This is a genomic window from Hyalangium versicolor, assembly GCF_020103695.1.
GTDB classification, from domain to species: Bacteria; Myxococcota; Myxococcia; order Myxococcales; family Myxococcaceae; genus Hyalangium; species Hyalangium versicolor.
The window spans coordinates 1-54,266 of the sequence record NZ_JAHXBF010000050.1 but is presented as its reverse complement, the minus strand read 5'-3'; the positions used below and the strand labels follow the sequence as shown (position 1 = coordinate 54,266).

60 protein-coding genes and 1 pseudogene (1 of these 61 running past the window's edge) are annotated in these 54,266 nt (G+C 67.4%); 36 read left to right on the top strand and 25 right to left on the bottom strand.

The genetic code is table 11. The features are described from left to right. The 4 genes in view from KY501_RS50925 to KY501_RS50910 are tightly spaced (at most 42 nt apart) and all read right to left on the bottom strand, a layout consistent with a single transcriptional unit that may run on beyond the window. Positions 1-1,273: the 5' portion of an ABC transporter permease gene (locus KY501_RS50925; protein WP_224372842.1), read on the bottom strand. It extends 29 nt beyond the left edge of the window; only the first 1,273 of its 1,302 coding nucleotides appear in the window; its start codon is at positions 1,271-1,273; the stop codon falls past the left edge of the window. Between the two features lie 4 nt (positions 1,274-1,277). After that, on the bottom strand, positions 1,278-3,386 hold the full coding sequence (locus KY501_RS50920) for an ABC transporter permease (protein WP_224372841.1): 2,109 nt from the start codon (positions 3,384-3,386) through the stop codon (positions 1,278-1,280). Further along, entirely contained in the window at positions 3,386-4,129 is a 744-nt protein-coding gene (locus KY501_RS50915; protein ID WP_224372840.1) for an ABC transporter ATP-binding protein, read from the bottom strand. Before KY501_RS50915 ends, KY501_RS50920 begins: the two co-directional genes overlap by 1 nt. Positions 4,130-4,171: 42 nt before the next feature. After that, the gene (locus KY501_RS50910) at positions 4,172-4,879 is read right to left on the bottom strand and encodes a toast rack family protein (RefSeq protein WP_224372839.1); all 708 of its coding nucleotides are present in this window, start codon (positions 4,877-4,879) and stop codon (positions 4,172-4,174) included. A 127-nt stretch (positions 4,880-5,006) separates the two neighbouring features. Between KY501_RS50910 and KY501_RS50905 the strand changes: the two genes are divergently transcribed. Then, positions 5,007-6,104 carry a MarR family winged helix-turn-helix transcriptional regulator gene (locus KY501_RS50905; protein ID WP_224372838.1) on the top strand — a complete coding sequence of 366 codons (1,098 nt, stop codon included), beginning with the start codon at positions 5,007-5,009 and terminating at the stop codon, positions 6,102-6,104. Here KY501_RS50905 and KY501_RS50900 read toward each other — a convergent pair. Together KY501_RS50900 and KY501_RS50895 are read right to left on the bottom strand one after the other, a co-directional pair. After that, a complete protein-coding gene (locus KY501_RS50900) occupies positions 6,091-6,903 on the bottom strand; it encodes an alpha/beta hydrolase family protein (RefSeq protein WP_224372837.1) in 813 nt (270 codons plus the stop codon). The two genes, KY501_RS50905 and KY501_RS50900, sit on opposite strands and share 14 nt — an antisense overlap. 9 nt (positions 6,904-6,912) lie before the next feature. Then, a complete protein-coding gene (locus tag KY501_RS50895; protein ID WP_224372836.1) occupies positions 6,913-7,833 on the bottom strand; it encodes a hypothetical protein in 921 nt (306 codons plus the stop codon). Positions 7,834-7,891: 58 nt separating this feature from the next. Between KY501_RS50895 and KY501_RS54510 the strand changes: the two are divergent. The 3 genes and pseudogenes from KY501_RS54510 to KY501_RS50880 all read left to right on the top strand — a co-directional run. Then, positions 7,892-8,098 (top strand): annotated as a pseudogene (locus tag KY501_RS54510) (AAA family ATPase); the annotation flags it as partial. Between the two features lie 135 nt (positions 8,099-8,233). Next, positions 8,234-9,001, top strand: a complete 768-nt coding sequence (locus KY501_RS53810) for an AAA family ATPase (RefSeq protein WP_224372844.1) — start codon at positions 8,234-8,236, stop codon at positions 8,999-9,001. Positions 9,002-9,222: 221 nt separating this feature from the next. Next, positions 9,223-9,792, top strand: coding sequence for a hypothetical protein (locus KY501_RS50880; protein WP_224372835.1), 570 nt, complete (start codon positions 9,223-9,225; stop codon positions 9,790-9,792). Between the two features lie 49 nt (positions 9,793-9,841). Here KY501_RS50880 and KY501_RS50875 read toward each other — a convergent pair whose 3' ends face one another. After that, the gene (locus KY501_RS50875; protein ID WP_224372834.1) at positions 9,842-10,300 is read right to left on the bottom strand and encodes a cyclic nucleotide-binding domain-containing protein; all 459 of its coding nucleotides are present in this window, start codon (positions 10,298-10,300) and stop codon (positions 9,842-9,844) included. Positions 10,301-10,374: 74 nt separating this feature from the next. Here KY501_RS50875 and trxB point away from each other — a divergent pair, with 74 nt between their 5' ends. The 3 genes from trxB to moaC are packed head-to-tail and all read left to right on the top strand — an operon-like array spanning position 10,375 to position 13,010. Further along, the gene (gene trxB, locus KY501_RS50870) at positions 10,375-11,337 is read left to right on the top strand and encodes a thioredoxin-disulfide reductase (RefSeq protein WP_224372833.1); all 963 of its coding nucleotides are present in this window, start codon (positions 10,375-10,377) and stop codon (positions 11,335-11,337) included. Positions 11,338-11,367: 30 nt separating this feature from the next. Further along, the gene (locus KY501_RS50865; RefSeq protein ID WP_224372832.1) at positions 11,368-12,564 is read left to right on the top strand and encodes a trans-sulfuration enzyme family protein; all 1,197 of its coding nucleotides are present in this window, start codon (positions 11,368-11,370) and stop codon (positions 12,562-12,564) included. Beyond that, complete coding sequence (moaC, locus tag KY501_RS50860; RefSeq protein ID WP_309243064.1) at positions 12,561-13,010, top strand: cyclic pyranopterin monophosphate synthase MoaC; 450 nt, start codon at positions 12,561-12,563, stop codon at positions 13,008-13,010. Before KY501_RS50865 ends, moaC begins: the two co-directional genes overlap by 4 nt. 24 nt (positions 13,011-13,034) lie before the next feature. On the opposite strand, the gene KY501_RS50855 is transcribed toward moaC, so the two are convergent. Beyond that, positions 13,035-14,081 (bottom strand): RNA polymerase factor sigma-32, encoded by a 1,047-nt coding sequence (locus tag KY501_RS50855; protein WP_224372831.1) that lies wholly within the window; start codon positions 14,079-14,081, stop codon positions 13,035-13,037. A gap of 319 nt (positions 14,082-14,400) precedes the next feature. Here KY501_RS50855 and KY501_RS50850 point away from each other — a divergent pair, with 319 nt between their 5' ends. From KY501_RS50850 to KY501_RS50830, 5 genes are all read left to right on the top strand, one after another. Then, positions 14,401-14,958, top strand: coding sequence for a hypothetical protein (locus tag KY501_RS50850; RefSeq protein ID WP_224372830.1), 558 nt, complete (start codon positions 14,401-14,403; stop codon positions 14,956-14,958). Between the two features lie 142 nt (positions 14,959-15,100). Further along, positions 15,101-15,937 carry a 5-deoxy-glucuronate isomerase gene (locus KY501_RS50845; RefSeq protein ID WP_224372829.1) on the top strand — a complete coding sequence of 279 codons (837 nt, stop codon included), beginning with the start codon at positions 15,101-15,103 and terminating at the stop codon, positions 15,935-15,937. A 1-nt stretch (position 15,938) separates the two neighbouring features. Then, complete coding sequence (gene iolD / locus KY501_RS50840; protein WP_224372828.1) at positions 15,939-17,792, top strand: 3D-(3,5/4)-trihydroxycyclohexane-1,2-dione acylhydrolase (decyclizing); 1,854 nt, start codon at positions 15,939-15,941, stop codon at positions 17,790-17,792. A 24-nt stretch (positions 17,793-17,816) separates the two neighbouring features. Beyond that, positions 17,817-18,713 (top strand): myo-inosose-2 dehydratase, encoded by an 897-nt coding sequence (gene iolE / locus KY501_RS50835; RefSeq protein ID WP_224372827.1) that lies wholly within the window; start codon positions 17,817-17,819, stop codon positions 18,711-18,713. A gap of 149 nt (positions 18,714-18,862) precedes the next feature. Continuing rightward, complete coding sequence (locus KY501_RS50830) at positions 18,863-19,921, top strand: transaldolase family protein (protein ID WP_224372826.1); 1,059 nt, start codon at positions 18,863-18,865, stop codon at positions 19,919-19,921. 40 nt (positions 19,922-19,961) lie between these two features. On the opposite strand, the gene iolG is transcribed toward KY501_RS50830, so the two are convergent. From iolG to KY501_RS50795, 7 genes are read right to left on the bottom strand one after another with little or no spacing between them, the layout of a single operon-like run. Beyond that, positions 19,962-20,954: an inositol 2-dehydrogenase gene (gene iolG, locus KY501_RS50825; RefSeq protein WP_224372825.1), complete on the bottom strand. Its 993-nt coding sequence runs from the start codon at positions 20,952-20,954 to the stop codon at positions 19,962-19,964. A 35-nt stretch (positions 20,955-20,989) separates the two neighbouring features. After that, positions 20,990-21,958, bottom strand: a complete 969-nt coding sequence (locus KY501_RS50820; RefSeq protein WP_224372824.1) for a hypothetical protein — start codon at positions 21,956-21,958, stop codon at positions 20,990-20,992. Between the two features lie 20 nt (positions 21,959-21,978). Continuing rightward, positions 21,979-23,361: a hypothetical protein gene (locus tag KY501_RS50815; RefSeq protein ID WP_224372823.1), complete on the bottom strand. Its 1,383-nt coding sequence runs from the start codon at positions 23,359-23,361 to the stop codon at positions 21,979-21,981. A 24-nt stretch (positions 23,362-23,385) separates the two neighbouring features. Further along, positions 23,386-23,943 (bottom strand): NUDIX hydrolase, encoded by a 558-nt coding sequence (locus KY501_RS50810; RefSeq protein ID WP_224372822.1) that lies wholly within the window; start codon positions 23,941-23,943, stop codon positions 23,386-23,388. A 13-nt stretch (positions 23,944-23,956) separates the two neighbouring features. After that, complete coding sequence (locus KY501_RS50805) at positions 23,957-24,811, bottom strand: SirB1 family protein (protein ID WP_224372821.1); 855 nt, start codon at positions 24,809-24,811, stop codon at positions 23,957-23,959. 52 nt (positions 24,812-24,863) lie between these two features. Beyond that, positions 24,864-25,142, bottom strand: coding sequence for a hypothetical protein (locus KY501_RS50800; protein ID WP_224372820.1), 279 nt, complete (start codon positions 25,140-25,142; stop codon positions 24,864-24,866). 23 nt (positions 25,143-25,165) lie between these two features. Then, complete coding sequence (locus KY501_RS50795; RefSeq protein WP_224372819.1) at positions 25,166-26,803, bottom strand: YiiX/YebB-like N1pC/P60 family cysteine hydrolase; 1,638 nt, start codon at positions 26,801-26,803, stop codon at positions 25,166-25,168. Between the two features lie 180 nt (positions 26,804-26,983). On the opposite strand from KY501_RS50795, the gene KY501_RS50790 reads away from it, so the two are divergent. The 6 genes from KY501_RS50790 (at position 26,984) to KY501_RS50765 (ending at position 30,553) form a co-directional block, all read left to right on the top strand. Continuing rightward, positions 26,984-27,301, top strand: coding sequence for a DUF2795 domain-containing protein (locus tag KY501_RS50790; protein ID WP_224372818.1), 318 nt, complete (start codon positions 26,984-26,986; stop codon positions 27,299-27,301). Between the two features lie 59 nt (positions 27,302-27,360). Next, positions 27,361-28,260 (top strand): hypothetical protein, encoded by a 900-nt coding sequence (locus KY501_RS53805; protein WP_304608732.1) that lies wholly within the window; start codon positions 27,361-27,363, stop codon positions 28,258-28,260. Further along, entirely contained in the window at positions 28,257-28,703 is a 447-nt protein-coding gene (locus tag KY501_RS50780) for a CoA-binding protein (protein ID WP_224372817.1), read from the top strand. The genes KY501_RS53805 and KY501_RS50780 overlap by 4 nt, the downstream gene beginning before the upstream one ends. Positions 28,704-28,748: 45 nt before the next feature. Next, positions 28,749-28,979, top strand: coding sequence for an addiction module protein (locus KY501_RS50775; protein ID WP_224372816.1), 231 nt, complete (start codon positions 28,749-28,751; stop codon positions 28,977-28,979). Then, on the top strand, positions 28,931-29,299 hold the full coding sequence (locus tag KY501_RS54505; RefSeq protein ID WP_224372815.1) for a type II toxin-antitoxin system RelE/ParE family toxin: 369 nt from the start codon (positions 28,931-28,933) through the stop codon (positions 29,297-29,299). The genes KY501_RS50775 and KY501_RS54505 overlap by 49 nt, the downstream gene beginning before the upstream one ends. Positions 29,300-29,671: 372 nt before the next feature. Next, the gene (locus KY501_RS50765) at positions 29,672-30,553 is read left to right on the top strand and encodes an RNA polymerase factor sigma-32 (protein WP_224372814.1); all 882 of its coding nucleotides are present in this window, start codon (positions 29,672-29,674) and stop codon (positions 30,551-30,553) included. A gap of 50 nt (positions 30,554-30,603) precedes the next feature. Here the strand turns inward: KY501_RS50765 and KY501_RS50760 are convergent, their stop codons facing one another. Together KY501_RS50760 and KY501_RS50755 are read right to left on the bottom strand one after the other, a co-directional pair. Continuing rightward, entirely contained in the window at positions 30,604-31,029 is a 426-nt protein-coding gene (locus KY501_RS50760; RefSeq protein WP_224372813.1) for a hypothetical protein, read from the bottom strand. Between the two features lie 154 nt (positions 31,030-31,183). Continuing rightward, a complete protein-coding gene (locus KY501_RS50755) occupies positions 31,184-32,053 on the bottom strand; it encodes a patatin-like phospholipase family protein (protein WP_224372812.1) in 870 nt (289 codons plus the stop codon). 98 nt (positions 32,054-32,151) lie between these two features. On the opposite strand from KY501_RS50755, the gene KY501_RS50750 reads away from it, so the two are divergent. From KY501_RS50750 to KY501_RS50740, 3 genes are read left to right on the top strand one after another with little or no spacing between them, the layout of a single operon-like run. Then, on the top strand, positions 32,152-33,048 hold the full coding sequence (locus KY501_RS50750; RefSeq protein WP_224372811.1) for an ArsR/SmtB family transcription factor: 897 nt from the start codon (positions 32,152-32,154) through the stop codon (positions 33,046-33,048). Beyond that, positions 33,045-36,557, top strand: a complete 3,513-nt coding sequence (metH, locus tag KY501_RS50745) for a methionine synthase (protein ID WP_224372810.1) — start codon at positions 33,045-33,047, stop codon at positions 36,555-36,557. The genes KY501_RS50750 and metH overlap by 4 nt, the downstream gene beginning before the upstream one ends. A 12-nt stretch (positions 36,558-36,569) precedes the next feature. Then, the gene (locus KY501_RS50740) at positions 36,570-37,655 is read left to right on the top strand and encodes a uroporphyrinogen decarboxylase/cobalamine-independent methonine synthase family protein (protein ID WP_224372809.1); all 1,086 of its coding nucleotides are present in this window, start codon (positions 36,570-36,572) and stop codon (positions 37,653-37,655) included. A gap of 6 nt (positions 37,656-37,661) precedes the next feature. On the opposite strand, the gene KY501_RS50735 is transcribed toward KY501_RS50740, so the two are convergent. The 6 genes from KY501_RS50735 to KY501_RS50710 form a co-directional block, all read right to left on the bottom strand. Continuing rightward, positions 37,662-37,889, bottom strand: coding sequence for a DUF2934 domain-containing protein (locus KY501_RS50735; RefSeq protein WP_224372808.1), 228 nt, complete (start codon positions 37,887-37,889; stop codon positions 37,662-37,664). Positions 37,890-38,004: 115 nt separating this feature from the next. Further along, entirely contained in the window at positions 38,005-38,187 is a 183-nt protein-coding gene (locus KY501_RS50730) for a hypothetical protein (RefSeq protein ID WP_224372807.1), read from the bottom strand. A gap of 92 nt (positions 38,188-38,279) precedes the next feature. Next, complete coding sequence (gene mutY / locus KY501_RS50725; RefSeq protein WP_224372806.1) at positions 38,280-39,407, bottom strand: A/G-specific adenine glycosylase; 1,128 nt, start codon at positions 39,405-39,407, stop codon at positions 38,280-38,282. Beyond that, entirely contained in the window at positions 39,404-40,219 is an 816-nt protein-coding gene (locus KY501_RS50720) for an SDR family oxidoreductase (protein ID WP_224372805.1), read from the bottom strand. Before KY501_RS50720 ends, mutY begins: the two co-directional genes overlap by 4 nt. A gap of 84 nt (positions 40,220-40,303) precedes the next feature. After that, complete coding sequence (locus tag KY501_RS50715) at positions 40,304-42,991, bottom strand: carboxypeptidase-like regulatory domain-containing protein (protein ID WP_224372804.1); 2,688 nt, start codon at positions 42,989-42,991, stop codon at positions 40,304-40,306. A 69-nt stretch (positions 42,992-43,060) separates the two neighbouring features. Continuing rightward, entirely contained in the window at positions 43,061-43,297 is a 237-nt protein-coding gene (locus tag KY501_RS50710; RefSeq protein WP_224372803.1) for a DUF7218 family protein, read from the bottom strand. Between the two features lie 159 nt (positions 43,298-43,456). Here KY501_RS50710 and KY501_RS50705 point away from each other — a divergent pair, with 159 nt between their 5' ends. Beyond that, positions 43,457-44,311 (top strand): DUF4097 family beta strand repeat-containing protein, encoded by an 855-nt coding sequence (locus KY501_RS50705; RefSeq protein ID WP_224372802.1) that lies wholly within the window; start codon positions 43,457-43,459, stop codon positions 44,309-44,311. Positions 44,312-44,313: 2 nt separating this feature from the next. Here KY501_RS50705 and KY501_RS50700 read toward each other — a convergent pair whose 3' ends face one another. After that, a complete protein-coding gene (locus tag KY501_RS50700) occupies positions 44,314-47,244 on the bottom strand; it encodes a serine/threonine-protein kinase (RefSeq protein ID WP_224372801.1) in 2,931 nt (976 codons plus the stop codon). A gap of 260 nt (positions 47,245-47,504) precedes the next feature. On the opposite strand from KY501_RS50700, the gene KY501_RS50695 reads away from it, so the two are divergent. The 14 genes from KY501_RS50695 (at position 47,505) to KY501_RS50630 (ending at position 53,350) form a co-directional block, all read left to right on the top strand. Then, complete coding sequence (locus KY501_RS50695) at positions 47,505-47,804, top strand: hypothetical protein (RefSeq protein ID WP_224372800.1); 300 nt, start codon at positions 47,505-47,507, stop codon at positions 47,802-47,804. Continuing rightward, a complete protein-coding gene (locus KY501_RS50690; RefSeq protein ID WP_224372799.1) occupies positions 47,797-48,078 on the top strand; it encodes a hypothetical protein in 282 nt (93 codons plus the stop codon). Before KY501_RS50695 ends, KY501_RS50690 begins: the two co-directional genes overlap by 8 nt. Next, positions 48,071-48,448 carry a hypothetical protein gene (locus KY501_RS50685; protein ID WP_224372798.1) on the top strand — a complete coding sequence of 126 codons (378 nt, stop codon included), beginning with the start codon at positions 48,071-48,073 and terminating at the stop codon, positions 48,446-48,448. Before KY501_RS50690 ends, KY501_RS50685 begins: the two co-directional genes overlap by 8 nt. Then, entirely contained in the window at positions 48,441-48,851 is a 411-nt protein-coding gene (locus KY501_RS50680; RefSeq protein WP_224372797.1) for a hypothetical protein, read from the top strand. Before KY501_RS50685 ends, KY501_RS50680 begins: the two co-directional genes overlap by 8 nt. Next, positions 48,844-49,116, top strand: a complete 273-nt coding sequence (locus KY501_RS50675; protein WP_224372796.1) for a hypothetical protein — start codon at positions 48,844-48,846, stop codon at positions 49,114-49,116. The genes KY501_RS50680 and KY501_RS50675 overlap by 8 nt, the downstream gene beginning before the upstream one ends. Continuing rightward, positions 49,113-49,412 (top strand): hypothetical protein, encoded by a 300-nt coding sequence (locus KY501_RS50670; RefSeq protein ID WP_224365386.1) that lies wholly within the window; start codon positions 49,113-49,115, stop codon positions 49,410-49,412. Before KY501_RS50675 ends, KY501_RS50670 begins: the two co-directional genes overlap by 4 nt. Continuing rightward, complete coding sequence (locus KY501_RS50665; RefSeq protein WP_224372795.1) at positions 49,405-49,650, top strand: hypothetical protein; 246 nt, start codon at positions 49,405-49,407, stop codon at positions 49,648-49,650. Before KY501_RS50670 ends, KY501_RS50665 begins: the two co-directional genes overlap by 8 nt. After that, a complete protein-coding gene (locus KY501_RS50660; RefSeq protein ID WP_224372794.1) occupies positions 49,640-49,927 on the top strand; it encodes a hypothetical protein in 288 nt (95 codons plus the stop codon). The genes KY501_RS50665 and KY501_RS50660 overlap by 11 nt, the downstream gene beginning before the upstream one ends. Continuing rightward, positions 49,920-50,276: a hypothetical protein gene (locus KY501_RS50655; protein WP_224372793.1), complete on the top strand. Its 357-nt coding sequence runs from the start codon at positions 49,920-49,922 to the stop codon at positions 50,274-50,276. Before KY501_RS50660 ends, KY501_RS50655 begins: the two co-directional genes overlap by 8 nt. Then, positions 50,269-50,718 (top strand): hypothetical protein, encoded by a 450-nt coding sequence (locus KY501_RS50650; protein WP_224372792.1) that lies wholly within the window; start codon positions 50,269-50,271, stop codon positions 50,716-50,718. The genes KY501_RS50655 and KY501_RS50650 overlap by 8 nt, the downstream gene beginning before the upstream one ends. Further along, positions 50,711-51,142, top strand: coding sequence for a hypothetical protein (locus KY501_RS50645; protein ID WP_224372791.1), 432 nt, complete (start codon positions 50,711-50,713; stop codon positions 51,140-51,142). Before KY501_RS50650 ends, KY501_RS50645 begins: the two co-directional genes overlap by 8 nt. Continuing rightward, positions 51,135-51,365, top strand: coding sequence for a hypothetical protein (locus KY501_RS50640; protein ID WP_224372790.1), 231 nt, complete (start codon positions 51,135-51,137; stop codon positions 51,363-51,365). Before KY501_RS50645 ends, KY501_RS50640 begins: the two co-directional genes overlap by 8 nt. Continuing rightward, on the top strand, positions 51,358-51,822 hold the full coding sequence (locus KY501_RS50635) for a hypothetical protein (RefSeq protein WP_224372789.1): 465 nt from the start codon (positions 51,358-51,360) through the stop codon (positions 51,820-51,822). The genes KY501_RS50640 and KY501_RS50635 overlap by 8 nt, the downstream gene beginning before the upstream one ends. A gap of 634 nt (positions 51,823-52,456) precedes the next feature. Continuing rightward, complete coding sequence (locus KY501_RS50630) at positions 52,457-53,350, top strand: hypothetical protein (protein ID WP_224372788.1); 894 nt, start codon at positions 52,457-52,459, stop codon at positions 53,348-53,350. A gap of 281 nt (positions 53,351-53,631) precedes the next feature. Here KY501_RS50630 and KY501_RS50625 read toward each other — a convergent pair. Next, on the bottom strand, positions 53,632-54,266 hold a 635-nt coding region (locus KY501_RS50625), incomplete at its 5' end, for a DnaJ-like cysteine-rich domain-containing protein (RefSeq protein ID WP_224372787.1).

The following is a 54,266-nucleotide window of genomic DNA, read 5'->3' as shown; positions in this document are numbered from 1 at the left end:
GCTTCATCCGCGCGGCGAGGAAGGAGGGAATGAGGCTGACCAGCATGGAGGCCAGGGTGATGAGCGTGACGGCGAACACGACGGAGCCGGGCTCCACCTTGAGGAACCAGTGCTCCGTCAGGAGCATGGCCTGGACCACCTGCGGGGCCACCATCTGCCGGGAGTTGATGAACAGGCACACCGCCGAGGCCACTGCCGCTCCGGCCACCGTGGCCCCCAGGCTGAGCATGAAGGCCTCGGTGAGGAACATCACCAGCACACGGCCCTTCTGCATGCCGATGGCTCGCAGCGTGCCAATCTCGCGGGTGCGCTCGCGGATGGCGATCCACAGCGTGTTCATGATGCCCACGGCGATCACCACCAGGAGCAGGAACGTCAGCCCGCTGGTGATCGCCCCCAAGGCGCCTACCACCCACTTCACGAAGGAGATCTCGTCCTCCCAGTTGGTGATGTCGAGCTTCTGGCCCGTCCACCCCTCGCGGTTCACGCTGTCGAACTTGAACCAGAAGGCACGCGGATCGTTGTCCATGACGGTGTAGCCCGCCGCCGTCAGCTTCTCGCGCAACCGTTGCTGCACGGCGGGGATGTCCTTCATGTCCTTGAGGTACAGGAAGATGGCGCCCGTGGCGTCATCCTTGAGCTGATAGAGATCCCTCAAGCTCTTGCTGGGCACGAAGCTCTGCCACGAGCTCATCATCCCGATGTTCGCGGCGATGGCCACCACGCGCACGTCCAGGGTGTTGTTGGTGCCGCGCATGGTGGGGGCCGCGATCGTCAGAGTGTCGCCCACCTTCACCTCGAGCTTCTTGGCCTGCTCCTCGAAGATGAGGATGGTGCCGGGCTGGGCGAGATCGTCCAGCTTGCCCTCGCGGACCTGCACCACCTTGCGGAAGCCGGGCTCGGACTCGATGTCCATTCCGGCCACACCCACCTGAATCGAGCCCGTCTCCGAGATGATCTTGGCCCAGCCGCGTCCTCGCTGGGTCACGTACTCCAATTCCGGCACTTCCTTGCGGAGTTCTGCAACGAGCTTCGGGTAGTCCGTGACAACCGCCGCGGCCTGGCCGGCGGTCACCTTGAAGAAGCCACCCACGTTGACGTGCCCGCTCATGAGCGTGGTGGCGGACTCCAGCATGGTGGCCTGCATCCCGTTGGTGACGCCCATCAGGATGACCAGCACCGCCGTCACTCCGGCGATGGCGGCGCCCAGCAGCGCCGAGCGCCGGCGGTGCGCCATCAGGTTTCGGTATGCGATGAGAAGGATCTGGGACATGGATTCACTCGTCGGTCTGCATCGCGGTGACAGGTGACACGCGCGTGGCCAGGAAGGCCGGGTAGAAGGTCGAGAACACGGACACGCCCACCACCAGCACGAAGGCGGAGATGATGTTCGAGGCTTCCAGGTTCGGAAGCAGCCGAGGCCCGCTGAAGAAGAAGTACAGCTCCTCGGAGCCTGCGGGGATGCCCACGGTGTGCAGCCAGCCGATGAACGCGCTGCCGAGCCCCGCGCCCAGACCGCCGAACACCAGGCCCAGGACCACCGTCTCCAGCAGCACCATGGACAGGATGAAGGAGCGCTGCGCACCGATGGCCCGCATCGTGCCCACCTCCCTCACGCGCTGGATGGTCGCCATCATCACGGCGTTATTGATGATGGCCAGCACCACCACGAACAGGATGGCGATGATCCCCCACAGCACCATGCGCATCATCATCACGAACTGGCCGATGAGGCCCGCGGCCTGCTGCCAGCTCACCACGCGCAGCTTCAGGTGCTTGAGCTCCTGCGACTGCTGCAGTTCCGCCAGCGTGGCGTCCAGCTTCGACGGGTCCTTCAGGATGATGGCGGCGCTGAGCACCATGCCGCCCTCGATCTCCTTCTGCGAGTAGACGCGCCGGAGGAGATCCTCGTTGCGCAGGGCGGCGCCCGTGGTGGTGATCTGCTCGTTCTCGTTGATGAGGCCGGGAGTGGCCTCGGCTACCAGCGTGGTAGGGGAGGACTCGCCGAACAGGGCCGCCTCGGCGTCCTCGCGCTTCACTTCGGCAGCGCCGCTCTTGCTCTTGAGCTGGGCGATCTCCTCCTTCTTCTCCTCGGTGAGGTAGCCGTACAACTCGCGGAAGGACACCAGATCCATCAGGTTCGCCGAGCTCGCCACCGGCGACTTCTCCAGCCCGTTGAACTGGTAGATGCCGTAGATGGGCACGTTCACGCTCTGCACGTAGCCCGAGCGGCTGAACGCCGTGATGGTCATCGAGTCGCCGATCCGGATGCGGTACAGGTCCAGCAGCGGCACCAACTGCTCGTAGAACTGCTGGTAGCGGGTGTCGAAGTTCTCATCGGTCACCGCCAGGAAGCTGCCCAGCAGCTTCGAGAGGTCCTTCTCCTGGCTGTTGAGGACCTTCTGGAGCTTCGCCACGGCCTGCTGGGTCTTGAGCGGATCGAGCTGGTAGACGATCTCGCGCGTCTGCGTGGAGTTCTCCTTCACGTAGCGCTGGAGCAGCGGGTCGGCCGCGATGGTCTTCTTGTTGAGGTCTCGCGCCTCCTTGATGAGGTCCATCCGGCGCGCCGTCTTCAGCTTGAGGTACTCCTCATAGACGTACTTGGACAGCAGCATGCCGCGCTTGCCCTGTGGCACCGGGTGCCCCTCTACGATCTGCATGCGGTCGAAGCTCTTCTGGAACGCGTCCAGGTCCGTGCCCACGTAGCGGATGTAGAGCAGGTCCCCATCCGCCGCCTGCGGCGCGATCTGGTTCTCCAGGAACTCCAGCGAGCCGAGCGGGTCCTTGTCGAAGTCCGCCCAGAACGCATCCGAGCGTGCCTTCTCCAACGCCGCCATCTCCGCGGGATCCTGCGCGTCGTCTCGTACCAACACCTTGCGCGTCTCCTGCTCCGACTGGAGCAGGTTCGCCAACTGCCGCACGTGCGCCTTGAGACTGTCGATCTGCGCCCGGAGTTCGGGCGTCCCACCCTCCGTCCGTGCCTTCCGGTACAGGTCTCGAAGCCGCGCCAGCGTCAGGTCCACCGTGTTCCCAGAGGGGATGAGCGCCCCGTTGGTCCCCATTGGCACCACCGTCTGCACGTTGGGGTGCTTCTCCAGCGCCGTCTTGATGGGCGTGAAGCTGTCGAGGGCCGCGACGTCCGCCTCGCCCTGCATCCCACCGAACAGCGCCAGCTCCTCCTTCGACTTGTCCGAGTACACCTGGATGTGCCCGGCCAGCGATCCGATGATCGAGCGCTTCATGGACACGTCGATGCTGTCCAGCAGGGCCCCTCCCGTCACCACCAGGCAGGACGGGAAGAAGATGATGCACCCGATGATGATGTTCACCTTGCTCTTGAACAGGTTCCGGAAGGCCACCTGCACGAGCAGTTTGAGCGAGCCCATCAGTGCGCCTCCGCCCCAGACGCCATCGCCATGCCCACCTCGGCGGGCGTGACGCGGTCGAGGATCTTCCCGTCCTTCAGCCGCACCACCGCGCTGGCATGCGTCATCACCTTCGCGTCATGCGTGGAGAAGATGAAGGTGGTGCCGCGCTCGCGGTTCATCTCCTTCATCAGGTCGATGATCTGCTGGCCCGTCACCGAGTCCAGGTTCGCCGTCGGCTCATCCGCCAGGACGATCTGAGGCTGTGTCACCAGCGCCCGAGCCACCGCCACACGCTGGCGCTGGCCTCCGGACAGTTCGTTGGGCCGGTGCTTCGCATGGCCCGCCAGCCCCACCTGCTCCAGCAGCGCCATCACCCGCCCGCGCCGCTCGCTCGCGTTGAGCTTCTTCTGCAACAGCAGCGGGAACTCCACGTTCTGGAAGACGCTGAGCACCGACACCAGGTTGAAGCTCTGGAAGATGAACCCGATGGTGTGCAGCCTCAGGTTCGTCAGCTGGCTCTCCTGCAACAGCTTGGTGTCCTTGCCGGCCACCTTCACCACGCCGGAGGTCGCCGTGTCCACGCAGCCAATCAGGTTCAACAGCGTCGTCTTGCCGCTGCCGGACGGCCCAGCGATAGAGATGAACTCTCCCGGGTACACCTGCAGGGAGACTCCGCGCAGCGCGGGAACCTCCACCTTGCCCAAGCGGTAGTCCTTGGTCACTTCATTGATGGAGACGATGGGATCAGAAGAGGGAGACATATGAGAGGGTCTCGAAGGGAGGCGGGTGGAAGGAGAGGGCGCTCAGCGCGTGTCCATGGTGATGTGGCTGGCTCCGCCGCTGACCTTGAGCTCGTAGCGCGAGAGCCGATCCTCGATGGCGTGGCTCTCCAGCCGCGTGTACTCACCCACCGAGCCCAGCTGGTTGCCGTCGAACGACAGCCAGGCTGCGCCCCCGTTGATCTCCAGGCGCGCCGCAGTGCCCACGGGCCGGTGGAACGTCGCGTGGCTCACCCCGCCGTGGATCTGGATGGGCACGATGCCCGACGGCTTCGGCAGCCGAAGCGACAGCTGGCTGGCTCCCCCCGACACGTCCAGCGCCCCGAGCCGCAGCTGGCTCAGGTCCCCCATGATGTTCGACACGCCTCCGCCGAACTCGAGCTGCCAGGGGATCGAACCGTTGAGCGTGAGCTCCAGCCCGTGGCTTCCCCACGTCATCACGTGCCTGAAGAAGTCCGCCCACGAGAACGGGTACTGGAAGGTGACCGCGCCCCCGTTCACCCGGACCTGGGGCGAGGGGCCCGCGCACCGGGCTCGGAACAGTTCCGGCATCTCCGGCTCCACGTGCAGGCTGACCTGCGAAGCCCCGCTCGTGAACCTCAGCAGCCCCTGGCTCACCGAGCCCAGCGGCGCAGAGATGATGTGCGACTCGTCGGAGAAGTCTCCCCTATGTGCTCCAGGGTAGGACTGAGACTCACCCGACACCGGACCTTCATGATGGGACGCGTTCATACGGTTTCCTCTGGGTTTCCTCGGAGAGAGCTTCTGGTAACCTGTCTCCAGGTTGCTGCCCCTGAATGCTCAGTGGCAAGATGTCTTAGTGACTAAGATGTTCTGACGGTAAGAGGGTCAGTGGGCCATGTCAAGTGGTGAGGGAAAGCGCTCGGAGTTGTTCGAGGCGGTTCGGCGGGAGCTGAGGGACTTCAGCGACCAGGACGTCTTCTTCAGTCAGGCGCTGGCGGACCGGCTGGGGATGACCCTCACGGACCTGAAGTGCCTGAGCATCCTGGAGCGCACGGGCCCGGTGACCGCCGGCCGCCTGGCCGAGCTGACCGGGCTGACGTCCGGGGCCATCACCGGGCTCATCGATCGGCTGGAGAAGGGCGGGTGGGCCCGGCGCGTGCGCGATCCCAAGGATCGGCGGCACGTCTTCATCGAGGTGACGCCTCGCAACGACAGCGCGTTCGATGAGGTGGCGGGCAGCTCACGGGACGCGCTGGAGGCGTTGATCTCCAGCTACACGGGCGACCAGTTGGACGCGATCCTGGACTTCCTGCACCGGAGCGCGGAGCTGTTCCGCGAGGAGACGGTGAAGCTGCGGGCCCAGACGGGGGCTCGGGGAACGAGCGCGCCCGGCGAGGTCTCGCTCCCGCTCCGAGGGCTGACGGGGGCGCGCCTGAAGTTCACCTCGGGGGCCTCGCACGTCACGCTGCGGGCCGAGCCGGCCATGGCGGATCTGTTCGCCGCGCGCTTCGAGGGCAAGCCGCCCACCGTGAAGGAGGAGGATGGCACCGTCTCCATCCAGTACCAGCGCTTCTCACTGCTCGACTGGCGCAAGCTGAGCGCGGACATCGTCCTCAATGCCTCCATCCCCTGGAGGCTCGAGCTGAAGGGCGGCGTATCGAAGCTGGACGCCAACCTGGCGGATGCGCGGCTGGAGTCGCTCGAGGTGTCGTCCGGTGCCAGTCAGACGGCGGTGGCGCTGCCTCCGCCCTCGGGCACCGTCCCGGTCCGCATCGTGGGGGGCGCCAGTGACATCTCCTTTACGCTCCCCGCGACGGCGGCCGCGCGGCTGCAGTTGAAGGGAGGCGCCAGCGCCTTGCTCTTCAAGGAGCAGTATCTGGGCGCTGTGGGCGGGCAGATGAGCCTGGAGACCCCGGACTTCAAGAGCGCGGTGGACCGGTACGACTTCGAGCTGACGGGCGGCGCCAGCAACCTGAGCATCAAGAGCCGGTGAGCGAGGCGAGCGCTTCGACGAGCTGAGGCCACTCGCGCGCGAGCGGGTTGATGACCTCGAAGTGGCCAGCTCCCGGGAGCAGGATGAGCCGGACGTCGTCTCCGAGCGCTGTGGCGCGGGCGTGGTAGTCCGCGCTGAGGGAGTCCGGCACCGTGTCATCCTTGGTTCCGTGGATGAGCACCTGCTTGATGCCCAGTGGCACGAGCGCGGAGGGAGAGCCGAGCCGATAGCGCTCGGGGACCTGGGCGGGTGGGCCTCCGAGGAACTCGGTCACGATGTCATTGCCAAGCCGCAATTCCTGGGCGCGCACCAGGTCCACCACGCCGGCGAGTGATACGGCTCCGCGAGGGATGAAGGGATCCGGGCGGGAGAGCGGACTGTCAGGAGGCAGGCGGCGGCGCCCGGAGAGCCAGAGGGCCAGGTGGCCGCCCGCGGAGTGTCCCATGACCACCGTGCGTGAGAGGTCCAACGGGTGGGACTTCGCCAGGGTGGGCAGGAAGTCCATTCCGCGCGCGACATCCTCGAAGGTGCCGGGCCAGCCTCCGTCCTCGTGGCCGACGCGGCGGTATTCGAGGCTCCAGGTGGCGTAGCCGCGCCGCGTGAGGTCCGCGCACAGGTGGCCCACGTGTTCGAGATCGTACCGGGCGCGCCAGAAGCCTCCGTGCACCATGACGACGATGGGGTGAGGCCCGGGGCCCGGAGGCAGGCGGAGATCTCCGAACTGGTAGGCATGCTCCCCGTACGGGATGCGGGCATCCGCGGGCGGGGAGGGCGCTTCGAGCATCCAGAGTGGATCCATGGATGGGGGTCAGCTGGTGGCGCCTTCGAGCCCGGAGAGCGTGCGGTTCTTGACCTTGAGCCAGGCCTGTTGCCGGAAGAGGTACGTGGACTGGACGCGGCGCCAGGTCCACACGTCCTCGAGCTTCCACCACTGAGCGGGTGGACGCAGGCCCTTGTCTCGCAGCATGCCGATGCCTCGGTAGCCCACGCCGTCCAGCCCGTAGGCGGAGTTGGACTCCAGGATGAGGACCTTGTCGGTGTCTGAGTGGTGGTCGACGATCAGGAACGTGTGGCCCGAGCGCCACTGGTTGCGCCAGCCCTGGATCAACGTCCACGGATGTGGAGGCACATCCGCCGAGGGGGCATGGAGGCCCATTCCGCTCTCGATGGCCGCCGTGACGGGAGAGAAGAAGTCCTCGGTGGAGACGATCATCATCTGCCGGTGGCGGGTGGGGTTCCACTCGAGGGTCTGGCCGTGCTCGTCGGCGAAGGCCTTGACCACGAGCGCCTCGACGAAGGTGCAGCAGTTGTTGGTCTGGGGCGGGGCCAAGGGGAGCTGGATGCCCGGGAGCGGCCATGGGTAGCGCGCCTGGTCGAGATCGTAGCGGTAGCTCTTGAAGTTCTCGAGGAGGGTGACGAGCCGGTCCTCGGGGATGGCGAGGGGGTCATCCTTGAAGGAGATGCGCGGGGCGGGAGGGGGCTTCTCCTCGTCGCGGAGCTCCGCGTACTTTTGCGTGCGCCAGCGCGAGCAGATCCACGAGTCGAGCGCGGTCAGCGTGGGGACTTCGAGCCGCACGTAGTCGGTGTCCGGGTTGGGGAAGTTCCGCTTCTCCTCGAGCACGTAGTAGCGGCCAGGCTCGACATAGCCCTCGAACTGCGAGCGGGTATCCGGCGCGATGTAGCCTCGCAGGCGGATGGGGAGCCGTGCGATTCGGTACGTTTCAGTCATGGAGCCCTCTGGAGAGTAGGTTAACCTGCCTCGATTTCGAGAGGGAAAGCCTGCGGGCATGATCAAGTCGATTCGGCTTCAGAACTTCAAAGGGCATGGGGACACCACGGTGCCACTCGGCCGCTTCACGGTACTCGTGGGGCCGAACGGCTCGGGGAAGAGCAGTGTGCTCCAGGCCCTTGAGTTGTTGTCGCGACTGGTGAACGAGTCACCTGCGGGGGTGCTTCGTGACGACTTCAACCCTCAAGATTTCCAGCGTCGCGCCAGCCCTACACCTCCCATCCTGTCCGTGGACGGGTTGCTTCACCTGGAGGGCGCCGGTGATGCCATGGCTCACGTCTCTGTGAGCATACTTCCTCAAGGCTTGGGGCAAGAGGCGTTCGTGCTCGGAACATGGGCTGTGGAGGACAGCGATGTTCAAGTCCAGCAGGCCCGCATCCAGGCGCCCCTGCGGGAGGTCTGGGGACGAAACTCCCAGTTCAACCAGTTGATTGGCTCGGCCGTGCTCTACCGGTTCGATGCCCGCAGGATCGCCGATGTCTCGTTCAGTTCCGAGGAGACTCCCAGCGTCGAGCACGACGGTTTCAACACAGCGGTCGTGCTCGCGGCGATGAAGCTTGAACGCGAGGAGGCTTTCGCTCAGGTTGAAACGGAGCTGCGCAGAATTGTCCCGTCGGTTCTGCGAGTGCGGGTCCGGCGTGTTCGGATACCGCAGGGCGCTTCCGAGGCAACCGCGATTGTTGGAAACAAGGTGTTTTTGGACTTCAAAGATGCTGCCGACGTGCCGGCTCATGCCGCCAGCGAAGGCACTCTGGTGACCCTGGCGCTCCTGACGGCCCTCTGCAGCCCGACTCGCCCCCGCGTCCTGTTGTTGGATGACATCGATCAGTCTCTTCACCCACAGGCTCAAGCCCAGCTCATGCGAGAGCTCAAGAATCTGCTCGTGGGTTTCCCTGAGGTTCAGATCGTCGCGACCACTCACTCACCCTACATCCTGGATGAGATGGAGCCCTCGGATGTTCTGGTCTTTGCTCCTCGGGAGGAGGGAGGGGTGGCGTACCGCCGACTCTCAGAGCACCCCCAGGCGGCGCAGTTGAAAGGCATGCTCACCGCTGGGCAGCTCTGGACTCTCGATCCGGAGTCTCGCTGGGTGCTGGGCGAGGGCTGAGAATGGTCAGGACGCTTGTCTTTTGTGAGGCCCGACCGGACTTCGAGACAGTCTCAGCACTCGTTGAGCGAGTGCTACGAGAGGAAGGGCCTGATTGGCTCGGCGATCTTCTTGGGGGGACTGCCGAAGTTGCCGGCCAGCTTCATGAGTGGGTACGCGATGAAGAGGGAAGAGCGTTCTTCGATCTGCACAGGCTGAACCGGCTCGCAAGAAGCCTCGGCGTGCGCGTACCCCAGGGCCATTTTGATGGCCAGCCGGGGGCCGCTGGGGCCCTGATGGCGCGCACGGCCTTCTTGGTGGTGCGTGAGCTGGTGCGGCAAGGAACGGTTGTGGATGTGGTCCTCCTGGCCTGGGATATGGACGATCAGGGAGAGGCGAGGCGTGTGGGCCTGGAACAGGCACGCAAGGAGGCGCTGCGCATGGAGCAGCGGGCCATCCTCTTGGGGTGCCCTGATCCCATGCGTGAGGCATGGGTTCTCGCTGGTTTCATCCCCGAGACGGAGGATGAGAAAGCCCGGTTGGCCGAGGTTCGCCAGGAACTGGGATTCTCCCCGTGCGAGGAGGCTCACAGGCTGGGGGCCAAGAAGGAGCACGCTCGACGCAGCCCCAAGAGGGTGCTCGACGTTCTGACCCAGGGTGAGCGTGAGCGGCAGGCGCGGTGCTGGACGCTGACCTCCCTGGCGATCCTGCGCGCTCGTGGGGAGGGAAGTGGACTCCAGGCGTTTCTGGATGAGGTCGCTTCGAAACTGCTACCTCTTTTCAGTGGCGCTCCCGTCGACGCTTCCTCCTGACAGCGCACAGAGAGGAGGAGAGCAGGTCGATCTCGGCCGGCGCAGCCCCTTAGAAGCGCGAGATGGCGAAGAAGGCCTTGATCTTGTCCCCCGTCTCCCGGAGCCGCTCGGACAGGGTGCGGACGAACGTCCACAGCAGCACGTAGGCCAAGTCCTTGTCGGTGAACATCAGCTGGTCCAGCTTCGCCCGCTCGATGGCCCACAACGTACACGGCGTGTGGGCAATGGCATCCGCCGAGCGCGGGTGGTCGTCGATGACGGCCATCTCCCCGAAATACTGGCCCTTTTCCAGGATCGCCAGCGCCTCCTCCCCAATCCCCGGCACGTTCTTCGAGATGCGCACCCGCCCCTCGGCGATGACATACATCTCCTGACCTCCATCCCCCTCCCGGAAGATGAAGGCACCCCCCTCGTACTGCTTGGGTTGGGCGATGGAGGCCACCTTGGCAAGCTGCCCCTGAGTCAAGCCCTCGAAGAGCGCAACCTTTTTGAGGAAGGAAGCATCCATGCAGTCACCTTCGTACCACGCGCTCAAGGCGCTCTGGTACTTTCCGGCCCCCCCTTCCGGCAGGAGCTACAGTCGTGGCGGACGAGAAGATCAACAAGGTGACCATTATCGGCTCAGGGCCTGCGGGTTACACCGCGGCCATCTATGCCGCACGCGCCAACCTGGAGCCCGTCATGTTCGCGGGCGGACCCACGCTCGAGGACCCTCAGCGCGTGCCCGGTGGCCAGCTCATGATCACCACCGATGTAGAGAATTATCCCGGCTTCCCCGAGGGCATCACCGGCCCCGAGCTCATGGAGCGCTTCCAGAAGCAGGCCGAGCGCTTCGGTACTCGCATCCACATGGAGAACGTCGTCAAGGTGGACCTGTCCTCCCGCCCCTTCCTCATCCAGGGCGAGAGCCTCAGCTATCGCTCCGAGACGGTCATCATCGCCACGGGCGCCAGCGCCCGGTGGCTTGGCGTCAAGGGTGAGGACACCTACAAGAACCGCGGTGTGTCCGCTTGCGCCACCTGTGACGGCGCTTTCTTCAAGAAGCAGGACGTGCTCGTCGTGGGCGGCGGCGACACAGCCATGGAGGAGGCCACCTACCTGGCCAAGATCGTCGGCCACGTCACCCTGCTGCACCGCCGGGACACGTTCCGCGCCTCGAAGATCATGCAGGAGCGCGTGCTCAAGAACCCGAAGATCACCGTCATGTGGAACTCCGTGGTCGACGAAGTGATGGGCAACGAGAAGGGCATGACGGGCGCCGTGGTGCGCAACGTGAAGACGAACGACACCCAGCTTCTCAACGCCACGGGCCTGTTCGTCGCCATAGGTCACTCGCCCACCACCCACCTCTTCCAGGTGGTGCTCGAGACGCACCAGAACGGCTACCTCAAGACGAAGCTGGGCAGCACGCACACCAACATCGAGGGTGTCTTCGCCTGCGGAGATGTGCAGGACAGCGTGTTCCGTCAGGCCATCACCGCCGCTGGCACCGGCTGCATGGCCGCCATCGAGGCCGAGCGCTGGCTCATCGAGCAGGGCGAGTAACTCCACAGCCTCCACTCCCAGACGAGAGATATGAGCGAGAAGCGGCTGAGTCCCAGGACCGTGGCGGTGCACGCGGGGAGCCGGGTGGTGGGCAGCACGTCCCAACCCCTGGTGCCCCCCATCCACATGTCGACCGTGGGCTGGTTCGACAGCAGCGAGGAGCTGGACGGAGCGCTGGACGGTAAGGACTACGTCTACTCGCGCATCAGCGCCCAGAACACCTCGCTGCTGGAGGAGTCCGTCGCCGCGCTCGAGGGCGCGGAGGCGTGTCTCTCCTATGCCAGCGGCATGGCGGCCCTCCGCGCCGTCTTCGAGGCACAGAACCTCAAGCCCGGGGACCGGGTCGTCATGCCCGCCGATGGCTATGGCGTGTCCCGTCTGCTCTACAAGACGCTCTGCGCCCGCTCGGGCGTCGAGCTGCATGCGCTCATCCTCAGCGACCCGAAGGCTCCCGAGCGCATCCTCGAGCTGAAGCCGAAGTTCGTGCTCGCCGAGAGCATCACCAACCCGCTGCTCTCCGTGCCGGACCTCCGCGCCATCGCGAAGGCCTGCAAGCAGGTGGGCGCCACGCTCGCGGTGGATGCCACCTTCCCGTCTCCGTATGGGCAGCGCGCCCTCTCACTGGGCGCGGACTATGCCGTCCAGTCCGCCACCAAGTGGATCAACGGCCACAGCGATGCCCTGGCTGGCACCGTGAGCGGCTCTCGGGAGCGGTTGGCTCCTTTGCGCTCCCTGCGGCTCATCGGCGGGGATGTGCTCGGCCCCTTCGAGGCCTGGCTCACCCAGCGCGGACTGCGCACCCTGCACGTGCGCATGAAGGCCCATTTCGAGAACGCCGCCCAGGTGGCCCGCAGGCTCGCGGAGTCTCCGCTGCTGGAGCGCGTCTACTACCCGGGCCTGCCCTCGCACCCGGACCATGCCGTGGCTCGCGAGGTGCTCGAGGGCGGCTTCGGTCCCATGGTCGCCTTCGAGATCAAGGGCGCCGGCCGCCCCGAGGGCTTCCGCTTCCTCGAGGCGCTCAAGGTGGCCCGGCCCGGGCCTTCGCTCGGGGATGTCTGCACGCTGGTGATGCATGCCGCGAGCGCCAGCGCCCGCCGACTGACTCCCGAGGAGCGCGCCGCCGCCGGTATCCGCGAGAGCCTCATCCGCGTCTCCGTAGGGCTGGAGGATCCCGACGACATCGTCGAGGACCTGCTCTCCGCCGTCGCCCAAGGGGTGAAGCGGTGAAGATGGTCGATGTCGGGGCCAAGAAGAAGACCGAGCGCGTGGCCGTGGCCACTTCGCGCCTGCGGATGCTCCCCGCGACGCTGACGCGCATTCAGCAGGGCAAGGTGGAGAAGGGCGATGTGCTCGCCGCGGCCCGGCTCGCCGGGATCATGGCCGCCAAGCGCACTCCGGATGTGGTGCCGCTCTGCCATCCCATCGCCCTGTCCGGCGTGGAGGTGACGCTTGCGCCCTTCGATGCGGGTCTGGAAGTCCGCGTCGAGGTGCGCACCGTGGACCGCACCGGCGTGGAGATGGAGGCCCTCACCGCAGCCTGCGCGGCGGCCCTCACCGTCTACGATATGTGCAAGAGCGTGGACCGCGGCATGGTCATCGAGCAGGTGCAGCTCGAGCACAAGTCCGGTGGCCGCTCCGGCACCTGGAACCGTAAGGCACCGAAGAAGCGCTGAGCGGGGCTCCCCAGGCATCGAGGCTCAGGCCGGTGCGGACGCTGAGGCACTTCGCAGCCAGTCGAAGTCCGGCAGGCGGTGGCGGAGGAACTCGCGGAGTTCGGAGATCAGGTCGCTCTCCACCTGGCGGGCCCGCTCCCGGCTGACGCCGAAGTGCTGGCCAATGGCCTCCAATGAGAGCGGTGTGTCGGTCAGCAGCCGGTGCTCGAGGATGAAGCGCCAGCGCGGGTCCTCCCACTGCTGCATGAACCGAGCGAGTTCGGTCCGTAGCATCCGTGTCAGCTCTCTCTGGGCCAGCTGCTCATCCACCGCCGGGGTTCCCGAAGGGAGCGCATGGACCCTGGCAGGTGAATCGTCCCCGGACGGAAGGGCAGGTGCGTCCAGCCGGAGATCATCCTGCTTCAGCCGCTGATCCATCTCGGTGACGTCCTGCTCGGCGACGTGGAAGCGCTCGGCCAGCAGTCGCGGGGAGGGCTCGAAGCCCGCGGCGAGCAGGCGCTGCTGCTCCGAGCGCAGGCGGAAGAACAGCTTGCGCTGTGCATCCGTCGTCCCAATCTTCACCAACTTCCAGTTCTCCATGATGAAGCGCAGCAGGTACGCGCGGATCCACCAGGCTGCGTAGGCGCTCAGCGTCACGCCGCGCTCGGGATCGAAGCGCTCCACCGCCTGCACGAGGCCGAGGTTGCCCTCCTGGATGAGGTCCATCAGCGCCAGCGGTGAGCGTTGGTGCTCACGGGCCAGCGTCACCACGAGACGGAGGTGGGAATTCACCAGTTGGAACCGGGCGACGGAATCCCCCTCCCGCCGAGCGCGCCGGGCCAGCGACAGCTCCTCGTCCCGTGTGAGGAAGGGATAGCGCCGGACCTCTGTGAGATAGGTGGCGAGCAGATCGGCATGCCGCTCGTCCCTCCGGCTCGGAGAAGAGCGGCGCGAACTCCGCAGGGCGATGGACCTGGAGGGGAAGCGCCGCCGAACTGTCGTAGGAGCGCGCCCCGGGGACACCAGGGCTCTGCCTGCGGAGGCCGGGATCCGGGGCGTGAGCGCGGTCGAGGTCTGCTCGGGCGAGGGCATGGAGCGGTCCAGGGTGGAGAGGCCAGCAGGCAGGCAGGCCCTCGATGGGAGCGTCGGACCTGGAGCGGTGGAGAGGCGCGTGCCGTTCACTGGAAAAATCTGCGCGCCCCTCCCGTGAGGTGAAAGCTGTGGGCGGTGAGGAGGTGGTCCGGCGCTCAGTGGGCCGGACGCGGGTGGAGCCAGCGGTACGGCAGCCTGTTCAGCTCTGGGCTCACTGAGCCGAGCGGACCAGGATCTTCCGCAGGGTGGGCTGCCTGCCCGCCTGCCCCCTTCCCGATGGAGCCTCGGGAGCCAATCTCCTCGGCTGAAAGGGGGAGTCATGTCCATCCGATTACTGATGCTGGGACTGCTGTGCCTGGGTGCTGTCGGGCAGGTGGCATGCTCGGATGCGGAGGCCGCCCAGGAGAGCGCGGTCTCGGGGGATGACCTGGCCGGGAAGCCGAAGCCGCCCACGGGTGGCCAGTTCTGCGGGGGCTTCGCCGCGATCTCGTGTCCCGAGGGGCTCCTCTGCGAGGACGATCCCAGCGACGACTGCGATCCCAACGCGGGTGGACGTGACTGTGGCGGTGTCTGCGTGGCCCCCGAGGACAAGCCCAAGTGCGACTACGCCGATCCCCAGATGAGCTACGTCTCGAGGGATCCCAACGAGTGCGCGGCGATCCTCTTCAAGTGCCCCGAGGGCTCCACGGCCTTCTTCAACGACTGTGGCTGTGGGTGCCAGAACAGGGAGAGCACGTGCAACTACCAGGATCCGAACCGGCGCTATGTGTCGCAGGATCCGGACCGGTGCGCGGCGCTCCGCTTCGTGTGCAACACGGGGGAGGAGGCCTTCTTCGACGCGTGCGGTTGCGGGTGCCAGCTCACTCCTACGCCGTAGGCCTGGCCCCGTGGAGGTGCGGGTCTTCTGTCGGCCAGGCCACGATCGCCACCCTAGAAGCCCCTGGCCCGCCTCGGAAGGAGAGCGGGGGGGCTGGTAGTTTCTGGGGTGTTCGGAGCGCTCGACCCGCGGAGGAGGAGCCATGGCCGTCAGCACCCACCCGAGTGCGGCCCTCATCACCCGGCACCGAGGGGGATTCCCTCGGGGGCTGACCTGGGTGACGCGAGAGGGGGAGGTCGAGCTGGATACGGGGCTCGATCTGGGCATCCACCGGATGGTGCGCGGCGAGCACATCCAGGAGAGCACCACCAAGGAGACGGCCTGGGTCCTGTTCTCGGGGCAGGCGGAGGTGGAGCTGGAAGGGGCTCGGGCTTCCGTGGCGCGGGCTTCGCTTTTTGAGGAGGCACCCACGGTGGTCCACGTGCCGGCCGGTGCTCGGGTCCGTATCGAGGCCACGAGCCAGGAGCTGGAGTGGGTCGTGGTGTCCGCGACGAATCCCCGGGCGTTCGCTCCACGCATCTTCTTTCCTGCCGATATCCAGGATGAGCTGCGGGGCAAGGGGCTCGTGCAGGGGGCCGCGGTGCGCACGGTGCGCCTGGCCTTCGATGCGAACAACCGTCCCGAGGGGGCGTTCGTCGTCGGCGAGGTGATCAACTATCCCGGCCGTTGGTCGAGCTATCCGCCGCACCACCACGCGCAGACGGAGCTGTACCACTACCGCTTCACGCTGCCGCAGGGCTACGGCCACGCGGAACTCGGCGACGACGTGTACAAGGTGAAGCAGTACGACACGGTGAAGATTCTTGGGGGAGTGGATCACCCGCAGGTCTCCGCGCCGGGGTACGGCATGTATTACCTGTGGGTGGTGCGGCACCAGCCGAACAACCTCTATCGCGGGTTCGAGTTCACCGAGGAGCACCGATGGGTGCTCGACGCCCAGCAGCAAGGGTGGAAGCCGGGCACCGTGGGGGAGCGCTGACATGGCCCAGACCGTTCGCATGACGCTGGCGCAGGCGGTGGTCCGGTTCCTGGAGGCGCAGCGCGTCTCGAGGGATGGCGAGGTGCACCGCTTCTTCCGAGGTGTCTTCGGCATCTTCGGGCACGGCAACGTGACGGGGATCGGTCAGGCGCTCGAGGAGTACGAGGGGCTGCCGTACTTCCAGCCGAAGAACGAGCAGGCCATGGTCCACTCGGCCATCGCCTATGCGAAGTCCCGGCGGCGGCTGTCGACGTTTGCGTGCACGAGCTCCATCGGGCCGGGGGCCACCAACATGGTCACCGGAGCGGCCACGGCCACCATCAACCGGCTGCCCGTGCTGCTGTTGCCCGGAGACATCTTCGCCAACCGGGTGCCTCAGCCGGTGTTGCAGCAGCTCGAGTTTCCGCAGTCCATGGATGTGAGCGTCAATGACTGCTTCCGGCCGGTGTCCCGGTACTGGGATCGCATTCAGCGCCCCGAGCAGATCTTCCATGCGCTGCCCGAGGCCATGCGGGTACTCGCGGATCCTGCGGAGACTGGCGCGGTGACGCTGTGTCTGCCTCAGGATGTGCAATCGGAGGCCTTCGATTGCCCGGTGTCGTTCCTTCAGGAGCGGGTCCACCTCGTCGAGCGCCGACCGTGTGCCCGGGAGCGCATCGAGGAGGCGGCGGCGCTGCTGCGGCGGGCTCGGCGTCCGTTCATCGTCGCGGGCGGTGGGGTTCACTACGCCGCGGCGGAGGAGGCCCTGCGCCGCTTCTGCGATGCGACTGGCATTCCGGTGGGTGTTTCCCAGGCGGGCATGGGGGCTCTGCCGGATGCCCATGGGGCGTGTCTCGGGGCCGTGGGGGTCACGGGGACGGGTGCTGCCAACCGCATCGCTCGGGAGGCGGATGTCGTCCTTACGGTGGGTACCCGCCTGTCGGACTTCACGACGGCCTCGAAGACCCAGTTCCAGGCGGAGGGCGTGCGCTTCATCGCCATCAACGTCAACGCGTTCGATGCCGCCAAGCATGGGGCGGTGCCGCTCGTGGCGGATGCGCGGCTGGTGCTCGAGGAACTGGGGAAGGTGTTGGAGGGTTGGCGTGTCCCGGCGAGCTACGGCGCCGAGATTGTCAAGGCTCGCGAGGAGTGGGCGAAGACCTGCGAGGAGCTGACGCGCTCTCCGGACGGCCGGCTCACTCAGGCAGAGGTCATCCGCGTCCTCAATGACGAGGCGGGGCCGGGCTCCACCATCGTGCACGCGGCGGGTGGTATCCCCGGAGACATCCACAAGCTCTGGCGCTCGAAGGAAGCGGACGACTACCACTCTGAATACGGCTACTCGTGCATGGGCTATGAGGTCGCGGGTGCTCTGGGCGTCAAGCTCGCGCATCCCGAGCGCGAGGTGTACGCGCTGCTGGGCGACGGCAGCTACCTCATGCTGAGCCAGGAGCTGCTGACGTCCATCCAGGAGGGGGCGAAGATCACCCTCGTCCTGCTCGACAACCACGGCTACCAGTGCATCCACAACCTGCAGCGGGGCTCGGGGAGCCGGGGCTTCGGCAATGAGTTTCGTTCGAGGCGGGGAGGGCGCCTGGAGGGTGAACCTCTGGCCGTCGACTTCGTGCAGAACGCTCAGAGTCTGGGGGCCCGGACCTTCACCGCGAAGACGGCGGCGGATCTCTCCCGGGCGCTGCGCGATGCCAGGGCTACGCCGACGAGCTGCCTCATCTACATCCCTCTGGAGTCCAGCGCGGGCCTGCCCGGGACTTCCTGGTGGGACGTGCCCATCGCCGAGGTGAGTCCCTCCTCCTCGGTGCAGGAGAAGCGGCAGGCGTACGAGGAAGCCAAGAAGAAGCAGCGGTTCCATTACTGATGCAGCGCTTGGAGAGGAAGAGCCATGCCCCAAGGCCTCGCGGTGGAGGTGGGCTCCCAGCCCATCAACTGGTGCAACGATGACTTCCGGGATCTCGGCGCGTCCATCACGCTGGAGCAGTGCCTGAGCGAGATGCAGCAGGCCGGCTACGTGGGCACCGAGCTCGGCCATCGGTTCCCTCAGGACGGCGACTCGGTTCGCACGCTACTTGGGAAATATGGGCTGAAGCTGGCCTCCGGGTGGCACAGCACCTTCCTGGCCTCTCGTTCCTATGCCGACGAGGAGAAGTCTTTCGATGCGCATGTGGCTCGGCTCCGGGCCGCGGGTAGCCGCGTGGTGATCGTCGCCGAGTGCACCCATGCCATCCACTCGGATGGTTCGAAGCCTCTGCGGTTCGCGTCGGGGATGGAGTTGCTCGATTCGAGTGCCTGGACGCGCGTGTACGAGGGGCTCGACCGGCTGGCGGAGCGGGCTGCCGCCGAGGGGATGAAGGTGGCCTATCACCCTCACATGGGCACGGTGATCCAGGACCAGCGGGATGTGGATCGGCTGATGGAGCGGACAAAGGTGCTCTCGCTGCTGCTCGACACGGGGCACCTGGCGTTCGCGGGCTCGGATCCGTTCGCGGTGCTGAGAGCCCATGGGCCACGCGTGGTGCACGTGCACCTGAAGAACATCCGCCCGGCGGTGGTGGAGGAGGTTCGGGCGAAGCGGCTCAGCTTCGAGGCTGCCGTGCGCGCGGGGGCCTTCACCGTGCCGGGAGATGGGGGCATCGACTACAAGCCCATTTTCGAGCACCTGGCCAGGTTGGGCTACTCGGGCTGGTGGATCGTCGAGGCCGAGCAGGATCCCGCGAAGGCCAACCCTCTCGAGTACGCGATCCGAGGCCGTCGCTACATCCGAGAGACCGCGGGCGTCTGAGTCCGGTTCCCAGGATGTTGCCCCCACCGAAGGGGGGCTTGGGCGCCGGCTTGCGCCAAACCTGTAGGACTAGCAGACAGGTTCGGACAGACCGCGCACGACAGGGGGACGGATTCCCCTCTTCGGACCCACTCGTGAAAGGAGGAGCCGTGAACGCATCCCGGATGCTGGAGACCGTCGCGCTGGGGACCGAGTTCTGGAACGACTCCTGCGCCCCCCAGGAACTGGCGGAGGCCATCGAGAACGGCGCGGTGGGCGCCACTTCGAACCCGGTCATCGTCGGCGCCGCCGTGAGTGGCGACAAGGCTCGGTGGTTGCCAGTGCTCGACCGGCTGTTGCGCGAACACCCTGGAGACACCGAGGACGATGCGGCCTGGAGGCTCATCGAGGCCGTGGCGAAGGAAGCGGCTGCCTTGCTGGCTCCCATCCACGAGGCAACGAAAGGCCGGCAGGGCTACCTCTGTGTGCAGGTGAGCCCGAAGCTCTACCGCTCGACGGAGCGGATGATCGAGCACGGGCTGGCGCTCGCGGCGCTCGCGCCCAACATCGCCATCAAATGTCCCTCGACGAAGGAGGGCATCGCCGCGATGGAGGAGCTCACGGCCCGAGGCATCAACATCAACGCCACGGTAAGCTTCACCGTGTCGCAGGTGCTCGCCACGGCGGAGGCGGTCGAACGGGGACTGGAGCGGGCGCTTCGAGCGGGTGCTCCCCGGGAGCGGCTCCATCCCTACGTGACGATCATGGTGGGGCGCGTGGATGACCACATGAAGCGGGTGGCGGAGCGGGACTCCGTGCTGATCGATCCGGGGTATCTGAACTGGGCGGGGATCGCGGTGTTCAAGAAGGCGCACCAGCTCTTCGTGCAGCGGAAGTTCAGGAGCACGCTGCTCGCGGCTGCCTATCGCCATCACCTGCACTGGTCGGAGCTCATCGGCCCGGGAGCGATCCAGAGCATCCCCTATGGGTGGTGGAAGCAGTTCAACGGCTCGGATTTAACGCCGAGCAGGACGCTGACCGAGCCCGTGGCGTCGGTGATTGTCGATGCGCTCCACCGGAAGCTGCCGGACTTTCGACGGGCCTATGACGAGGAGGGACTGCGCCCCGAGGAGTTCACGGGGTACGGGGCCTCGGTCCACACGCTGAGGCAGTTCCTGGGTGGGTACCAGCAACTGGCGGAGTGGGTTCGGGACCGGATGCTCGCCTGAACGGTGAAGCGCTCAGGCCCTGCGAGGCCGTGGTGCCCGCTCACTGCGGAATCGGGACGGGCTTGCCTTGCTTGAGGGACTGGAGCGCGGCGTCCGCCAGGACGAGCGCGGCCCGGCCATCGCGGCCTGTGACGAGTGGCTCCGTGCGTCCGGAGGCGACCTCGAGGAAGTGTTCGAGTTCCGCGCGGTAGGCCTCGGGGTAGCGGTCGAGGAAGAAGTGGTACGGCTTGTCGGAGCGCACGGCCTCACCGGTGTAACGGGTGACGGTGGTGGGCAGCGGGTTGGCGGCCTGGAGCATGCCCTTCGAGCCGAAGACTTCGATCCGCTGGTCATAGCCGTAAGCGGCTCGGCGGCTGTTGTCGATGTGGCAGAGGGCTCCACGGCGGGTCTTGAGGATGACCATGGCCGTGTCAATGTCACCGGCCTCGGCGATGGCGGGATCGACCAGACAGGAGCCTGTGGCGAAGACTTCGACGGGCTCCTCGCCCAGGAGGAAGCGAGCCATGTCGAGGTCATGGATCATCATGTCTCGGAAGATGCCGCCGGAGTTGCGGATGTAGGAGACGGGCGGAGGCGCTGGGTCGCGGCTGGTGATCTTGACGATCTCGACATCCCCGGCCTCGCCGCGGCGGACGGCGTCACGCAGGGCGCGGAAGTGAGGGTCAAAGCGGCGATTGAAGCCAAGCACGAGCGGCACGGCGGTGCGGGTGACCTCGGCCAGGCAGGCATCCACCTTGGCGAGATCGAGATCGATCGGCTTCTCGCAGAAGATGGGCAGCTTGCGCTTCGCGGCCTTGAGGATGAGCTCTACATGGGTGTCGGTGGAGGTGCAGATGAAGACGCCCTCCACGGCGGGGTCGGCGAGCACGGCATCGGCATCGGTGGAGGATTTCGCCCCGAAGCGATCGGCCAGAGACTTCGCGGCCTCGGCGTTGACGTCGACGACGGCATGGAGCCGCGCGCGAGGATGATGGTGGATGTTGGCGGCGTGAATCTGGCCAATGCGTCCGGCACCCAGGAGAGCAAGCTTCATGGGGGAAAGAATACCCTGGGGCCTACGGGATTTTCTCAGTGGCGGTCGCGAAGTGTTTGCGCGGCGTCACGAAAGACCTTGGCCAGGGTCGGGTATTCCGGGCTGTGGGCTTCGAGAAAGGCCGCGTCCTCGTGGCGCCCAATCAACCCCAATACGATCGCAGCCGAGATGGATGGATTCGGGAAGGTGGCGCGGATGAGCCTCTGGGCCACTGTGCGTAAGGCTGCGCGAGCGTCATCTGGGAGAGTGGCGAGGAGTCGTTCCCGATCCCTGAGAAGCAGGCTCAGCACACACTCACAATAGGACTCAACCTTGGAGTCCTGGCTCACTTCCTGCGCGCTCAGGCGCTCTGCCGCGGAAATAAACGCAGGAAGGGTCGGCACGAGCGTGTCAGGAACATCCTCCGCGAGTACTGCGAGAGTTTCTGTTTTCTCCTCTAGAGGCACTGTCGAGTCGCAGGCCCATGCACTGAGTTGGTCCGGAGAATTCTCCAGCAGCACGAGCAGTCCATGCAGGCCGTGTGGTGCTGGGAGCGTGAGTTGCTCGAGGCTCCTCCGAACGGGAGCGATCAAATCCGGGTGCCGTTTTCTCCAGAGAGGATGTGCAATCTCGTAGATATCTGGGGGCTCCACGTTGTGAGTCGCCAACCGCTCCAGCCTTCGAACGAGGCTCGTTCGTGCTCCTTCCTCCTGGAGGTGTCCGAGTGCTCGGACGATATCCCCCACGACAGCCTCTCCGTCGTAGTCGTTTCGGGCTTCCTCGATAGCGAGCTGCTGATCCAGTCGCCGGAGACTAGCCGGTCCTCCCAGCTCGCCCAGGCCAAAGGCGGCAGCCTGACGAACGAGTGAATCCGGGGCTTCCAGCATGGCTTCCAGCTCAGCCCGTACCTGTTGGGAGGTCGTGCCGAGCTGTGGAATCAAGGAGCGGACCCGCTCCTCTTCGCCCCACCTGAAGGACTGCACCAGTTCATCGCGGATCCTCGCCACGTCGATTTTGTGTGCCATCTTCCGTCGGGTCCTTGCTGCTACGGAATGCTCACGCCTGGCGGTACATACCGTCTGAGCAGCGTGCCATCCATCAGGTACAACTCGTGGATGGCTCGTTTGTCCATCCGAACCATGGCCTCGAAGGCCTCAAGTTCGCGAGTGAGATCTCGTGGGTTCGAGACGTAATTGGTGTTGTGCCGTACTCCATCTGGCCTCAGCGACGACGCATCGGGTCTGCGAGATTGGGGGCTGTGCCCTGGTTCTTGCTCGTAGAGAGCTCGTCCCGCAGCATTCAATTGTGTCTTGTTCTTTCGTAGCTGGGTGTGGCCAGCCTTCTCCCGGGCAGCGAGTTCTTTCTCGATGGCTTCATTGTGAGCCGGGTTTTGCTCTGTATGAGGAGGGCCATACCGGGTGGAGAGTTTCGCGCTGTTGCCCGAGCCCCCGTTTCCGCCATTCATGGTCGAGCAGAGGGCCAGGCCGCCGCAGAGGCGTGAGGCCACTTCTCCCGTCGCCACACCACTGAGAATGAGACTGCCGTCTGCCACCACCTGGGCCGTGGCTGCAGCCTGCACGGCCAATCCTCCCTCCACGGCATAGAGGGGCTCTCCCATGAGAGCGCCCAGTCCTCCTGGAGGCAGGGTGGGGGCTGTCTTGGCCACGCCCATGCTGGCGACCATCACCAGCACGCGCAGCAGCGTACCGCCCATGGCCTTGCCGAAGTGCGCTGAGGCTGCCTCCAGTTCCTGCGGCGTCCTGGCGGCTTCGGATTCGCGGTAGAGGCGCAGGCAGGCCAGAGCCAGATTCACCACCTCCATCATCCCCACGGTGATGGCGAGCGCCGCAGTGAGCGTGACGGCGAAGGCCTTGGAGAAGAGGGGCTCGGGCACCAGCCATGCGCCGAAGTACACCGCCACCGAGAGGACTACGCTGGTCAGGAACACCGGCGAGCTGAACAGCTCTCGGGCCGCTTCGTGCACGCCCTGCCCCATGTAGCGTGGGGACAGCTTCAGGGCCTGGTAGAGGCGGCTGTGCTCCTGGTCTTCAGGGAGTGGCAGCAGCGCTCGGCCAAAGCGGGAGAGGAATTGCTCCCGCAAGTATTGCTGCCATGCCCCGCCGCTCTCCTCGCCCAGCAGCCGGAGCTTCGTCGGTGGGAGGATTCGAATCTCAGGCCTGTCTGCCAGCACGGCCGAGTGGAAGACGGTGAGCGCGGCCTGTGCCTCCTCCACGCTGAGCACCTCCATGCGTGTATCGGGCACCACTGGCTCGAAGGAGAGCCGCACGCGGCCTGCCGACAGCGGGCTTACGCTCACCGCGCGAGCCTGTGACCCTGAGGCGGCACTGTCCCGAGTTGTGGCGCAGGCGGCCACGAAGCCGAGGCTCAACACCAGCGCCAGGCGCACCACAGAGGAGGCTCCGCTCATGCGCCCAGCATGCAGGATTCCCCGCTACCTGGCACTCTCGGCCCGCAGCCGCTCCAGGAAGAAGGCCACCACCACCAGTGAGTGGGTGATCTTCCCCTCCAGAATCAACCGCGGCACCTCCGCGCGCGGCCACAGCTCCACGGCAATGTCCTCACCGTGGTCCTGCTGTCCCTCGTGCCGCTTCACGCAGTCCAGCGCGAGGAACGAATGGCACCGGTTCCCCTGCAACGCAGGATTCGGATGCACCGAGCCCAGCGGCACCACCCGGCCCGCCACGTAGCCCGTTTCCTCCTCCAGCTCCCGCGCCGCCGCCTGCGCCGGATCCTCCCCGCGCTCCACCAGCCCGCCCGGAATCTCCAGCGTGTTCTCCTGAATGCCAAACCGGTACTGCCGGATCAGCACCAGTTGATCCTCCGGCGTCACCGCGATGATGTTGCACCACTCCGGTGTGTCGATGAACACGCGCGGATACTCGTGCTGCGTGCGCGGATCCGCGTACACGTCCGTGCGCACCTTCAAGATGTGGTAGTCGAGCTCGAGCCCCCGGCGCAGCCGCGGCCAGGGACGGGGGGACTGGGACACAACGCCTCCATGCTCAGTTCAGGTTCGCCAGCCGCTCGCGCAGCTCCTTCGCCATCAACTCCAACCGCTCGCGATCCGGAGCCTCCGGCGACAACTCCAGGCACCGCTCCACATCCTTGAGCCCCGCCCGGAACGCTCCCACCTTCGTCAGCAGCACCGCCCGCGTGCGCAACTCGCCCGGGTGGTCCGGTGCTAGCATCAACAGCAGATCCACCACCGCCAGTGCCCGCTCCGCGTCCTCGCGCTCCAGGTACACCCGCTTGAGGTTCGACAGCATCCGGTAGGTGATGAGCTCCACCGGCGCCGGCGTCAGCTTCGCCGGATCGAACCGCAGCTGTGGCGCCACCCGCTTGAGCAGCTCCTCGCAGCCCGTCTCCGTGAGGATGTCCCCGTTGTGGAACGGATCGATGACCAGCTTGTGCCCCCCGGTGTTGCACGCCACCAGGAAGTGCCCTGGGAAGGCCACCCCGTACAACGGAATGCCCGCCCGCCGCGCCACCTCCAGGTACACCACCGAGAGCGTGATGGGCAGCCCCACCTTGTGCTCCAGCACATGGTCCAGGAAGCTGTTCTCCGGCGAGTAGTACTCCCGCTCGTTGCCGCGGAAGCCTTCAATGTCCGCCAGCACATGCCTCAGCGCCTGCAGCCGCGCCAACGAAGGGTTCTCCTCCATCTGGCGTTCCACCTCCACCTGCACCCGGGCCGCCAGCGCATCCAGCGTGTGCAGACAGGCGGGGGCGTCCAGCGAGGGGTTGGACAGCGTGGCAATCGCCAGTGCCGCCAGATCCAGTCGAGGCGGATCCGCGGCGAGCGCCGACACGAGCCGCTCCCGGGCGAGCGGGGAGCCGAATCCAGAGGGAAAGTTCACGAGCAAGGACTAACCCACCCGAGGACGAACGGCAAAGGCAGGCGACTGCCTGTCAGGGTGCCTGGGGGGGACGGGCCGGGAGACGGCCCTTGATTTCCGCCCGGAGGGCCATCTGCGCCGAGATGAGCCCTGCCAGGATGCCATCCTCGTACTCGAACGTCGGATGTTCCTTGAGTTCCGGGAAGTCATGCGCATTGCGAAGATCCTCGGGGCCAATGTTGGGCACGGCCTCACGGGCCAGCCGCATCACCTTGGCCTGCTGCTGGGCAATCATCCGCTCGAAGAGCGGGTGGGCAAGCTCCAGCATCTCCAGGGCTGTCTCTTCCTTCATACCAGCTGCCTCGCTGCGCCCGGCTACTTCTGGGCGATGTCCCACTTCATCCGCTCGTAGCTCTTCCGGAAGGTGAGCGCCTCCCTCTCGATAGCACCCTGCTTGTCCTCGCGCCCGTCCAGGAACGCCACGAAGTCCAGTTGCCGGTCCGGCTTGTCGTACTCCTGGTCGAACAGCTTGACGAGCTCGTTGGCGGGCAGGGTGCGCCGGCCGGCCACGTTTACCAGCTCGACGCGCAGGCCCTTCACCTCGGTGGAGGGAGCGTAGGACTTGTACACGAGCTCCGTGCACACCAGCGTCGAGTCCGAGAAGAAGTCGAAGTCGAAGTCATAAGGTCGCCCCTGGTACTTGAATGCCCGGGCGATCGCCTGGGCCTTGTCCTTCTTGGAGAGCCTCGGCCGCATGACGCCCATGTAGTCCACGTGGAAGGCGTGCTCCGGCCCGGTGAAGGACACGCCCTCGCTGATGGCCTCGATGACGCGGATGGCGTCCCCGTGCGAGTCCTTGCCCGTGTACTCGGTCCACTTGGCCGGGAAGGTGCTCGCCAGGTACTCGCCCAGCGTCTTCGGCTGGCCGGGCAGGGTGGCCAGCCAGCCCTTCACCTCCTCATCCGAGTCGAAGTAGGCCTTCCACATGTCCGGTGTGCCCACGTACAGCTCGGCGTGCGGCCAGAAGCCCGGCAGGCCGATGTTGGACAGGTACCAGTTCTGCCGCACCACGACGATGTCCCCGGGCTCCATCTTCTCCATCACGCGGTCCACCTGCTCGCGGCTGATGAGCGGCTTGCCGATGCGGTGCACCTTGGTGTCTCCCATCCACTCGGCCACGGACTTCTGCACGGGGAAGATGGCGCGCGCGGTGGTGTCCGTCACGATGTCCTTGGCCGCCGTGGTGAAGTACGAGGGACCGCGCTTGAGCAGCTTGCCTCGGGCCACCTTGGAGTTGAGCTTCATCTCCTGGAGGACCCAAGGCGTCAGCTGGAAGTTCAGCGCGCCCGACTTGGACAGCACCGGTTTGATCTGCTCGCGGTAGGTGTCTCCGGTGAAGAGCTGCGTGGCGGTGGCCACGTGGATGACCTTCTCCTTGAAGCGGGCGAAGGCGCGCGCGGGGATGCCGTAGTCCGGCGAGGGCTCGTCCAGGAGCACCTCGAGCTGCTTGCGCCCGTTGGTGAGCTCCGCGTACGTGAGCCCGTGCGCGAGGATGGTGGTGAGCGCCCCGTGCGTGAGCAGGAAGCCCCAGGCGTGCTTCTTCGGCTGGGTGAGCGCCGGCACCTTCACGAAGTCCCAGTAGCGCTGGCGGATCACCTCCGTGGAGGCGAAGTAGTCGAAGAAGGCCGCCCACGTGGACAGCAGCGTCTGCTTCTGCTCGGGCGTGTAGGGGGTGTCCTGCTTCTGGTTGTAGAGCGCCAGGTTCTTTTGGATCTGATCCTGCAGTCCGCGCAGGCCGTTGGCGTAGCGCTGGAGCGACTGCAAATCCTGCTCGGCCTGGGCCACGAAGGAGGCGTCATCCCAGTCGTAGATGTTGGCGGCATCCGCCACGGGGGCCGGCACCGGAGCGGTGGCCTCCGTCGGAGCCGGAGCGGGCGCTGTGGCGGGTTGGGCTTGGGTGGGAGGCGTGCTGGCGAGCGTGAGCTGGGCCAGGAGCAGGGAGGTGGCGAGCATCGAGTCTCCAGGGGAGGAGGCAGCGGCGAGCAATCTACCTCGGAGTGGCCCTGGGACGGTTGCCTGCCTGGCCTGTGAGCGGTGCGGGCCGTGCCGCCCCGGGTGGTCGCAGGCAGGGAGCATCCCCAGGTTCAAGGAAAGGGCCCGGATGGCAAACCCGGGCAGAAAGGCAGAGAGACGATGGCTTACGGACAGGCGGAGAACCCGGCGCTGTCGATCCCCACCCACCTGGACGCCGTGGAGTATCCGGTGTGGCGTGAGCAGCTCGTGAGGGCCGCCGGGGACAATGGCGCGGACGTCGACGTCATCAACGTCCTCAAGTGCCTGCCGCGCTCGCGCTACGAGTCCAAGGAGGAAGTGATGAGGGATCTCGCGGAGGCGGCTCGGAGGTTCGCCACCGGAGGCCTCCGGGATGACGACGGGGTGGTGAGAGACCGGAGGAACATCGGCCGGGACATGGTGGAGAACGCTCCGGCGGGGCATACCCGTCATCCTTGAGCAGAGACGGTGGAAGAGGCTCGCGAGCGCTGGCGGTTTCTGCCAGCGTTCGCGGCCGTATGCGCGTCCGAAGACTGTCCTGGTTCTGCTGTGCCGTGATGCTGGCTGCCTGCTCCAAGCCCGCCTCCTCGTTGGTGCCCGAAGCGGGAGCTCCCCCTCCCGTGCGGTTGGACTTCCGGCCCCCGGTGGATCGCGCCATGACGGAGCGGGTGCGGAGCACTCGGACGGTGGAGCAGGGGGGCGCGCGGCAGTCCGAGGAAGTGGAGATGACCACCGTGACGCGCTTCACGCCGGCCGAGAACGGATGGCAACTGGCCCAGGCGGTGACGCAGGCGCGGATGACGCGAGGCGGCACGCCGGTGGAGACGGTGGTGGATGACGTGCTCACGCGTTTTCCGCTGCGGGTGCGGCTGGCGGCGGATGGAGCCTTCGTGAAGGTGCTCAACGCGGACGAGGGGGCGAAGGCGCTGCGTCAGGTGGTGCCGGCGGGGCAGCAGGCCGGAGCGCTGGAGTCCTTCTTCTCGGCGGACTCGGTGGAGTCACGGGCGCGCCGGGAGTGGGAGGCGAAGTACGGCGGGTTGTTTCAGCGCAACCTCACGGTGGGGCAGCACACCTGGGCGGTGGAGGGGTTCTCCGCGGGGGACAGCCAGGTGTTCTATGTGCTGGAGCGCACGGTGACGGGGACGGAGCTGACGGACCAGGGGGATGCGCTGGTGCTGGGGCTGAAGTGCCTGGACGCGGTGCCGGAGGATGCACCGGCGGAGTTGCGCGAGGTGTTGGAGGAGGCGGGGAGCCCGGGGTTGACGCCGGGGGTGACGTGCGAGGGCGAGCAGGTGGTGGCACGGGGGTACTTCGTGCCGATGCGGCGCACGCTAACGGTGCACGCGAAGGTGGGCGACGCTACATGGACGCTCGCGACACAGACGAAGCTGGAGATGCTGGAGGAGCCGCGGCGATGAACTTCCAGGACAACTTGATCGAGGACGAGTCGGGTGTGGAGAAGGTGGTGAGGGGCTCGAAGCGGGTGGCGGTGCTGGGCATCAAGACGGAGCAGCAGTCGGGGCAGCCGGCCTTCTACGTGGCGGACTACCTGGCGAGGGCAGGGGTGGAGGTGGTCCCGGTGCCCGTCTACTACCCGGACGTGACGCACATCCTGGGCAAGCCGGTGTACCGGAGGCTGGTGGATATCCCTGGGGAGATCGACTTGGTGGATGTGTTCCGGCGGCCGCAGGACATCGACCAGCACGTGGAAGACATCATCGCGAAGAAGCCGAAGGTGGTGTGGTTCCAGTCGGGCATCCGCAACGACGCGGCGGCCGAGAAGCTGGCGAAGGCCGGCATCCAGGTGGTCCAGGACCGATGCCTGATGGTGGAGCACCGGCGGCATTCGATCCGGGGGTGAGGCCCTGGGCCTCATGGTGCTCGCAGATGCGATAGACTTCCGCTGATGGCCACGAAGGACGAACTGCTCTCGGATGTGCTCAAGCTCCCTGTCCAGGAGCGTGCGGAGCTCGCGCACAAGTTGCTTCTCAGCCTGGAGGCAGAGGAAGTGGGGGGGGAATCTGCCTGGGAGGAGGAGCTCGATCGTCGGGCCCGAGAGGTTATCGACGGTGCCGTGAAGACCGTCCCATGGTCGGAGGTCGAAGCGCGCGTCAGCGCTCGGCTCAAGCAGCGTTGAAGGTCCACGTCGAGTTTCATCCAGCGGCGGACAAGGAAGTGGACGCGGCCGTCGAGTGGTACGAAGTGCAACTCAGCGGTCTCGGGGCTGAGTTCTTCGCTGAACTTGGCCGTGCCCTGGGGATGCTCACGGAGTCTCCTCGCTCATGGCCTCTCTGGCCCGGGGCCCGCACAGAATCATTGGGTATCCGGCGCTTCCTTATGAGACGGTTTCCGTTTGCGCTGCCCTACCTTGTGGTCGAGGAACGGATAATCGTTCTGGCGGTTGCGCATGTTCGCCGCCGCCCAGGGTACTGGCTCCGGCGGATCCCGGTTCTCTGAGGTGAGGGTGCACAGCACGGCACCGGAGCTCTCCTACAGGCCAGTTTGCACCGATGGGGTTGTCTGAACGTTCAGGCAGCCCAGGCTGAGCGTTCATGTGGGGCCAGGGACGTAAGCCCGCTCAGTAGCCCCAGGATTTCAGCCTTGCGCTGATCCTACGACATCACCACACCGGAATTCGTGCAACAGGGCCTAGGGGGCAGGCCTGAAAAACTTACTCCCTTTCCTCCCTAATCATGCACGGGTTTGCTTGCAAGTGGCTGTAATTCCTAGGGCTGGGCTGAACTCGGGCGTTGGCTTCCGCCTTGCTTAAGGGAAAGGGCACGCGGTTCCGGCGCAGTTCCCAGCACTCCTTGCCCCCGAGGATTCACCATGCAGGCCACCTCTTCCCTGTCCTCCCCTGACTCCCTCTCCACCTACCTCGCCGAGATCAGCAAGTACCCGCTGCTCACCGTGCAGCAGGAGCAGGAGCTGGCGCGGCGCTTCCGCCAGGGCGACTACCAGGCGGGCCACCAGCTGGTGACGGCCAACCTCCGCTTCGCCGTGAAGGTTTCCTACGAGTACCGCTCCTACGGCATCAAGGTGAGCGACCTCATCCAGGAGGCCAACATCGGTCTGATGAAGGCCGTGCAGAAGTTCGACCCCGACAAGGGCATCCGCCTCATCTCCTACGCGGTGTGGTGGATCCGCGCTTACATCCAGAACTACATCCTCAAGTCCTGGTCGCTGGTGAAGCTCGGCACGACCCAGGCTCAGCGCAAGCTGTTCTTCGCGCTGGCTCGCACCCGCCGTGAGCTGGAGAAGCTTGGGGGCGAGGGCAACATCGTCGACGCCGAGGAGATTGCTCGCAAGCTGAACGTCAAGGCCACGGACGTGCGCGAGATGGAGCAGCGCATGGGCGGTCGCGACTTGTCGCTCGACGCCCCCATCGGCGAGGAGGGTGACTCCACGCACCTGGACTTCGTGGAGTCCGAGGGCGTCTCCCAGGTGGATGAGGTGGCCGACCGTCAGGAGGCCGACATCACCCGCACCCGCGTCCGCCAGGCCCTGCAGCGGCTGGATCCCCGCGAGCGCTTCATCATCGAGCAGCGCATCATGGGTGACTCGGAGATGACCCTCAGCGAGCTGGGCGAGCACTTCGGTTTCTCGCGTGAGCGCGCCCGCCAGCTGGAGATCCGCGCCAAGGACAAGCTCAAGGCCGCCCTCGCCGAGCTGATGGCTGAGGAGAACCAGGGCCAGTTCGCCACGCTGTAATTTCTGACGCGCATCCCCAGCGCGTGCTGTCCGCCCGCGCTTTGGATGGGTTACTGCCCTTGAATGGCCAGGATGCGCCACCCGCGTACATCAATTGCGTAGGTGGCGCCCAGGTCGAGGACAGGGGCAGAGCCGAAGTCACATTCGTGAGGGCTGGGAACGATACTGACGAAGATGATGCCTTCGGGGCCTGGAGCCGTGATCGCGTCATAGGCTTCGCGCCGGTACAGGCAGAGCTCTAATGGGCTGGCTCCCTCGTGAGGCCGGGTGTCCCAGGGCAGGAAGTCATCCATGGCAAGTTGGACGGCTCTGAGAATGTTGCCACGGATGATTTGCCGCTCCTGCTCTGGAAGTCCCAGGGGAAACTGGACCTGAGCCGCTTCCTCAGGAGGGGCATGGACAGGGCGTGGTGGCCGCCGGAAGAGTGCGCAGCCCGGCAAAAGAGAACATAGCAACAGCACGAGCACGTGCTTCATGGCTCCTCCTGTGTGGCTGCCAGCGTGGGAGTGAGCCCCCTGCCTGCCGAGAGATGAGCCGAGAGCGGTTGGCGTCATGGGGTAGGGGTAATGATGCCGTACTCTTCTCAGGTCCAAACCGGTCCTCGTCCGGTCGCCGTGCCGGGTTCCCGTTTCAAGCCTCCTCGAAACGCTGAGGAGGCCGTGCCAGCGCGCGCTCCGCGGAGAGCCGCGCCTGATCGAGCGCATCGAAGCCGCGCTCCAGCGTGGTGGGAGTCACCGGCGGCAGGTTCGAGGTGACGACGTACACAGGCACCTTCCGCGACTCGAGGATGCTCAACTGCAGGCGGAAGTGATCGTGCCGCAGCGCTGCCGAGGCCGTCGCCAATCCCTGCGCGTATACCAGTGGGCCGCCCAGCACCTTGCGCGTCCGGCTGGGCAGGAAGTGCACCAGGATCGCATCCAGGTCCTTGCCGATGGCGCTCTCACTCAGTGCCAGTGCCGGCGCCTTGTCCACCAGCCCGCCATCCCAGTAGTGGCTGTTGTCGATGGGGACCGCCCGGAACAATCCCGGGTACGCGCACGTGGCGTGGACGCGCGGCGCCAACTCTCCCGAGGTGAACACCTCGTGCGTTCCCTCCGTGAGGTTCGCCGCCACCAGCAGCAGCGGGTGGGGCAGATCCTCGAAGGTTGGCACCGGCAGGTAGTCCTCCAGCAGCTTGCGGAAGCGCTCGCCCTTGAGCAGCCCCGTGAAGCCGTGCCCGCGCCGCACCTCCTTCACCGCGCCAATCGGATCCGGATCCCAGAAGTTCTTCCGCGTCTGCTTCAGCATCAATTCTTCCAGCTTCGGGATGGGCATGTCCGCCGCGGCGAATGCCGCGACCATGCCGCCCGCGGACGTGCCGGCGTAGGCCGCCGGTTTGATGCCTGCGGCCGTCAGCCCCTTGAGGAAGCCGGTGTGCCCATAGAAGCCGAAGTAGCCCGCCGAGAGGACGAGCCCGATGCGCTTGCCTTCGAGGTGTTGGAACAGGGTGGGAGAGGGCATGGCGCCCACATAGACGAGGAGCGACCAGGGGGGCAACGCAATGCGTCGGGAAAGCGCTTGGCCATGCCTCGGGAATCGACATATGTTGATGCACCGATATGGACACGCTCTCCCAGTCCTTTCGCGTCCTTGGCGATGCGACACGGCTGCGGATCCTTCGCCTCGTGGCGCAGGCCCCGCTGAACGTGACGGAGCTCGTGTCCCTGGTGGGCGTCGCCCAATCCTCCGTGTCCCATCACCTCGGCAAGCTCAAGGGGCTGGGGCTCATCCGCGAGGAGCGGCAGGCCGGCTACAGCTACTACTCGCTCGCTCTGGATGGAGAGGATGCGCGCTGGCCGCTGATCCGCCTCGCCCAGGAGGCAGATGATGAGGCCGGAGACTCGGCGCGGCTGAAGGACTTGCTGCGCGCACGAGAGGATCGCCAGGCCCTCAACGAGCGCCTGCTGGAGCCCGGCCAGTCCTGGTTCCTCTGGGCCGGGGCGCTCGCGTCGCTGCTGCCGCCGCTGGATGTGGCGGATTTCGGCTGTGGCACGGGCACGCTGTCCGTGGCCATCTCCCGTTGGGCCCGCCGCGTCTGGGCCATCGATCAGAACCCCGAGACGCTCCAGCAGGCCAAGGCGCGTGCCGCTCGCGAGGGCCGCACCAACATCCAGTTCCTGTGCGAGGACCTGCACCGCCTCTCCCTGCCGAGCGGGGAAAGGGATCTCGTCGTCATCTCGCAGAGCCTGCACCACGTGGAGTCTCCCGCGGCGGTGCTGACGGAGGCCGCGCGGCTGCTCAAGCCGGGCGGCAAGGTGGTGGTGCTGGAGTTGATGCCGCACGAAGAGCGCTGGGTGCTCGAGCGGCTGGGCCACAAGCATCTGGGCTTCGCGCCCGAGTTCCTCGAAGCGGCGCTCGAAGAGGCCGGTTTCCAATCCATCACCCGCGAGGCCCACGCGAGAGATGGAGCCAGTCCGTTCCGTGTCTTCCTCCTCACCGGAGTCAAACCCGTATGAGCCACCTGCCTGCCCCCCTGCCGCCGCCCTCCGGTGAAAACGGCCGCCGTGTCGAGGCCCTTCGCTCCGCCATGCGCGAGCGCATCCTTGTGCTGGACGGTGCCATGGGCACGCTCATCCAGGCACGGGATCTCAAGGCCGCGGACTTTGGCGGCGCCGAGTACGAGGGCTGCAACGAGCACCTGGTCCTCACCCGGCCGGACGTCATCGAGAAGATCCACGCGGACTACTTCGCCGCGGGCGCGGACGTGACGGAGACGGACAGCTTCGGCGGCACACCGCTGGTGCTCAATGAGTTCGGTCTGGGGCACAAGGCGCTGGAGATCAACGCCGCGGCCTCACGGGTGGCGCGCAAGGCGGCCGAGGAGGCCGAGGCGAAGGACGGGCGGATGCGCTGGGTGGCGGGCTCCATCGGCCCCACCACCAAGGCCATCTCGGTGACGGGCGGCATCACCTTCGACGAACTGGTGGAGCACTTCGCGGTGCAGGCCGAGGGCCTCACCATCGGCGGCTCGGACTACCTGCTGGTGGAGACATGCCAGGACACGCGCAACATCAAGGCGGCCCTGCTGGGCATCCAGCGCGCGTTCCGGAAGTTGGGCTGGGCCATCCCCGTGGCGGTGTCCGGCACCATCGAGCCCATGGGCACCATGCTCGCGGGCCAGTCCGTGGAGAGCCTGGCCGCGTCCCTGGAGCACGTGGAGTTGCTCTACCTGGGCCTCAACTGCGCCACCGGTCCCGAGTTCATGACGGACCATCTCCGCTCGCTGTCCAGCATGAGCTCCTTCGCGGTGTCCTGCGTGCCCAACGCGGGCCTGCCGGACGAGAACGGGCACTATCTGGAGACGCCGGAGATGCTGGCCCGCTCGCTGCGGCGCTTCTGCGAGCACGGGTGGCTCAATGTGGTGGGCGGCTGTTGCGGCACGCAGATGGGTCACATCCGCGCCATCGCGGACGCGGTGAAGGGGCTCAAGCCGCGCAGCTCCACGGTGCTGCCTCGCTCCACGCTGTCCGGCGTGGACTACCTGGAGGTCAAGGATGACGAGCGTCCCCTCATCGTCGGCGAGCGCACCAATGTCATCGGCAGCAAGAAGTTCAAGGAGCTCATCGTCGCCGGGAAGATTGACGACGCCACGGAGGTCGCCCGCGCCCAGGTGAAGCGCGGCGCCCAGGTCATCGACGTGTGTCTGGCCAACCCGGACCGCGACGAGCTGGACGACATGCGCCAGTTCCTGGAAGTGGTCGTCAAGAAGGTGCGCGTGCCGTTGATGATCGACTCGACGGACGAGAAGGTCATCGCCATGGCGCTCACGTACAGCCAGGGCAAGGCCATCATCAACTCGGTCAACCTGGAGGATGGCGAGGAGCGCTTCGAGAAGGTGGTGCCCCTGGCTCGCAAGTTCGGCGCGGCGCTCGTGGTGGGCTGCATCGACGAGAAGGGCATGGCCGTCAACCGCCAGCGCAAGCTCGAGGTGGCCGAGCGCTCCTTCGAGCTGCTCACGCAGAAGTACGGGATGAAGGCTGAGGATCTCTATTTCGATCCGCTGGTGTTCCCGTGCGCCTCGGGCGACGTGCAGTACACGGGCAGCGCGGTGGAGACCATCGAGGGCGTGCGCCTCATCAAGCAGCGCTTCCCCAAGTGCAAGACAGTGCTGGGCATCTCCAACGTGTCCTTCGGCCTGCCCACCGCCGGCCGCGAGGTGCTCAACTCCGTGTTCCTCTACCACTGCGTCCAGGCCGGTCTGGACATGGCGCTGGTGAACTCGGAGAAGCTCGAGCGCTACCCGTCGCTGCCCGCCGAGGAGCGCAAGCTCTCCGAGGATCTCCTCTACAACCGGGGCGCGGATCCCTTGACGCCCTTCGCCGCGCACTTCCGCGAGCGCAAGGTGCAGAAGGCGGCCACCAGCTCGCTTCCGCTCGAAGAGCGGCTGCAGCGCTACATCATCGAGGGCACGCGTGACGGCCTCTTCGCCGATCTGGACCTGGCGATGGAGAAGTACCCGCCGCTGGAGATCATCAACGGCCCGCTGATGAAGGGCATGGACGAGGTGGGGCGGCTCTTCGGCGCCAACGAGCTGATCGTCGCGGAGGTGCTCCAGAGCGCCGAGTCCATGAAGGCCGCGGTGACCCACCTGGAGCCGAAGATGAGCAAGGGGCAGGCGGCCTCGCGCGGCAAGGTGGTGCTCGCCACGGTGAAGGGCGACGTGCACGACATTGGCAAGAACCTGGTGGAGATCATCTTCGCCAACAACGGCTTCCAGGTGGTGAACCTGGGCATCAAGGTGCCGCCCGAGCAGCTCGTGCTCGCGGTGAAGGAGCACCATCCGGACATCCTCGGCCTGTCCGGCTTGCTGGTGAAGAGCGCGCACCAGATGGTGGCCACCGCGGAAGACTTGAAGCGCGCGGGCGTGGATCTGCCCATCCTCGTGGGCGGCGCGGCGCTCAGCCGCAATTTCGTGGATCGGCAGATCGCCCCCGCGTACCAGGGCACCGTGGCCTACGCGCAGGACGCGATGACCGGGCTGGAGCTGGCCAAGCAGATCGTCAACCCGTCCTCCCACGAGAAGCTCAAGGAGGAGCTGGCCGCGCGCCGCCTGAAGCTCGCCCAGGAGGTGAAGGAGCGCCCCAAGGCCGCCGCCCCGGTGGCGAACTCCAAGCGCAGCAAGGAAGTCTCCATCCTGGAGAAGGTGCCTCCCGCGCCAGACTACGAGCGGCACGTGCTGACGAACACGCCGCTGGACCACATCTGGAAGTTCATCAACCCCGTCATGCTGTACGGGCGGCACCTGGGCCTGCGCACGGCGTCTCGCGCGCTGGGCACTCCGGCCGAGGCGGAGCTGGCCAAGACGGAGGAGGGCCGCAAGGCGCTGGAGCTGAAGGAGGCCGTCGAGGGCATCAAGGACTTCCTGCGCGGCGGGGTGATGCAGGCGCGCGCCGTCTTCCAGTTCTTCAAGGCCGGCAGCGACGGCAACCGCGTGCTGCTCTTCGACGGGCTCACCGGAGCGCAGGCCGCCGTGTTCGAGTTCCCCCGCCAGGAGAAGGAGGACGGCCTGTGCCTGGCGGACTACGTGCTGCCACTGGACGGAGGCGTGCCGAGGGACCACCTGGCCATGTTCGTCACCACGGCGGGCAGGGGCATCCGCGAGGTGTCCGAGGAGTTCAAGGCCAAGGGCGAGTTTCTCAAGATGCACGCCGTGCAGGCGCTGGCGCTGGAGACGGCCGAGGCCTACGCGGAGCTGCTGCACACCCAACTGCGCAACATGTGGGGCTTCCCGGACAAGCCGGACATCACCATGCTGGAGCGCTTCCGCGCCGAGTACGAGGGCAAGCGCTACTCCTTCGGCTACCCGGCGTGCCCCAGGCTGGAGGACCAGTCGATCCTCTTCGCCGCACTGCGTCCAGAGGAGATCGGCGTGCAGCTGACAGATGGCTGCATGATGGAGCCGGAGGCCTCGGTGTCCGCCGTCGTCTTCCATCATCCTCAGGCGCACTACTTCTCGGTGACATAGAGTGCGAGACCTATGAGCGCGCCGATCATTCGCCGTGCCGTTCAGCTCCTCCCCTCCTGCGCCAGCACGGGCATCGGGAGCATGCCGCATACGCAAGTGGAGATGGGGCTCCAGGCCGCTCTGGCGCTGGACATCCCCTTTCTTCCCCAGTTGCCGCTGCGCCACCCCTCCGAGTTCATGATCCCCTCGGCCATCGAGGGCCTGCCGGGCCTGAGCTTCGACGAGGATGGCATCTGCACGGTGGACCTGGCGCAGTGGGAAGCCGGCCGCCAGGCCTTCGAGAAGCGGCTGGATGAGGCGCTGGCCTCCGGGCAGCTCGATGCCTTCGAGCCCACGCCCGAGGGCTGCCGCGCGTGGCGCCCCTTCCTGTGGGAGGTGGAGAACCGCAAGCTGGCGCTGACCAAGGCGCAGATCGCCGGCCCCTTCACCGTGCTCTCGGTGGCGCGCACCCGCGAGGGGACTCCCACGCTGGAGGTGCCCGGCCTGGACAAGGCCCTGTACCGGCTGGTGATGGCGCGCTCGCTGGCCATGGTGAAGGCGCTGCGGCGCACCGGCACCACGCCGCTCTTCTTCCTCGATGAGCCAGGGCTCTACGCCTTCCAGCGCACCCAGACCCGGCACCTGTTGGCACTCCAGGAGCTGAAGCTCCTCGTGCTGGCGCTGCAGCGCGAGGGCGCCCTGGTGGGCATCCACTGCTGCGGCAACACGGACTGGGGCGCGCTGCTGGACGTGCAGCCGGACGTGCTGTCCCTGGACGTGCGCCTGTCCCTGGATGCGATGCTCGAGGAGACCGACGCGCTGGCGCGTTTCCTGGCCTCGGGCTCGACACTGAGCCTGGGCATCGTCCCCACGGATCTCACTTCGACGTATGACGTAGGGGAACTGTCCGACTCGGTGGAGGCCTCACTCAAGGCGGCGCTGCCCAAGAACCGCAGCTTCACCCAGGTGCTGGCCCACATGCTGCTCACGCCCGCCTGCGGACTGGCCATGCGCTCGGTGCAGGATGCGGAGCGGATCCTCGGGGAGCTGCGGACCGCGCAGCGGCGCCTGCACGAGACGCTCGACACCGAGCGCGGTCCGGAGTTCTACGTCATCTGACGGCGGCTACTGCCGGCCGAGAGCCAGTTCGCGCTCGGCCTGATGCCAGTCGTGCTCGGGGTTGCCGGGCTGGCCGCCGCGCGCGAGGAAGATTTCATAGGCGCGGCGGGCGATCTGCTCATGCGCCGGGCCGGTGCGCGCCGGGGCCGGGGCCGCCGTGCTGGGGGTGGTGTTGGGAGCCTTCCCGGTCTCCTTGTCGGAGGGGGTCGTGGTCTTGGCGCTCGTGCGGGCCATGGGTTCTCCAGAGAGGGGGGAAAACAGCCTGCGAACCATCAAGGAAACCGCGCGCGAGGGGAAATCGTGCGCGGTTCCAGGGGTCCTGATGTGAACACGACACCGCAGGTATTGTTCACCCTCCCACATTCGGCAGGTGGCTGTCCGGGCCGGGGAGCTTCCTGAAGGATGCCACCCCGGCGAGCACGAGCACGGTGACGAACCGGGCGGCGAAGAACCCGAACACCAGGTGATAGCCCTGGCTCTGGGGGAGCACGGCGATGCCCACGCACACGATGGCTGCGACGATGATTCCCATGCGGTCCTCCCGAAAAGGAGCTCCAACAGGGAAGAGGGGCCTCACTGGCGAGTCATGCACGGAATTCGCAAGCCACTGCTTCCGGGGACGGATCAGCGGTCCAGCACGCCCGCCTTGACCGCGGCCTCGAGCGCCCGCTGCATGGCGGTGCTCATGCCCAGCCCTTCCGCCTGGGCGGGGGTGCACCAGCGCACCTCGTGGAAGGCCGGAGCGCGGGAGGGGCGCTGGCGGCCGGTGACGCGCAGCAGCCTCAAGGTCAGGGTGCGGTGGGTGAGCTGGCGCTGCACCGTGCCGAGCTCAGCCTTCGCGGTGACGGGCACTCCCAGCGCTTCGGAGAGACGAGTGGCGGCGGTGGCCTCGGGAGCATCGGGTTCCACCTCCACGGCGGGCAGCTCCCACAGTCCTCCGAAGAGCCCCTTCTCCGCACGCCGGGCGAACAGGAGTGTGTCCTCATGGGGCCACACGGCCAGCGCGAGCGTCAGCAGCTTGGGCGCGGCCCGCACCTTGGCGGGAGGCAGCTCATCCACCCGGCCATGCTGGAAGGCCAGGCACGCGGTGCGCACGGGGCACAGCAGGCACAGCGGGCTCTCGGGTCGGCACACCGTGGCGCCGTGCTCCATCAGGGCCTGATTGAGGTCTCCCGGCCTCTCGCCGCGCACCAGCGCACCGGCCAGCTCCCACAGGCGGGCCTCGCGGGCGCGATCTCCGGGGACACCCTCCACTTCGAAGAGGCGGGAGAGGACGCGCGCCACGTTGCCATCCACCAGCGGAGCCTCCTCTCCGAATGCGATGGAGGCCACCGCTCCCGAGGTGTACCGGCCGAAGCCGGGCAGGGTGAGCAGTGCTTCCGCCGTGGAGGGCAGCCGGCCGCCGAAGCGAGCCACCACCTCCTGCGCGGCGCGGTGCAGGTTGCGAGCGCGCGAGTAATACCCCAGCCCCCGCCAGGCGGAGAGCACGTCGTCCAGCGGAGCCCGGGCCAGGGCCTCCACGGTGGGAAAGCGCGCGAGGAACCGCTCCCAGTAGGGGATGACGGTGGCCACCTGGGTCTGCTGGAGCATCACCTCGCTCAGCCAGATGGCGTACGGATCCTTCGTGCGGCGCCAGGGCAGATCCCTGCGCTCGCGGTCGTACCAAGCCAACAGGGGCCCGCGGATGGAGGCCAGCCGTCCCGTATCAGGCGCGGCCTGCGAGGCCAGCGCGGAAGAGGCGCGTTTCCTCATGAGCCCTTCCGCTGGACCATCCGGTCAATCATCCGCCGAGCGACCTGATCGAAGAGCCCCGGCACGAAGCGATTGGCGAGCACCATCACCCGTCCAGGCAGGGTGAGGACGGTATCCCGCCGGTGCTTCCGGCTGGCCTTCACCATGGCCGCGGCCACCTCGTCCGCGCTCATCTGCTTCAAGGGCGAAGGGCTCTGCCGCCAGCCCTGGGCGTGGAGCCGCGTCTGCCGGAACTCGGTCTCCGTGAAGCCCGGGGACACCAGCAGCACGGAGATGCCCTCTGCGGCCAGCTCCGCGCGCAGGGACTCGGTGAGCATGTTCACCGCCGCCTTGGCCGCGCAGTACCCGCCGAGCAGGGGCAGTCCCCGGTGGCCCAGCACGGAGCTGACGTTGACGATCTGCCCTCCCGGGCGACGGCGCAGCAGCGGCAGGGCGGCCTGCGTGACGCGCACCAGCGCGAAGAAGTTCACCTCGAACACCTGGCGCAGCTGCTCCTCGGCCAGCGCCTCCACCGGGCCGAACAGCCCGAGCCCCGCGTTGTTGATGAGAAGGTCCAACCCACCGAAGCGGGCCTCCGCCTCGCGCATCAGCCGGGCCACGTCCTCCGCCTGGGTGATGTCACAGCGGACGGCGAGCGCCTGGGCACCCAGGCCTTCCACCTCGCGCACCACCTCGCGCAGCAGCTCCTCGCGCCGCGCTGCGAGGACCAGATGGGCGCCCTGGGCGGCATAGGCGCGAGCAGCGGCCCGGCCAATCCCGCTCGAGGCGCCGGTGATGAGGACGACACGTCCGACGAAGGCTCCTGAAGGCATGATGCGGTGCACCTTACCTGCCTGGTAGGGTGTGGCACAGCTCCTTCCGCATGTCGGATGGGCTGACCTCGCCTGCTCGAGTGCTCACGGAGGATCCGTCGATGGCTCATCCGTGGATAGCTCCTCCGTCGATGGCTCCTCCGTCGAAGGTTCCGCCAGGGTCACGTCGCCTACGTCGAGCTTCTCCCCTTCATGGAGCGTGAAGGGCCGCTCCTCCCGTCCCCGCCGCAGGACATGGTAGCCGGGCTGGACGCCGAGGAACTCGAATCGCCCATCCCTGCTCGCATAGGCGGTCCGGAACTCGTGCGTTGCGGAACTCAGGGAGAGGAAGCCCGAGCGGGGCACTCCCGGAGAAGTGACGAGTCTGCCCGTCACCTGGCCCAACGTCCCCACGGGGATCTCCAGGTTCGCCGTCTGGCCGGAGGCCAGGTGCACCGTGGCCCTGCCGCTGCGGCCATCCGGGGTGGTCACCAGCAAGTCGAGTGTTCCCGGGGGCAGATCCACCAACTCGAACGTGTCATCGTGGAAGGGGCTGGTCTCGCCAACCACCTCCAGTCCCTCATCGCTCTTCCGCTCGATCACGGAGATGTCGAAGCCTTGGACCGGAGGGCCTCGCGCGGCGACGACGCGCCCACGCAGGGCCGCAGCCTTCAGCAATTGCACCACCACATGCTTGCTGCCCAGCCTCACGCCCCGGGCCTCGCCCTTCTCCCCCTGGCCGATGGCCTGCAGGGCGCCAGCGCTCTCCTCGGTGGAGGCGGCAGTCCTGAAGGTGAAGCGTCCCTGGCTGTCGGCCTGGGTGCTCGAGAAGACGAGTTCGCCCGAGAGCTCCACGATGGCGCCCGGTACAGGCTCGCCTCGCGAGTTCAGCACGACGCCCTGTGTCTCCGTCACCGAGTTCGGCGCGGTGAGGCTCACCTGGACCACCTTCCCGGCCTCGACGGTGACGCCCTGCTCGGGGCCCGAGTCCATCGCCGCGGAGTAATCGGCCTTGAGCGAATAGGTGCCCGGCATCAGCCGCAGCGTGAACTGGCCCGTGTCTTCATCCACGTACGCGAGCCGTTGCTGGGGGCCCTCGGTCGCGGAGGCGGTGACGGTGGTCGTATCGTGCAGCGGGCTGCCATCGGTGGTCTGGACGATTCCCTGCACCACCCCCAGGGCCTCCGGCAGGGAGAAGTCCGCGCGAACCGTCTCTGCCTCCTTCAAGGTCAGCTCGCGGACGACGGGGGTCGTGTCGGGAGTGCTCTTGGCTTCCACCCGATAGCGCCCTGGAGCCAGCCCCGTGAGGTGGTATTCGCCCAGCTCGTCGGCGCCCGCCCAGGGCCGGTGCGGCTCGTCCATGGGCTGATCCAGGGACTGGACGCTGATCACCGCGTCCTCCGCGGGCCGGCCCAGGGAATCCGTCACGTGTCCTTCCAGGGCCGCGAGCGAGACCGCGGCGATCTCGACCGAGAGCTGCTGTCCCGGCTGGACGACCGTCTGCTCGGGTGAGATGTGCTGGCGCCCCCGGAAGTCGCGGAGGGAGAAGCTGTACTCCCCGGGCAGGACATTCAGGATGAGGAGCGAGCCACTGGCATCCGTCGTGTAGCTGCGTTGCTCTCGCGACTCGTGGTGGATGACCGCCACGCGCGTCCCTTCGATGGGCTTCCGGCTTGATTTGGCGAAGACACGAAGGAGGATGCTGCCGGCGGGGCCCATGCGGATGACGAGCCCATCGACCAGGCCGCCGCGCACGGCGGTCACTTCACGCTCGAGCCTTCCCGCAAGGCCGTTGCTATGCGCCAGGAGGGAGTGGATGCCCGGCTCGACTTCGAGGGAGAAGCGCCCCTGAGCATCCGTTTTCGGAGTCTTGTCCTCGCCGATGATTCCGCGGGGAGTCACCCAGAGCTCCGCGCCGGGGACAGGTGCGCCGGTGTTGTCGATGACCTGCCCCTCGAGGCGCGAGGCCCCCTCGAGCTCGATGCTGAGGTGCTCGGGCCTGGGAGCCCGGACCTCCACTTCTGTCGGGGAGTGGCCCGCTGCCTCGACGCTGACTCGATAGGTGGCCGCGGCGAGGTCGGCCGCGTGGAAGGCCCCCCGTGCGTCGGTGGTGAAGGAGAGATCCTCGAGCACGAGGTATGCGTTGTCGACGGCGAAGTCGTCGGCCGGGGAGAAGGTGAGACGGGCTCCGGCGATGGGTTGCTGCGAGTCCCTGTCCACGACGTGTCCGCTCACGGCGTTGCCGGGCTGGAGCTGGAACCGGGCCACGGGAGGGGAGCCCGAGATGGGCTCGACGATCTGTAGGACCGAGGGGGCGAAGCCGGGCGCATGGGCCGCGAGGAGGTATTTGCCGGGCACGCAGAACCCCAGGCCCCGTCCATCCGGCCCGACAACCCGTGAGTAGTCCCCGGGGTTGAAGTCCTCTTCCGGGCCCTCGGGTTCCTCTTCCTCGTCGTCCGGGGCCTCGTTCTCGTCGCCTGTGTCCGCCTCCTCGATCAGGGCTGCATCCACGCGGGCGGATGGGACGGGCACGCCTTGGGCGGTCACCTCCAGCGCGATACACGGGCCGGTGGCGCTCTCCTGGCGCTTGGAGTCCCGAGGCTTCTCCGAGTCACCCTGGGGCTTTGCCTTCGAGGTGGACGGAGCCCGAGCCGCGGAGGTGCCCGACGCGGCCGGTGTGGAGGCAGCGCCGGTGGCAGGTGCTTGCCCGGAGGTGGTGCGCAGGGCCCACCACGCCACCACTGGGATGGCGAGGATGAGGGCGATGAGGATGAACCGCAGCGGCCTGGGCACGGCGCCAGTCTACTGCTTCCCAGGCGCGGCGTGCCTGAGCCGAGATCGCCGCCTCGAATCGCGGAGGGGCTACTTCTTGCTGGTGCGGCCCCGGCCTCCGCTGCTGCGCTTGCCGCCCTTGCGGCTGGCGGACTTGCCGGCGTTGGCGATCTTCGCGGCGCGGGCCTTGGGCATGCCCTTGCGCTTGAGCGCCTTGTACTGGCGGGGGTTCTTGGTGGCCTTGCCGCCTGCGCGGCTGCTGCTGCTCTTGCTGCGGCTGCTGCTCTTGCTGCGGCTGCTGGTGCTCTTGGTCCGGGTCGACGCCATGGGTGCTCCTGTTCGCGGGTGCTGTCCGAAGGTGGGCAGCACCTATCTGCAAGGTAGGGAGCGCCCTTGTGAGTGCAAAGCCCCTGCACGGTGTTACCGGTGTGCAATCGAACACCCGTTCAGGCGTAGAACCCGGTCGTCCCACATGAGGAGACTGTCATGCAGAGATCATTGAGCTGGGTGGGATTGCTCGCGCTGGCCTGCGGAGGGTGTGCGCACTACGAGGTGCGCGATGCGTTCGAGCAGTCCTTCGAGCAGACGGTGGAGGGGCCCGTCACGCGCGTGGAGGTGGAGAGTTCCTCGGGGGATGTGCGCATCCAGGGTGTTCCCGGGGCTCCGGTCAAGGTGAAGGGCCGGATCTCGGTGTACGCGGGCAGTCAGGCCAAGGCGCGCGAGGTGGCCGAGCAGATCGCCCGGACACCGCCCGTGGAGCGCTCGGGGCAGGTGGTGTCGGTGGGCAAGCACGTGGATACAGGCGGGCACCTCTTCGGGGGCGTGAGCATCGACTATGAGGTGGTGGTGCCGCCCGAGCTGTCGGCGTTCGTCAACAGCTCCTCGGGAGACGTCGAGGTGTCCGGGCTCCAGGGGGAGGTGAAGGTGGACAGCTCCTCGGGCGAGGTGAAGCTGAGGCAGGTGGGCTCGGCGAAGGTGAGCAGCTCCTCGGGGAACGTGGTGCTCGAGGGGGTGGCTGGAGACATCGAAGTGGACTCGTCCAGCGGCGATGTGGATGTCCGCGCGACGCCAGGGCCGAAGGCCCGGTGGGACATCGAAGCGAGCTCGGGGGATGTCACGCTGACGGTGGCGCCGGATGCGGCGTTCCAGCTCGATGCCTCGACGTCATCCGGAAACGTGAAGAGCGAGATACCCATCCGGATCCGAGGCACCGTCGACGAGGATGAGCTGCACGGGAAGGTGGGCGACAGGCCGAGCGAGGCGGAGGTGAAGCTCGGCACGTCCAGCGGCGACATCCGCATCCGCGAGGAGGGGCGAGGCAGCCCCCAAGCCTCGAACTGAGCTCACAGTTCCTTCTTGGCCGTCTCGAGCCGGCCCTTGGCGGAGGCCGCGGGCTTCTGGTGCTGGGAGATCCAGTCGGAGATCTCCTTCGCGCTGTCGGCCTCCTTGACGCTCTGGAACGCGTCCAGCGCTTTCTGGGCCAGCGCCAGCACCTCGGGGCCCTTGCGGCCCTGCGCGTCCATGGCTCGAGCCAACCCGAAGTAGGCGTCTCCCTGTGTCCGCGGATCGTGCGTGAGCTTCAGCGCGCGCTCCAGCAGCGGCTGCGCTTCCTTCGCCTCGCCTTGCTCCACGTGGGCCAGCCCCAGCCCCAGGGCCGAGTAGCCCACCGCCTCGTCCTCCGGGCCCAGCGCCTTCTCCTTGATGGCCAGCGCCTTCGTGAAGGGCTCCACCGCCTGCGGGTACCTCTTGCTCATGAGGTAAACCTGGCCCACCACGTCGTAGGCATCGCCCGTCTCGGGGTGCTCCGGGCCGCGCGCGGCGATGTGGATCTCCAGGGAGCGCTTCGCGTCGGCCTCGGCATTCTCGAAGTCCTCCATACGGACCCGGGACTGCGCTCGGCCGTAGTAGAGGTAGCCGACAATCGGGTGCTTCGGGCCGCTCAGCCGCTCGCGGATGCCGATGGCCTCGGTGATGACGCGCACCGAGTCCTCGAACTTCCCCTCGTCCCGGTACGCGTTGCCCATGTTGCCCAGGATGTTGGCGCGCCGGACATGATCCGGCCCCAGCGCGTGCTCCACTCGCTGGAGTGCCTGCTGCAACGCCGCCAGCGCCTCCGCGTTCTTACCCAGCCGCGTGTACGTCACCCCCAGGTAGTTGAACAGCTCGCCCTCCAGCTCCTCGTTGCCTCCCATGCGCGCCAGCGCGGCCTTGGCGAACTCGCTCCACCGCAGCGCCTCCTCCAGCCGGTCCGGGTTGAAGCCCACCGCGAACACCAGCCCCGACGCCGCGCGCGTCATCACCGGATCATTGCGTGAGGCCATCGCCGTCCAGAAGGACTGCATCAGGTGTCGCTCTCCCTCCACCGGTGAGCCGGAGCGGGCCTCCATCGAGCCCTCGTAGAACAGCGCCTCGGCCTCCAGTGGCCGATACCCCAACGCGCTGGCCGCCTCCACCGCCGGCGCCGCCAGCTCCGCAGCTTGCTTGTACCGCCCGGCGTCCGTCAGCGCCTTGACCTGGGACAGCTGTCCGGAGATCCGCTCGATCTCCTGCCGCGCCTGGGGCGAGTCCGGAGGGGGCTCCACCTGGCTCAGCGTCGTCACGTCCGCGCACGCCTGCAGCGATGGCAACAGCGACACCGTGTCCGCGGCTTTCAGCACCAGCGCGCTGTCCGCGGAGGCCAGGATGTCGGTGACGGCCTTCACGTCCTTCAGGCGCCGCTCCAGGCACAGCACGCGCAGCCCCAGCAGCGCTTCGGTCTGCTCACCCCGGATGCGCGTGGCGCGGCATGCCTCGGTGCTCGCCTCCACCCAGCCGCGCGTGTACGCGTCCAGCATCCTCTTCACGCGCGTGGTCACCTCCGAAGCCTGCGCGCTGCCTGTGGCGATCAGTCCGTTCTCTACCTGTATGCGGACCGCCTCATTCCAGACGCTCACCAGCTTCTGCTCCGCGCCGGTGCACACCAGCGCCTGCCGGGCCGCCGCCTCGTGCGCGTACCACGCGTAGCCGCCCACGCTCGCCAGCAGCACCGCCGCCGCCGCGCTCGCCACCAGCCGGGCCCTGCGCGGCCGGTACTCGAGCTGAGACAGCAGCGCCTCCATGGAGGAGAACCGGTCCTTCGGCTCGGGAGAGAGCCCCCGGAGGATGGCGCGCCGCACGAAGGTGGGCACCCGCGACTCGCTCGGAGGCTCGAAGGCACCCGAGCTCGGATCCACGGGGCGCTCATCCCCGGCGCGCTGGCTCGGCCGGGAGGTGCCCTTGTGCGACGAGCCCGGGCTGTAGTCCGCGTCTTTCGACGAGCGCTGGCGCTCGAAAGGCCACACTCCGAAAAGAGCCCAGTACAGCGCCACGCAGAAGCTGAACTGATCAGCCCGCGCGTCCGGTGCCTCGCCCCTCCGCTGCTCCGGAGCCATGTACATGAGCGTGCCCACCGCGTGGCCTTCCTGGGTGAGCTGCGCCAGCTCCGGGCTCTCGTCCACCCGGGTTCCGTTGGGGAGCGCGGCGCGGGGAGGCTCGACGCCCTCCTCGGCCAGCCGGGCCAGACCGAAGTCCGTGACGCCGATGCGCCCATCCTTGCCGATGAGCACGTTGTCCGGCTTGAAGTCGCGGTGCACCAGACCCGCCGAGTGCGCGCCCGCCAGGCCTCGGCCCGCCGCCACGAAGGTGTCCAGCACCTCGCGCCAGGGGCGCGGCTTCTCCTTGATCCACTTCTTGAGCGTGGTGCCGTCCACGAACTCCATGGCGACGAAGACGCCCTCGCCCAGGGTGCCCACGTCGTACACGGCGATGACGTGAGGGTGGGTGACGCGAGCCATGGCCTGCGCCTCTCGCAGCAAGCGCGCCTGCCCCATCGCCCGGCCCTCGGCATGGTGCTTGTCCATGCGCAGCAGCTTGATGGCCACCCGGCGGCCCAGATCCGGATCCCACGCCGAGTACACCGTGCCCATGCCACCCTGGCCCACGCGTTCCAGGACCAGGTAGCGGCCCACCTGCTCGCCGCGCTGGGGCGCGCGGCCCTCCTTGATCCATTGCGGCGTGGCGGGCTCGGAGGGGAGCGGGGCGGCGTCGGCCGCGTCGGACCCAGCGGCGAAGGCGGCCCCGGTGGCATAGCTCGCCTCGAGATCCGCCGGAACTTCGGTGACGACCTCCTGATCCGCGGCCAGCAGCTCCCCGCACGGCTTGCACGTGGCCAGGTGACTCTCCACCTGGGAGGCACGCTCGGGCGGGAGCTGGCCCCGCAGGAAGCGGGTGACTTCGGCGGCGTCGAGGTGCTCCATGGGAGGATCTTCCCTACCTGCGGTGAAGGGGTCGGTTCCCCAATATCACCGATCTCCCTCTGACAGAGAGGGGGGGGGTGATGCGCGGCTTGGGCAGGGAGCAACCGTCCAGGTAGCGCTTCAGGTGACCTTCCCGGTGAGTGGCGCCAGACCGGGAAGGGGCTGGCGGCCCCGGTCGTGCTTGTCCCCAGTGTGTGAGCTGGGGGCCGGTGCGGCCGGGGCCGTGCTGTTTCTACCGATGGCGCCAGGAGCCCCTTCCCATGGCTCGCAAGAAGCAGGAACGGCACGCCCGCAAGGCGGAGCCGACAGTGGACGTGCGTACCCCCTTCAGGTTCCCGGAGCCCCGCCAGTACATGGTGGCGGAGGCTTTGGGGAGGGCTGAGAAGGCGGCGGCCAATCTCGAGCAGTTGCTGAAGGAGATTGCCCCGCAGTTGATGGCTGACCGAGCCTCGGCTTGGCAGAGACCGGCCCTCGAGCACGCGGCGCTGCAGCTGGTGAGCTTGCGGCTGCAGCTGCGCGGGCACCAGGCGTTCTACGTCCTGGAGGTGGGCCGTGGCTAAGCCCTCCATTCGGACGGAGAAGCCTCTCCACGAGAGCGACGAGGGCGAGCTGCTGCAGCTTGCTGCTCATCTCCTCGGTAAGGCGCGCGAGGTGCTGCAGCACGTGCAGTTGCCTCTGTCCCGAAGGCAGGAGTCGGGGAGTGTGGCGGCCGCGTTCGAGTCCGGCCGGGTGCGCTCCCTCATCGACCAGGTGACGCAGCTCCGGCGAGAGGCGCGGGATGTGCGGCGCTCTCTGCGAGAGGGTCAGTCGGCCGGGGAGGTGCGCCATGGCTGAGCGCAAGAAGCTGCGCCACTGGTTCGGCACCATGGAAGAGACTGCGTGCGGGACGCCGATGCGCAAGGTTCACGCGGGCGGCGTCGCCACCCTTGTGCCGGATGTCACCTGCCCGGGGTGCCTGCGCTCGGAGGAGTACCAGGTCGCTGCCCGCCGCATCGGTGCGCCCATCTCGAGGCAGAAGGGGGCGCGGGTCCGTCGGAGTCGAGCAGCTGTGCTCACCCCACTTGCTGCCGAGAACCTTCTCAACCTCCTCGACACGTTCGAGGCGGCCATCAAGGCGCAGCTCAAGTCCGAGGGCTTGACGGAACGCCCTTATACCGAGGTGCGTGAGGCAGTAGCGGCGCTGGCTGAGGTGTCCCATGGCTAGCGCAGCGGGGGAGCCCACTGAGGTGAGGCCCATCCTCCACAAGTGCACCCGGTGCACCTTCTGGACGTTTGATCCGGAGGTGCGTCGTCAACACCACGTGGAGACGGGCCACGCGTTGAAGGAGGAGACGCTGCCCGCGGGCGTGAGTGGAACTGGGCCTTTTCCGACGGAGCCCCCGCCGGAGACCTTGCTGGACAAGCTGAAGACGGCGCAGGCCTTGGCGGAGAACCTCCACAAGGTGCTCGGTGAGGTCCTCGAGGAGCCCGAGATCCTCAGCCTCGAGCCGGAGCGCGTTGAGGAGGTAGTCATCAACCGCACGGCCGTGTGGATGCGGCTCTGTGACATTCGTCGGCTTGTCTCAGTGGTGCAGATGCGCTCCAGGTGGGAGGCCCGCCATGGCTGAACCTTTCTCCTTCCCGGGGTTGGCGCGCAGGTGGTGCGAGAAGGGTGTGGTGGGCCTGGCAGTGGCCCAAGAGGCGCTCGAGGAGAGCGTCGGCGGCCTGTCCATGCTCGCCCTCCCCCCTGAGCTCCTCAAGCAGCTGGAGGAACTCCAGCTGCAGCTCCACACCGTGCAGCTGCGCGTGCTGCAGCTGCGCAACGGCGGACCGCTCGATCTGAGTGCCGAGACGAAGCGGCACCTGCAGGTTCCTCCGGAGGTGTCGCGATGACGGGCCAGCCGACAGCGCCCCGGCGGCGCGGTGACAAGTGCACGGCCTGCAACCTGGCTCTGCGACCTCTGAGTTCCATCCTCCGCGACGTCCAGAACGCTCCGCGTGCTGCTGACGTCGTGGTCGTCGCGCCAACGGCGACGGTCGAGGAGTTTGACGAGAGACTGGCTGAGGTTGTCTCGGGCCGTCTCACCCGCCTGCAGTCGGAGATCAACGGCTACTGCTACGCGTGCGCCTTCAAGCTCGAGCTGCTGAGCCACGGCGGGGGCGGAGCGGAGGATGCCCACCATGGCTGAGCTCTGCGAGTGGTGCGGCACTCCGCAGCGTCCGCGCGCGAGCATCGACCGGGAGCTGAGCGACGCGGGCAGAGTGCTCGACCACGTCCTTCCTTCGGCCTCGCCGGGGCGGCGCTGCGACTGGCTCCAGCAGTTCGTCATGACGTTGAGCAGGGAGCTCTACAGCTGCTGCGTGTGGTGCGCCAACGAGTACGCGAGCGACGCGCGCCCTCGTCCTGAGGTGAGCCATGGCCAGTAAACGGAGCGGGCTCGAGCTCAACCTCTACAGCCCTGAGGAGCTCGCAGCGCGGGAGCGGGCGGCGGGTGCTCTCCAGCGTGCGCGGGGCCATCTAGCGGCGGCCGTGGGAGACCTCGAGGAGGGAAGCAGCATCCTCGAGGCGGTGCCCAGCAGTGCGAGGTGCATGACAGAGGCCTCTGTCACCTGGACCCTCGCGCGGGTCGTCGCGGCGCTGAGGACTGAGGTGCACCGCATCCGCAAGCGCGTCGAGCCGAAGGGAGGGCGGAGCCATGGCTGACACGTTTGAGGGTCCTGCGCGCCTCTACTTCCAGCGAGGGAGAGTGGTGACGCGAGAGGATGCTCTCGCGAAGGCAAGGCGCTCGCGGTTCGTGGACGCGACTGCGTTCCTCGTGTTCAGCGGGCCGTGGAAGTCCCCTCGTGGCCGTCACTCCTACGTCGTTCTGAGGTGGGCGCTCTTTGATCGTGGTTCGCAGTGTGGCGCCCCCATCCACGTCAGGGCTGACGGTCGTCTTGAGCTCGCCTCGTGGTGGGAGCGAGTCTCGATAGACCAGGTGGTCTCGCCTGCCGACGAGGCTGAGCTCATGAAACAGTGGGCGAAGGTTGAGGGGGACCAGAGCCATGGCTGACTCCCCTGTGTGCGGCTGGGAGGGCTGCCGACGTCACGAGCGCCCCGCCAAGGCGATCGCTGAGGACGTGCTCACTGTCTCGGAGATGGCTGCCCCCGTCATCGGGGGCGGCCATTGGCTCAAGCGCAGGTTGTCGCAGCTGGGCTTTGAGCTGGCTGGTGTGTGTCAGCAGTGCGCGCTCGGCCTGGTCGAGAGGGTGGTGCCTGATCGCGCGCCGAGCACGTGCGGCCACCAGCGGCGTTCCATGGCGGAGGTCGTCGTGTCTCTCTCTGCGGTTGCAGAGCAGCTCCGTCAGCGTCGATGCGATCTCGTCCCCGGAGAGAGGGCCGTGCTGCGCGCCTGCCTGATGCAGTTCAGCTGGGAGCTCCACGCGTACTGCCTGGCCTGTGCTCGTGCGGTCGTTGAAGAGGCGGAGTTCGGAAAGAGGCCTGCTCATGCATAGCCTTCGCTCGAGCTGCTCCCGGTGCCACGACACCGGCAGGCTCCCCTCGGGCCCGGACGACAGAGACGGAGGGGACACGCTCTGTGACTGCGCTGCAGGTGACTTCCTGTTGGCAGTGCTCAACGCCGAGCCTCTTGGTCCAGCCTACGCCGACGAGGACCTCGACGGTGGGCCCACGGCCGGGGATGCAGGCGTGTTCCCTCCGGACGCAGAGGACTTGAGCGAGCTCCGTCCCGCTGGGGTGTACGAGGCGGGCGAGTCTCGCCTCTTCCACCAGAAGGATGAGGGCAGCGTGCTCTCGGGTACGAGGTGCAGTGGGTGCGGCTGCACGGATGCGTTGCCCTGTCCGGGTGGCTGCATCTGGGCCAACGCCTCCGCCACGCTGTGCAGCAGGTGTGCGCTCTCTGGGGGCGGCCATGGGTGAGGCTCTGCACTTCTGGGCAGAGATTGCCCGGCTCGCGAAGCACTGCGAGGCGAGCCGCTTCCCTGACAAGGAGGGGGACAGCGTCTGCCAGCACCATGGCGGCAAGATGGTGGAGGGCAGCCTCTGCCAGCGGGCCGCGCCTCACCGAGACGCGAAGCTCTCGACTGCGGCAGAGCCTCACCAACTCTCCCTGTTCGAAGCGAAGGGGCCAGGTCATGGCTAGTCCCTTCGTGCGCGAACCGGGGGCCTTGCCGCTTCCTCAGTGGGAGGACACTCCGCCCGTGCTCGAGGCGCCCCCGCGGCTCGCGTACCTGCTCAATGTGGTGGAGGCTCGAGCGAGGGACCTGCGGGAGCTCGACGAGGAGATCCGCGCCCGCAACCCGCGTCCGCCGGCGCCCCCCTCCGGGCGCCCGGCGCTCGTCCTCGAGCCCACGCCGCCAGGTGCGCCGCGCAAACGGCGCACGTCCTCACGTCGGCGTGCTGCCCCGAAGGCCGCGCGTGTTGCGGCCGCTGCAGCGGACGAGCAGGGGCTCCCCTGGGCCGACCCTGCGGACGTTGTCGAGGTGAAGCCCCTGCTCACCCTCGTCCCGCCCCCACAGGGACGGGATGAGGTGCCATGGGCGGATCCGGCCGATGTGGTGGAGCTCGGGCCGCAGCACCTCCGCGAGGTGGCGGCGTGAGGGCCCACAGCGGCAAGTGCACGTGTGGGCGTGCTCGGCGGCCGATGCGCTCGATTGCTGCGGAGCTCCGCGCCGCGGCCGACGTTGCTGACCTCATGGCGGCTCGCAGGGTTGTCGAGGGTCCGCCCCCACTACCGTCGTGCGCGTCCGGTGAGCAGCACGCCGCACTGATGGCTGCCGTTGAGCTCGGCGTGTCGAGGGCACTGGTTCGTATACATCTTGAGGACCTTGCCCTCGAGCTCGAGCACGGGCTCTGCGTGTACTGCGTGCGCGCGTTGCCCGCAGACAGGAAGGGGGCACCTCCTCGGTGACTCCTTCACGGGTGGCGGCGGCGGCTTCTCGCTCACCCTCCCCGGCAGCCCCGGGGGAGGGTGGCGAGAAGGGGGGATCAGAGTCTGATGTGCCAGCCCTCCCGAAGCCGGAGGAGATGGCACAGCCGGAGTCGTACGCGGTTGAGTGGGATCTCGCCCAACTCCTCGACGACTGCAAACGCTGTAGGGGCCTTGGCCTGGTACCGGAGCTTCTCAGCAAGAGGCCACAGCGTTGCAAGAGGTGCCACGGCCGTGGCCGTGGCCTGCGGGGCCTGGCTCGCGAGCACGAGGCGGAGCTGAAGCAACGGGAGCGCCTGCTGGGAGTGTCCGCGACGCTGATCGCTCTGTGTGCGTTGTGCCTCGGGTTCCACGGGCTGCCCGGGGTTGCGGCCCAGCAGCGGCGCCGCCTCTGGGGGCGCGGGCTGCAGCTGCCCCTCCGGTTCCTCTCGATCCTGCTGGGGCGCCACCCGTCGACGATCTGCGATGCCCTCAACAAGGGCATGGAGCTCGGGCTGCTCGAGCGTCACGCGTTCGTGCGCCGGGTGGAGCGCGTCACCCATGGGCGTCTCTCCACAGCCGATGTGAAACGGGGCAAGGGGCAGGGTGGCGGCCGGGAGCAGCGCGAGCGGATCAACGTGCACGGTGTGCTGTACCTCACCCGCAGCGGCGCGGAGCTGCTCAGGGACATGGGGCGGATCCGCGCCGAGGGTGTGGAGAAGTCCGGGGGGGTTGTGGGCCGCCTGTTGACAACTCTGGCCCCGATTTTTCGCGCAGTGGCAGTTCGCTGCGCCAGCGCCCGGAAGGGCCCGACACCAGAAGGAGGAGACAACTACCCCAACAATAATTACTCCTCGTCGTCCGCTCTGCTTGTTACGGAGGGAGGTGCCCTCGGCACGGAGGCCCACGGCTCCGACCCGCCGGGTGCCCGCCGGGGGCTCCCGGCTCGCGTGGTGGACCTCCCCCCGCGCGCGCTATGCGCCCTCGGCCTCCTCAGCCCCAAGGGACGTGGGTGGCCTCGGACGCTCGACGCGCTCACGCGCTTCGAGCTCCTGCAGGTCCTGCAGGTCTTCACGAGCCCCGAGGCCCTCTGGCCTCGGCTCTGGAAGCACGGTGATGTGAAGGCCCGGCAGTGGCTGGCCAGCGAGTACGAGCGCCTGAGAGCTCGCTCTCTCGGCCGTCCATGGCACGCGAGCGGCAAACAGCAGGCTGGCCGTTGAGGGAGTCTCGCCGGACCCTCTGCGTCCCTGCCTGCAGTGCTAGCCGCGAACGCTGGAGCCTTGCCTGCATTGGGTGCGGAGGAGGGCCCGGAGATCCGGCCAGGGCGCATTTCGTGCGTCCTGGACCAAATACGGCCCCTTGGGGGCCCTTGCGGTGGGGTGGGGCGGTGCGGGCTGCCCGGGTGCTCGCTCATCCCCGGCATCCCTGTGGGCATCGGTCCGGGGGTGGCTGCTTCCCCCCTCTCGGGGGGATTGACGCGGGGCGGCCTGGGCAGGGGCCGTCAGACGGAGGCCTTGCGGCGCTCGAGGTCCTTGCGGAGCGCCTGCAGGAGTTCACCGTCCTGCTTGCCGCGGAGCGTGGCCTGGGTGAGCTCGCGGTCTGCGAAGGTGAGGACGAGCTTGCGCTCTGTCTTCCCCTTCAGCGTCACCTCGACCCGAGCGGGAAAGCCCGCACCTGCATACTTCCTGAGGAGCTCGCGTACGAGGGCGCCCGTCGTCTTCGCCACTGACGCGAAGGAGTCTCTCGCCGGGTTGAGCAGCCGCAGTTGTCTGCTGTCCTCCTCAGCGGGCGCGGCGATCGTCCCTTGCCCGCTGCACACCTCGCACCAGTCGATCACCCCTGCCCACGGAGAGACTCTGCCGGAGCCGCCGCAGCGCGGACACGTCACCTTCTTGCCTCGGGTGCGTGGGTTCGTCTTCCGGCCGAACAGCACGGCGAGGGCCGACGCCGGCGTCGGGTCATCGCCCAGCAGGGTCCCTTGGCTTGGATCGTGGTCTGCGGCCGCTGCCCAGCGCCGGAAGGCATCGCCCACCTGGCGCGGGCCGAGCTCGTCGAGCATGGTGCCAAGCTTCGCGGCAGTGGCGTCGAGCTGGGAGCCATCCCCGAAGAGGGAGGCCTGACTGGCCAAGTCCGAGA

Bases quoted from the DNA above. Each gene is read 5' to 3' on its own strand.
- KY501_RS50660 (WP_224372794.1), top strand. From the start codon at position 49,640: ATGGCCAGTAAACGGAGCGGGCTCGAGCTCAACCTCTACAGCCCTGAG.
- KY501_RS50675 (WP_224372796.1), top strand. From the start codon at position 48,844: ATGGCTGAACCTTTCTCCTTCCCGGGGTTGGCGCGCAGGTGGTGCGAG.
- KY501_RS50850 (WP_224372830.1), top strand. From the start codon at position 14,401: ATGTCCATCCGATTACTGATGCTGGGACTGCTGTGCCTGGGTGCTGTC.
- KY501_RS50710 (WP_224372803.1), bottom strand. From the start codon at position 43,297: ATGGCGTCGACCCGGACCAAGAGCACCAGCAGCCGCAGCAAGAGCAGC.
- KY501_RS50895 (WP_224372836.1), bottom strand. From the start codon at position 7,833: ATGACTGAAACGTACCGAATCGCACGGCTCCCCATCCGCCTGCGAGGC.
- KY501_RS50680 (WP_224372797.1), top strand. From the start codon at position 48,441: ATGGCTAGCGCAGCGGGGGAGCCCACTGAGGTGAGGCCCATCCTCCAC.
- KY501_RS50820 (WP_224372824.1), bottom strand. From the start codon at position 21,958: ATGGCACACAAAATCGACGTGGCGAGGATCCGCGATGAACTGGTGCAG.
- KY501_RS50645 (WP_224372791.1), top strand. From the start codon at position 50,711: ATGCATAGCCTTCGCTCGAGCTGCTCCCGGTGCCACGACACCGGCAGG.
- KY501_RS50905 (WP_224372838.1), top strand. From the start codon at position 5,007: ATGTCAAGTGGTGAGGGAAAGCGCTCGGAGTTGTTCGAGGCGGTTCGG.
- metH (WP_224372810.1), top strand. From the start codon at position 33,045: ATGAGCCACCTGCCTGCCCCCCTGCCGCCGCCCTCCGGTGAAAACGGC.
- iolD (WP_224372828.1), top strand. From the start codon at position 15,939: ATGGCCCAGACCGTTCGCATGACGCTGGCGCAGGCGGTGGTCCGGTTC.
- KY501_RS50790 (WP_224372818.1), top strand. From the start codon at position 26,984: ATGGCTTACGGACAGGCGGAGAACCCGGCGCTGTCGATCCCCACCCAC.
- KY501_RS50650 (WP_224372792.1), top strand. From the start codon at position 50,269: ATGGCTGACTCCCCTGTGTGCGGCTGGGAGGGCTGCCGACGTCACGAG.
- KY501_RS50780 (WP_224372817.1), top strand. From the start codon at position 28,257: ATGAACTTCCAGGACAACTTGATCGAGGACGAGTCGGGTGTGGAGAAG.
- KY501_RS50735 (WP_224372808.1), bottom strand. From the start codon at position 37,889: ATGGCCCGCACGAGCGCCAAGACCACGACCCCCTCCGACAAGGAGACC.
- KY501_RS50855 (WP_224372831.1), bottom strand. From the start codon at position 14,081: ATGCCCTCGCCCGAGCAGACCTCGACCGCGCTCACGCCCCGGATCCCG.
- KY501_RS50655 (WP_224372793.1), top strand. From the start codon at position 49,920: ATGGCTGACACGTTTGAGGGTCCTGCGCGCCTCTACTTCCAGCGAGGG.
- KY501_RS50910 (WP_224372839.1), bottom strand. From the start codon at position 4,879: ATGAACGCGTCCCATCATGAAGGTCCGGTGTCGGGTGAGTCTCAGTCC.
- KY501_RS50670 (WP_224365386.1), top strand. From the start codon at position 49,113: ATGACGGGCCAGCCGACAGCGCCCCGGCGGCGCGGTGACAAGTGCACG.
- KY501_RS50700 (WP_224372801.1), bottom strand. From the start codon at position 47,244: ATGGAGCACCTCGACGCCGCCGAAGTCACCCGCTTCCTGCGGGGCCAG.
- iolE (WP_224372827.1), top strand. From the start codon at position 17,817: ATGCCCCAAGGCCTCGCGGTGGAGGTGGGCTCCCAGCCCATCAACTGG.
- KY501_RS50705 (WP_224372802.1), top strand. From the start codon at position 43,457: ATGCAGAGATCATTGAGCTGGGTGGGATTGCTCGCGCTGGCCTGCGGA.
- KY501_RS50640 (WP_224372790.1), top strand. From the start codon at position 51,135: ATGGGTGAGGCTCTGCACTTCTGGGCAGAGATTGCCCGGCTCGCGAAG.
- KY501_RS50815 (WP_224372823.1), bottom strand. From the start codon at position 23,361: ATGAGCGGAGCCTCCTCTGTGGTGCGCCTGGCGCTGGTGTTGAGCCTC.
- iolG (WP_224372825.1), bottom strand. From the start codon at position 20,954: ATGAAGCTTGCTCTCCTGGGTGCCGGACGCATTGGCCAGATTCACGCC.
- KY501_RS50800 (WP_224372820.1), bottom strand. From the start codon at position 25,142: ATGAAGGAAGAGACAGCCCTGGAGATGCTGGAGCTTGCCCACCCGCTC.
- KY501_RS50665 (WP_224372795.1), top strand. From the start codon at position 49,405: ATGGCTGAGCTCTGCGAGTGGTGCGGCACTCCGCAGCGTCCGCGCGCG.
- KY501_RS50685 (WP_224372798.1), top strand. From the start codon at position 48,071: ATGGCTGAGCGCAAGAAGCTGCGCCACTGGTTCGGCACCATGGAAGAG.
- mutY (WP_224372806.1), bottom strand. From the start codon at position 39,407: ATGAGGAAACGCGCCTCTTCCGCGCTGGCCTCGCAGGCCGCGCCTGAT.
- KY501_RS50635 (WP_224372789.1), top strand. From the start codon at position 51,358: ATGGCTAGTCCCTTCGTGCGCGAACCGGGGGCCTTGCCGCTTCCTCAG.
- KY501_RS50750 (WP_224372811.1), top strand. From the start codon at position 32,152: ATGGACACGCTCTCCCAGTCCTTTCGCGTCCTTGGCGATGCGACACGG.
- KY501_RS50695 (WP_224372800.1), top strand. From the start codon at position 47,505: ATGGCTCGCAAGAAGCAGGAACGGCACGCCCGCAAGGCGGAGCCGACA.
- KY501_RS50875 (WP_224372834.1), bottom strand. From the start codon at position 10,300: ATGGATGCTTCCTTCCTCAAAAAGGTTGCGCTCTTCGAGGGCTTGACT.
- KY501_RS50795 (WP_224372819.1), bottom strand. From the start codon at position 26,803: ATGCTCGCCACCTCCCTGCTCCTGGCCCAGCTCACGCTCGCCAGCACG.
- KY501_RS50765 (WP_224372814.1), top strand. From the start codon at position 29,672: ATGCAGGCCACCTCTTCCCTGTCCTCCCCTGACTCCCTCTCCACCTAC.
- KY501_RS54505 (WP_224372815.1), top strand. From the start codon at position 28,931: ATGGTCGGAGGTCGAAGCGCGCGTCAGCGCTCGGCTCAAGCAGCGTTG.
- KY501_RS53805 (WP_304608732.1), top strand. From the start codon at position 27,361: ATGCGCGTCCGAAGACTGTCCTGGTTCTGCTGTGCCGTGATGCTGGCT.
- KY501_RS50920 (WP_224372841.1), bottom strand. From the start codon at position 3,386: ATGGGCTCGCTCAAACTGCTCGTGCAGGTGGCCTTCCGGAACCTGTTC.
- KY501_RS50775 (WP_224372816.1), top strand. From the start codon at position 28,749: ATGGCCACGAAGGACGAACTGCTCTCGGATGTGCTCAAGCTCCCTGTC.
- KY501_RS50900 (WP_224372837.1), bottom strand. From the start codon at position 6,903: ATGGATCCACTCTGGATGCTCGAAGCGCCCTCCCCGCCCGCGGATGCC.
- KY501_RS50760 (WP_224372813.1), bottom strand. From the start codon at position 31,029: ATGAAGCACGTGCTCGTGCTGTTGCTATGTTCTCTTTTGCCGGGCTGC.
- KY501_RS50755 (WP_224372812.1), bottom strand. From the start codon at position 32,053: ATGCCCTCTCCCACCCTGTTCCAACACCTCGAAGGCAAGCGCATCGGG.
- KY501_RS50845 (WP_224372829.1), top strand. From the start codon at position 15,101: ATGGCCGTCAGCACCCACCCGAGTGCGGCCCTCATCACCCGGCACCGA.
- KY501_RS50740 (WP_224372809.1), top strand. From the start codon at position 36,570: ATGAGCGCGCCGATCATTCGCCGTGCCGTTCAGCTCCTCCCCTCCTGC.
- KY501_RS50720 (WP_224372805.1), bottom strand. From the start codon at position 40,219: ATGCCTTCAGGAGCCTTCGTCGGACGTGTCGTCCTCATCACCGGCGCC.
- KY501_RS50730 (WP_224372807.1), bottom strand. From the start codon at position 38,187: ATGGGAATCATCGTCGCAGCCATCGTGTGCGTGGGCATCGCCGTGCTC.
- KY501_RS50915 (WP_224372840.1), bottom strand. From the start codon at position 4,129: ATGTCTCCCTCTTCTGATCCCATCGTCTCCATCAATGAAGTGACCAAG.
- KY501_RS50865 (WP_224372832.1), top strand. From the start codon at position 11,368: ATGAGCGAGAAGCGGCTGAGTCCCAGGACCGTGGCGGTGCACGCGGGG.